A 57671-nucleotide genomic window follows, 5' to 3' on the forward strand; every position below is an offset into this window, starting at 1 on the left:
GGACATCGTCTACAACACGGTCGGCAGCCCGTATTTCGAAGCCGCGAACGCATCGATGGCGATCGGTGCGCGGCAGATCTTCATCTCGACGATCGACCGCAGCGTGCCGTTCGACATCTTCGCGTTCTACCGCGGCCAGCATACGTACGTGGGTATCGATTCGCTGCAGCTCGGCGGCGCCGCGGTCGCGCAGATCCTCGACACGCTCGCACCCGGCTTCGGCAACGGCACGCTGCGCCCGTTCCCGATCGGCGACGACTACGTGTACCCGCTCGAACGCGCGCACGACGCGTATCGCGCGGTGCTGGCCGGTGCGCGCGAGCGCGTCATTCTCAAGCCCTGACGCCGGACCGCACGGGAGACCGCCATGATGGATTACCTGACTTCGCTCGCAGTGGGCCTCGGCGTCGGCGTGCTGTATGCGCTGCTGCACGTGCGCTCGCCGGCCCCGCCGCTCGTCGCGCTCGTCGGCCTGCTCGGGATGGTGATCGGCGAACGCGCGATCGCGCTGCTGCGCTGACGAGCCGAAACGGCGCCGGCGCTAGCGATCGTCGCGACGTCGGAACGCCCACCATGCGGCGAGCGCGGTGAAGCCCGCGACGAGCAGCACCATCAGCCAGAAGCCGTGCTTGTTCTCCGAGAACGGCACGCCGCCGACGTTCATCCCGAAGAAGCCGGCGACGATGTTGATCGGCAGCGCGATCACGGTCACGAGCGTCAGCGTGAACAGCGTCCGGTTGTTCTGCTCGTCGAGACGCGACCCGATCTCTTCCTGCAACAGCTTGATCCGCTCGTTGAGCCCCGACAGATCGCCGAGCACCAGCGAGAACTCTTCGGTCGATTCGCGCAGCTCCTGCGTGTCTTCCGCGTGCAGCCACGCGGGCGGCTTCGCGAGCAGCCGGAAGATCGACCCGGGCTCGGGCGCGAGCATGCGCTGCAGGCGCGTCAGCGTGCGGCGCATCGCACCGAGCTCGATGCGGCTCGACGTGAGCCGCTGCGACAAAAAGCGATCCTCTATGCGATCGACGTCGATGCTCGTGCGCCGCATGATCTGGATCAGCAGGTCGGCCTGGTCGCGCAGCAGGTGCACGAGCAGTTCCGCGGGCGACCTGAACTGCTCGCCGTCGCGCACGCACGCGCGCAGCGTGTCGACCGAGCGCAGCGGCTTGAGCCGCGCGGTGACCATGATGCGCTGCTCGACGTGGACGAACAGCGTCGCGATCTCCGACGGCGTCAGCTCGAGGTTGAACATCACGTCGTTGACGATCGCACGCAACGCGCCGTCTTCCTGCTCGATGCGCGTCGAGCGCGAACCTTCGTGGAGGAATTCGAAGAAGCTGTCCGGCAGCCCGAGATGCGTGCGCATCCAGCGCTCGCTCGCGCCGTGCGCGAGATTGAAGTGCAGCCAGACGAAATCGTCCGACGCGACCGCGTCGCGCTCGCGGCACGTACGCAGCCACGCGGCGGCCGCATCGGCGTCGAGCGTCGCGCCGGATCCGCCCGGAACGAAGCGGAAGCCGCACACCATGCCGGACGTATCGGCGCCGTAAGTCTGTACGATCAGGTCCATCGTGTCGAAAGTCGTGCGATGCGCGGCGCGCCGCAGATCGCGGGTCGCGGGCCCGCGCCGGGAAAGAAAGGAGACGTATGCCCGACGGGCGTGACGCACTCGTGACAGTGTCACGCCGCATGATACCGGCAGCTTCCGTGCCCCAAAAGCAACGCGCCGCCCAACGGGCGGCGCAGATACGGCATCGCGGCATGTGCAGGACGCGTTACTGCCGCGTCTCCGACTGCGCGGCGTTCGGGCATGCCGGGTCCTTGCCCCAGTGGCCGTCGCAGACGCGCCAGCGGCACAACTGATCCTCGAAGAAGCCGCGCTCCGAACACTCCTTCACGCGCGCCCCAAGCGAACCGGTCGCCGCCGCCGTCTTGGTCGGCACGGCCTGCGCCTTCTGCGCGGCGAGTTTCTTGTCGGCCGGCTTCGTGCGCGCGACGAGCGCCGCGAGCAGATCCGCATCCGGATCGTCCTTCCCGGCCGCCTTCGCATTCGCGGTACGCGCCGACGCCGCATCGCGGCGCTTCTTCGCCTGAGCGAGTTCGGCCTCCTGTTCCTTGCGATGCTTGCGGGCTTCGGCCTTCGTCTCGGCCTTGCCCTGCGCCGCGACCTTCGCGCTCTTCGCGGCGTCGCCCTTCGCGTTCTTCACGGCGTCGGCCTTCGCGGTTTTCGTCGTCGCTGCCGCGGCGGCCGTGGCGGCTGCGGCAGCGCCGGCCGTGGCTGCGCCCGATGCGTCGTCGGCGCCATCGGCGAGCGCGCGCGACAGGCGGCTGTTGTCCGCGCCGGACGCGGACGATGCGGATGCAACGGTCCGGGAAGCCGAATCGTCGTTGACGATCGTGGCCGGCTGCACGGCGGACGCGCCATTCTGCGCGACCTGCACGGCGGCACCGCTGGCCGGCGCGGCCTTGGCCGGCTCGGCCGCTGCGGGCGCGACTGCAGCCGTGACAGCGACTGCCTGCTCGCCCGAATGCTGCTGCATGCGCCATGCGCCCCAGCCACCGACGGCAACCACCAATGCCACGACGGCCGCGATCGGCGCCTTCAGCGAACGGCGCGCCGGTTCGGCGGGCGGCGTGACACGCCCTTCCAGATTCGCGAGAATGCGAGACTGCTGAGCTCCTCCGTTGCCTTCCGGTTTAGTATCGGACAGCAGGCTGGGTGGAGTTTTCGAATTTGAATTTTCCGGCGCACTCATTCAGCGTCTCATTGAATCCTGGTTTAATTCACCGCGATAATATAGCCCGGCCTCTCAAAGCAGCCTGATTCTAAGAGCAAGCATTGCAAAACACAATCAATTCCAATTTCCGGGGATTTCGTTGATTGCCGTCGCACTCGTCGCCTATTTCGCCCTTGCCGTCGCAGTTGCGGCACTGTTGCTTTTACCGGGTATCCGCGCGACCGTTTTCGAATCCGTCGCCCAGTTTCACGGCCGTCTTACGCGCCGTGCGAACGATCGCGCCGCACGTACGCGGAGTCAGATTGTTAAATCGGCAAGCGCTACGCGCGGCGCATTAAACGATGTGCAAAATTTACTGGTTCGGCGGCGCTTGATGATTACGGTATCGGCAGGTATTCTTGCGACGCCGCCATTGGTCGCCATTGCGTTACGCGGCCGGCAATTGTTCCAGTACGACGACACGGCGCGCGTGCCCGACGAGAAGATCGCCGCGCTGCTGCAGGGCGAACAGCTCGTGCCGCCTCCGCCGCTGCCGCCGGAAGTCTTCGCCACCCGGGAAGTCGAACAGGTGCGCCCGGCGCTGAAGGATGCGAGCCGCGACTGGAACCTGCTGGACCCGGATTTCCGTACGCGTTTGCTGCTGGTCTACAAGATCATGCACGAACAATATGGTTATGAAATGGCGCTGCTGGAAGGTTACCGGAGCCCGGAACGGCAAAACCGGCTGGCGCAGATGGGCAGCAACGTGACCAATGCGGCGGCCTTCCAGAGTTATCACCAATTCGGGCTGGCGGCCGACAACGCATTCCTGCGCGATGGCAAGCTGGTCATTTCCGAGAAAGATCCGTGGGCGATGCGCGGCTACCAGTTGTACGGCCAGGTCGCCGAGCAAGTCGGCCTGACCTGGGGGGGCCGCTGGAAAATGATGGATCTCGGGCACGTGGAATACCATAAACCCGGTTTTAAACTGGGACGCGGCAGCTAGCCAGGGCTGCCGGACAGGAAATAATGAGGGCGGCATGGGGCTTTTTAATATCCCGGCAGGAAACGATACGGGCGACGCAAAAAATCGGGCATTCCGGTGCGCGATTTTTTGCGGCCGCCGCTTCCGTTTTAAATCTCACAGCGTCCTTTCATTAATGCGCGCGCCTTCTCCGATGCCGCGGGCGCATTGATGCCAGCCCCCTTCATCCCGTTTGACAGCATGGCGACACATCGCGGCGCCACCCTTGCCGCTCGGCGCGCCTGCGTCGCCTCACAGAATCGCACCGGAACCTGAACGTCCTATGCAACGCATCCTCAACGTGCTGACTCATCCGCGTACGCTCTCGATCGTCGGGATCGTCGCGCTAGCGGCCATCCTCTTCATCGTTGCCGACATGCTGCAGCTGCCGCTCCTGTGGGCGGCGATCGCCTTTGCGGCGATCCTCGCGCTGTGGCTCGTCGTCGCGCTGTGGCGCCGCTGGCGCGTGAAGCGCGCGAACCAGCAGCTCGGCCAGGTGCTGGAAGAGCAGGCGGAAACCGGCAAGATCGCCGCACCCGCCGCCGCAGCGCTCGCGCCCGACGCGAAGACGGCCGACCTCGACGTGCTGCGCACGCGCCTGTCGGACGCGGTGAAGACGATCAAGACGTCGAAGATCGGCCAGGTCTCGGGCGGCTCCGCGCTGTACGAACTGCCGTGGTACATCGTGATCGGCAACCCGGCCGCGGGCAAGAGCAGCGCCGTGCTCAATTCCGGCCTGCAGTTCCCGTTCGCGGACAAGAACAGCGCCGTGATCCACGGCATCGGCGGTACGCGCAACTGCGACTGGTTCTTCACGACCGAAGGGATCCTGCTCGACACGGCCGGCCGCTATTCGGTGCACGAGGAAGACCGCAGCGAGTGGCTCGGCTTCCTCGGCCTGCTCAAGCGCTATCGCCCGAAGGCGCCGATCAACGGCATCATCGTCACCGCGAGCATCGCCGAACTCACCGGCAACCGCCCCGAATTCGCGATCAACCTCGCGAAAAACCTTCGCCAGCGCGTTCAGGAGCTGACGGAAAAGCTCGAGGTGTTCGCGCCGGTCTACGTGATGTTCACCAAGGCCGACCTGATCACCGGCTTCACCGAATTCTTCAGCAGCAGCGACAAGCACGAATACGATCGCGTGTGGGGCGCCACGCTGCCCTACGAGCCCGACGACAAGCGCGACGTCGTCGCGCAGTTCGACACGCACTTCGAGGAACTCTACGAAGGGCTGAAGGAGATCAGCGTCGCGCAGCTGTCGCTGTCGCGCGGCAACCAGCTGTCGCCGGGCCAGTTGAGCTTCCCGCTCGAATTCTCGACGATCAAGCCGTCGCTGCGCGCGTTCCTCGCGACGCTGTTCGAGAACAACCCGTTCCAGTACAAGCCGATCTTCCGCGGCTTCTACTTCACCAGCGCGCTGCAGGAAGGCGAAACCAACAGCGCGGCCGCGCAGCGCATCGCGCACCGCTTCGGCCTCGACGCGAGCGCGCTGCCGAAGCCGCACAGCGCGTTCTCGAAGAACGGCTTCTTCCTGCGCGACCTGTTCTCGAAGGTGATCTTCGCGGACCGCCAGACGGTGCGCCAGTTCGCCAGCCCGACCAAGACGCGGCTGCGCTACGCGACCTTCTTCGGCTTCGTCGCGGCGCTCGCGCTCGCGCTCGGCGGCTGGACCTGGTCGACGATCGGCAACCAGCAACTGGTCTCGAACGTGCAGGCCGACCTCGACAACGTCACGCGCCTGCAGCAGGGCCGCAACGACCTGCAGTCGCGCCTGCAGGCGATGGACATCCTGGAAGACCGGATCGAGCAGCTCGAGCAGTTCCGCCGCGACAAGCCGCTGTCGGTGTCGCTCGGCCTGTACCAGGGCGACCGTCTCGAGCAGCACCTGCTGACCGAGTACTACAACGGCGTGCGCCAGATCCTGCTGGCCCCCGTGTCGCAGAACCTCGCGTCGTTCATGAAGGACGTGAACGCGCACCCCGAACAGCTCGTGCCGATGACCCGCCCGCCCGAATCGGGTGCCGTGCAGGGCGGCACGATGCCCGTCTCGACGAACCCGGCAGGCGCCGCACCGCAGGCCAGTGCCGCACCGGCCGCGTCCGGCACCGCGCCGGCCGCCGCGCCGCAACAGCCGGCCGCACCGCAGGGCGGCCTCTACAGCGACGCGTCGCCGACCAACGTGCAGGACGCGTACAACGCGCTCAAGACGTACCTGATGCTGTCCGACAAGCGCCACGTCGAGCAGGCGCACCTGACCGACCAGCTCGCCCGCTTCTGGCGCGGCTGGCTCGAGACGAATCGCGGCAACATGCCGCGTGACGAGATGATCAAGAGCGCGGAGCGCATGATCTCGTTCTACCTCGCCCGCGTGAACGACGACGACTGGCCGATGATCGACGCGAACCTCGCGCTCGTCGACCAGACCCGCGAGAACCTGCGCCGCGTGGTGCGCGGGATGCCGGCCCGCCAGCGCGTCTACGAGGAAATCAAGGCGCGCGCATCGACCCGCTTCGCGCCGATGACCATCGCGCGCATCGTCGGCGACGGCAACCAGGGGCTGGTGGCCGGCAGCTACGCGATTCCGGGCACGTTCACGCGCGAAGCGTGGTTCGACTACGTGCAGCCGGCAATCCGCGACGCGGCGACCAAGGAACTGCAGGCGAAGGACTGGGTGCTGAACACGTCGACGCAGGACGACCTGACGCTCGAGGGCAGCCCCGAGCAGATCCAGAAGACGCTGGTCGGCATGTACAAGACCGAGTACGCGCAGCACTGGCAGAAGTTCATGCAGGGCATCGCGGTGCAGGGCTTCAGCAGCTTCGGCCAGGCCGTCGACGGGATGAACCGCCTCGGCGACCCGCAGGATTCGCCGATCCGCAAGATCCTCGAGACCGCGTACGACCAGACGTCGTGGGACAACCCGTCGCTCGCGAACGTGGCGATCAAGAAGGCGCAGACGGGCGTCATGAACTGGGTCAAGCAACTGTTCTCGCGCTCGCAGGCCGGCCAGGTGGCGGCCGCCAACATCGACATCAACGGCAATCCGGCCGAGGTGCCGATGGGTCCGGTCGGCCAGGAGTTCATCGGGCTCGCACGGATCGTCGCGACGCATGACGGCACGTCGATGCTCAAGGGCTACATGGATTCGCTGTCGAAGGTCCGGACCCGCTTCAACGTGATCAAGAACCAGGGCGACCCGGGCCCCGGCGCGCGCCAGCTGATGCAGCAGACGCTCGACGGCAACGGTTCGGAACTCGCCGAGTCGCTGAAGCTCGTCGACGAGCAGATGCTGACGGGCCTCACCGATTCGCAACGCAAGTCGCTGCGCCCGCTGCTCGTGCGGCCGCTGATGCAGGCGTTCGCGGTCGTGATCCAGCCGGCCAGCGCCGAAGTCAACAAGGTGTGGAACGCGCAGGTCTACCAGCCGTTCCAGAACTCGCTCGCGACGAAGTACCCGTTCGCGGCCAGTGCGAAGGTCGAGGCCGGCGCCGGCGAGATCGCGCAGGTGTTCGGTCCGGACGGCTCGATCGCGAAGTTCGTCGGCACGACGCTCGGGCCGCTCGCGGTGCGCCGCGGCGACACGCTCGCCGCCCGCACGTGGGGCGACATGGGCATCGGGCTCACGCCGGACTTCACGAACGGCTTCGCGCGCTGGGTCGCGCCGCTCGCGGGCGGGGCGGCAGGCGGCGCGGCCGCGGCGTCCGAGCCGCAGACGGTGTTCCAGATCCTGCCGCAGCCGAGCACGGGCACGACGGAATACACGATCGCGATCGACGGGCAGCAACTGCGCTACCGCAACACGCCACCGCAGTGGACCAACTTCGTGTGGCCGAACCCGCAGGGTTCGCCGGGCGCGACGCTGTCCGCGACGACCTTCGACGGCCGCACGGTGCAGCTCGTCAACGAACCGGGCCGCTACGGCCTCGAGAAGCTGATCAACTCGGCGCAGCGCAAGCGCCGTCCGGACGGCACCTTCGACCTGACGTGGGTGCAGGGCAGCGTGAACGTGTCGGTGACGATGCGCATCATCAGCACGTCGCAGCCGACAGGCGGCGGCGGTGACCAGCCGCAGCAGCAGAGCCTGCGCGGCCTGCAACTGCCGTCGTCGGTCGCCGACGCGAGCGCGGGCGCCGCGCAGAACGCGACCCAGTCCGGCACGGGCACGCCGGGCGCAGCGCCGGCCATCGCGGCCGCCAACGCAACGAATGCACAGGGGGCGCAATGACGCAAACCGTACAGGCGCAAATCGCCTACTTCGGCAAGATTCCGTCGCGCGGCGACTTCGTGAAGAGCCCGCACAATCCGCAGTTGCTGCAGACGCTCGATCGCTGGATCGCACAGGCGCTCGAACTGCTCGCGGAAGACCCTCGCTGGAAGCTCGTCTACGAGGATGCGAAGCCGATGCATTTCGCGTTCCTCGGCTCGCGCAGCAAGCTCGCGATCGCGGGCCACATGGTCGCGAGCCACGACGTGTCGATGCGCCGCTTCCCGTTCCTCGGCGCAACCGCGCTCGAGGTCGACCGGCCGCTCGCGTTCCTCGCGCGCAGCCCGCTCGCGTTCGCACGGCTGTGGTCGCGCGTCGCCACGCAGATCCCGCCGCTGCTCGGCAAGGAAGAGCCGCCCGGCGCGCTGCAGGCGCTCGGCGACACGCAGGTGCCGATCGACGTCGGCGGCCCCGGCACGTCGCATGACGGCACCTTCAACGATTTCGTCGAACACCAGTCGCTGTATGGCCTGCAGCAGATGCTGCTCGAAAGCGGCCACCCCGTGCGGCTGCGCGGCGCGATGCTCGCGCTCGGCTCGCTGCTGCGGCCGGTGATGCAGAGCGGCTCGTCGCACATCGAGCGCGGCCTCACGCTGCCGCTGCCGGTCGATCCGTTCTATCGCAGCCTCGTCGCCGCGTTCTGGCTCGAACTGATCGCGCCGTTCGTCGCGCAGGCCGACTTCGAGCTCGCGATCTTCATCGGCTCGATCGCCGAACGCGAACGCCTGATCATCGGCTTCAACGGCGCGTCGGCGAAGACGCTGCTGAGCGTCGTCGATCCGCAGACCTACGCCGCCCACAACATCGACATCGACGATCCCGAGTGGATCGACGCCCATGCGCAAAACGATCACCAGATCAGCAAGCTCGTCAGCTACCTCGACCAACCGCAACTCTCGCTGCGCGTCGCCATCGACGCGTTCCGCGAAGCGTTCATCGGAGGCTGACGGGATGCATCGCACGATTCACGCCCGGCGCCCGCGGCTCTCGCCCGCCCGCTCCACCCTCCTTGCTCTTTTCGCCGCCGGCCTCGTTGCCAGCGGCGCAGCCTTCGCGCAGAACACCGGCGCGACCGTCACGCCGGTCGGCAACGGCTCGGTCGCGACGACCGCGCTGCCGTCGTCGAACCCGAACCCCGGCGCCGCGCCGGCGACCGCTTCCGGCACGGTGGTGCACGGCACGGCCGGCACGATCACGCCGCCGCCCGCGAACGCGGCGCCCGGCCAGGTCGTCGTCGGCGGCAAGGTGCCCGACGAGGCGACCAAGGCCGCCGTGCTGCAGAAGCTGCGCGATACCTACGGCGCGACGAACGTCGTCGACCAGATCGAGGTCGGCGACGTTGCGACGCCGCCGAACTGGAGCGCGAACGTGCAGAAGCTGCTCGGCGCGCAGCTCAAGCAGATCAGCAAGGGGCAGTTGAAGATCAACGGCACGCAGATCGAGATGAAGGGCGAGGTGCACAACGAGGCGCAGCGCCAGCAGCTCGCGAGCGACATGGCGAACACGCTGAACCCGACCTACACGATCAAGAACGGGCTGCGCGTGTCGGCGTCCGAGCAGGGTGTGCTCGACCAGACGCTCGCGAACCGGACGATCGAGTTCGAGACGGGCAGCGCGACGCTGACGCCGCAGGGCAGGCTGATCCTCGACCAGATGGCAGCCGCGCTCGCGAAGATGCAGAACCGCACGGTCGACATCATCGGCCACACCGACAACTCGGGGAACCGGACCTCGAACATCGCGCTGAGCCAGGCGCGCGCGGACGCGGTGAAGGGTTACCTGATCACGAAGAGCATCCCGCCGCAGCAGATGACGACGACGGGCGTCGGGCCGGATCAGCCGATCGCGCCGAATGATACGGCGGATGGAAGGGCACGGAATCGACGGATCGAGTTCCGGGTGGGGCAGTAACGGATCGACCGGCCGGCCGCGCCTTTGCGGAGCGGCACGGCACACGACGGGCGGCGGCAGCGATGCACCGCCCGTTTTGCGTTTACGACTGCTCGTCCGGCCTCACCCCCAGCAGCTCGCGAATATGCGACAACGAGCCATCGTCCTTCACGACGCTCTCGAGCCACTTGTGCAGCGGCATGTCGGCCCATTCGGCCGCCTTGTCGGCAAGGTACGCGACCGGGCTGTGCGGCTCGGTCTGGCGGAAATAACGCGCCACCGCACGCAACTGGTCGACGGCCTGCGCACGGTTCTGGATGCCGGCGATCATCTGCGTCACCGGAGGACGCGGAGCGGTCTGCGACTGCACGTGGGTCTCCTCGGTCTGGATCGAATTGCCGAACACCGGCTCGATACGCTCGGGCTGCGCCTGCTGCGCCGGCTGCGTGTGCGGCGCGCTGCCCGTATAGCCCTGCTCGCGCGCAAAGCGCTCGGCGAGCCGGTACACGGTCTCGAACGCGTCGCGCGCCTGCCGGAAGCTCGGCGCCGAATCGCCCGCCCGCTCGACGAGCCGCTCCTCGAACGCATCGAGCGCGAATTCGAACGCCTTCAGATTCGCCAGCAGCGCCGTGTAGAACGCGATCGGCGTCACGCGCCGCGACGCATCGATCTGGTCGATCGACGGCTTGCCGCGCGCGATGTCGTCCGCGTGTTCGGGGTCGCGCTTGATCGACTGCGCGACGTGCTGTGCCACTTCCCAGTCGAGCGTGCTGAACGCGTTCGACGCGCCGTCCGTCAACGGCACCGCGCGCAGCAGCTCGGCCGTGCGGCCGGCCAGCCACGCGACGTTGCCGAGCCGGTACTCGGTGTCGTCGCCTTCGGGCAGCGGGTGCACGGTGTCCCAGAACTCGCGGCACAGGCCCTCGAGCAGCGCATAGCCTTCGGTGAGGCCGGTGACGCCGTCCTCGAGCGCGAGCGCCTCGGTCAGCCACACGGCGAGCCGCAGGTCCTTCGTGCGCGTACGCAGCAGCTCGCCCGCATGGTCGACGACGAAGCCCCAGTCGGCCTCCTTGATCTCGGTCACCCATTCGCCCTGGTCGAGCGTCGGATCGTCGTAGCGCCGCGCGTCCTGGATCGCATCGAATTCGTTCGAGAACAGCAGGTCGTCGCCGCTGGGCGACGCATCGCTGATCGGCGTCAGCAGCTCGGGGAGATTGATCGGCATGGTTCAGTGAATCCGTTGATGCATCAGATGTCGCGCGCGGGGGCTCATTCGACCGCTCATTCGACCGTGTAGGCGAATTCGCCGGCCTCGTCCGCGCGCACCGCGATGCGCGCGATGGCCGCGCCGTCGGCGATCCGGCCGAGCACGTGGCCCGCGATCTCCGGCAGCAGCGTGCCGTTCAGGATATGGTCGACGTTGCGGGCTCCCGAATCGACCTCGGTGCAGCGCGCGAGCACCGCATCGACGAGCGACTCGTCCCATTCGAACGCGGCCTTGTGGTTCGCGTCGATCCGGCGGCGGATCCGCTCGAGCTTCAGCTCGATGATCTCGGCCAGCACGTCGTCGGAAATCGGATAGTACGGCACGACCTTCATCCGGCCGAGGAACGCGGGCTTGAACGTCTTGTACAACTGCGGGCGCAGCGTCTCGGCGAGCGCGTCCGGATCGGGCAGCTCCTCGGCCGGCTTGTTCAGGCACGCCTGCATCACCGCGGCCGAGCCGACGTTCGACGTCAGGATGATCAGCGTGTTGCGGAAGTCGATCTCGCGCCCTTCCGCGTCGTCCATCGTGCCCTTGTCGAACACCTGGAAGAACATCTCGAGCACGTCGGGGTGCGCCTTCTCGACCTCGTCGAGCAGCACGACGGAATACGGGTTGCGGCGCACGGCCTCGGTCAGCACGCCGCCCTCGCCGTAGCCGACATAGCCGGGCGGCGAGCCCTTCAGGCCCGACACGCTGTGCGCTTCCTGATACTCGCTCATGTTGATCGTGACCATCTTGCGCTCGCCGCCGTACAGGATGTCGGCCAGCGCGAGCGCCGTCTCGGTCTTGCCGACGCCCGACGGCCCGACGAACATGAACACCCCGCGCGGCTTGTTCGGATCCTCGAGGTTCGCGGTCGCGGTGCGCACGCGCTGCGCGATCGCGTCGAGCGCGTGGTCCTGGCCGATCACGCGCGCAGTCAGCAGCGGCTGCAGGTTCAGCACCGTGTCGATCTCGTCCTTCACCATCCGGCCGAGCGGAATGCCCGTCCATGCGGCGACGATCTCGGCAACGACGTGGCCGTCGACCTGCAGCGGCACCATCGGCTCGCCGCCCTGCAGCGCGTGCAGCGCCGCGACGCGCTCCGCGAGCTTGTCGCGCGTCGCCTGCACGTCGACCGGCTGGCCGTCCTCGGACGGGCCGCGCGCGTTGTCGAGCGTTTCGCGCAATTCGGTGATCTCGGCGACGATCGCACGCTCGGCTTCGTAGCGCGCTTCGTCCTTCGCGAGTTGCTCCAGCGCCGTGTCGCGCGCACCGCGCAGCTCGGCGAGACGCTCGTCGTGCGGCGCGCCGCCCGCTGCCTCGCGTTCCAGCGACGCGATTTCCGCGTCGATCCGCTCGATGCGCTTCTTCGTGTCGTCGATCGCCGCCGGCGTCGCACTGTGCGCGAGCGCGACCTTCGCGCATGCGGTGTCGAGCACGCTGATCGCCTTGTCGGGAAGCTGGCGGCCGCTGATGTAGCGGTGCGACAGGCGCACGGCCTCGGTGATCGCATCGTCGAGGATCCGCACGTTGAAGTGCTTCTCCATCAGGCCCGACATGCCGCGCAGCATCGCGGCCGCGAGCGGCTCGCTCGGCTCCTCGACCTTCACGACCTGGAAGCGCCGCGCGAGCGCCGCGTCCTTCTCGAAGTACTTCTTGTATTCGCTCCACGTCGTCGCGGCGATCGTGCGCAGCTCGCCGCGCGCGAGCGCCGGCTTCAGCAGGTTCGCCGCATCGTTCTGGCCGGCCTGGCCGCCCGCGCCGATGATCGTGTGCGCCTCGTCGATGAACAGGATGATCGGATGCGCGCTCTTCTTCACTTCGTCGATCACGCTCTTCAGCCGGTTCTCGAACTCGCCCTTCACGCTCGCACCGGCCTGCAGCAGCCCCATGTCGAGCACGTGCAGCGCGACGCCGGAGAGCGGCGGCGGCACGTCGTCGGCCGCGATCCGCAGCGCGAGGCCCTCGACGACCGCCGTTTTGCCGACACCGGCCTCGCCGGTCATGATCGGGTTGTTCTGGCGGCGGCGCATCAGGATGTCGATCGCCTGGCGGATCTCGGCTTCGCGGCCGATCACCGGATCGATCTTGCCGTCGCGCGCGCGCTGCGTGAGGTTGGTCGTGTACGTGTCGAGCGCGGGCGTCTTCGACGGACCGGCCGCAGGCGCGGCACCGTCGGCGGCCGGCGCCACGCCGCCGTCGTCGATATCGGCCTGGCGCGGCTCGGCTTCGCTCGACCCTGCCATGATCTCGTCGAACTTGTGCTTCAGGTCCGTCACGTTCACTTCCGCGAACTGCGACGACATCCGCTGCGCGAACTGCGCGAGATCCGGCGCGGTCAGCAGCGCGAGCAGCAGGTGCCCCGAACGGATGCGGCCGAGCTGCGAATCGAGCGATGCGATCAGCCATGCCTGTTCGAACAGCGCGATCAGGTGCACCGAAAACACCGGCGTACGCGTGTTGCCGGTCTTCAGGCGCGTCAGCTCGCGCTCGAGGTCCGCGCGCAGCGCATGCGGATCGACGCGGCTCGCGCGCAGCGCGAGCGGCAGGTCGCCCGCCGGCTCCTCGAGCAGCGCGAGGAACAGGTGCTCCAGATCGACCTCGTAGTGGCCGCGCGCCAGGCATGCGCTCGCCGCGCGCTCGGCCGCGTGCCGGCACAGCGGGTTCAGTTTCGTGATCAGGGTCTTCAGAGGCGTGCTCATGGCGTCGATCTCAGGTTCGATTGCGTGTTTGTTGTCGTTCGGAATCAGTGAATCACGTGCAGTTCGTAGCGGGCGTCCGAGCGATCCTCGATCGCGTCGCGCGTGCAGAGGAACGCGTCCCAGCCGAGCCGCGAGCCCGCGCCGAGCACGCTCGCACCGACCTCGGTGCGCTTCAGCACCAGCTTCACCTCGTATTCGAGCGTGACGCCGGCGAGCAGCGTCAGCATCCGTTCGAGCGCGACGGCCTGCGCGCCGCCGGGCAGGAACGCCTCGTAGTCGCGCTTGGACAGCGGGCCGACGACGATCCGCGCGCGCATGTCGCGCTGCCATACGCGTTCGCCGACGAGCGCCGTCGCGCCGAGCACCGCGTTGACTTCGCCGAGCACGCTCAACTGGTCGGGCGGCACGTCGTACCACTTGCCGACGAACTGGTCGATCTTCACCGGCACGCGGAAATAGTCGGACAGCGTGCGCTGCAGGTACGCGGCCGACATCGGCCGGTGCCGCGCGGCCAGCGCGTAGCCGGCAACGGCTTCGTCGAGCACGCCGCCCGCGCCGGCCGCGAGGCTGTCGCGCACCTCGTCGCTCGGCACGCCCGCGATCGCGAGCAGCAGCGGCAAATAGCGCTCGTCGCGATCGAGCTCGTAATGGAACGGCAGCCGGTATTTCTTCCACGCCGCATAGAACAGCGCGGTCGCACGGTTCGAGAACACGTCGAAGAACGCGCGCGCCGCGTGGTCGCGCCTCAGGTGCTCGCGCGCGACGATCTGCTCGGTGTAGTGCAGCGGCAGCGCGCCCTGCCCGCCGAGCAGCCCGAAGAACGCGGGCGTCAGCTCGACGTGGCCGAGCTCGCCGGCCGCGAGCGCGGCGCCGCGCTGCTCGCCCGAGTCGAGCAGCGTGCCGTCGTCGCCAAACGAGCGCACGCCCTCGATCTCGCTCGGCGGAAAACCGAGCGACAGCGTGTTGCGGAATTCGATGCGCTGCGCGACCACATCGCCCTGCCGCCATGCGCCGGGGGCATCCGACGCCTGCCGCGCGAACAGCCCTTCGAGCACGCGCACCGCCTGGAAGAATTCGAAGCGGTGCGGTTCGTCGAGCAGCGCGTCGACTACGCCAGGATCGATTCGCCGGTCCGGGGCTTGCATCGGATGATCTCCTCGCCGGTGCGTTTCGACACGACGACTAGTTGAACGAAACTGTTGAGGTGGATGTAAAGCCCGAAGAAGCTGTCGAGCACACGCACGAACGACGCGAGGCTCGCGCCGACGAAGTGCTCCTCGTCGATCGTCAGGCGGATCTCGATGCCGCGCACGAAGGTCGCGAACGGCTTGCCGGGCAGCCACTGCACGGCGCCGCGCTGCTCGATGCCGGCGAGGCCGTCGATCTGGCGCATCGACACGGCCGTGCGTCGCAGGTCGTACAGCGTCAGCATTTCCTTCAGCGGCGCGAGGCCGTGCGCGACCAGGGACACGTGATTGAGCGCGAGGTGCGACACGAGCCGCCAGTGCGCGGCGCGGCCGCGCTCGAAGCGCACGCTCTGCGTCGGGCGGCGCAGCATCGAGATGCCGCTGGTCTGCGCGCCGCCTTCCTGGAACAGGTCGCCGCCTTCGAGACCGAACGCGAGCATCGCCGGCAGGTCGCGGTTCGTGCAGGTGAGGTCGAGGCTCAGCGTGTCGGTCTGCGGCGACGTCGGCTCGAAGTCGATGTCGACGATCGAGATCTCGGTTTCGTAACCGGGGCTCTTCTGCGCGACCCAGTCGTTGCGGCGCGCGAACCAGTAGTGACCGATCCGCGCTGCTTCGCCGTGATGCAGCGAATAGAACGGCCGGAACTCGATCACCGATTCTTCATGCGCCTGCTGCCTGACGAGCTTCACCGAATCGATCGAGTACACCTCGTACGCGAACGCGCGGCGCGCCTCGGCGATCACCGGGTAGGACACCGCGCGGTGCGTGATGCGGATCGGTTCGCCGTGCTGGCGGAACAGGTTGACGATCGGCGTGCAGAACAGCCGGAAGTGGCTTGGCGTCAGCAGCTCGAGCAGCCGTGCGACGTGCGAATCGCTGCGCACGTCCTGCAGCACCAGATGCAGCGTCGCGCGCTGGCAGCGGCCCGACGCGCGCGCGATCGCCGCGAGGTCGAAATCGACGAAATCGAACTTGTCGGGGAACGCGAAGTATTCGGTGAGCAGGCGATACGCGGGATGCGATTTCGCCGGGTAGTCGATCAATGCATCGTCTTCGTCGAAGCCGGCCTGCTCGATCGGCAGCTTGCGCAGCGCGGTCCAGCGGCCGTTGCGTTCGGGCTCGACATACGCGCCGAGCACGTTGACGAACAGGCAGTCGGTCAGCGCGGCGACGAACGACTGCTCGCCGTGCAGGTGCGCGCGCAGCGTCGGCACCTTCAGCGCGCCGAGATCGAGCTGCGCGGCGAGCGACTCGAACGTGATCGAGATCACGCCCGTCGCATTGGACGGCAGCACCGTCGCGCTCGGCGCGAGCGCGACCGGGGTGTAGCGGGCTTCCGAGATGCGGATCGGCGCGAGCGTCACGTCGTAGGCGGTGCGGAACCGGCACTGCACGCCGCGGATCGGGCGGCTCTTCAGCTCGGTGCCGCGGTCGATCACGACCGGCTCGGTCTGTTGACCGGGCGACGCCGGCGTGAACTGCGCGATCGAGCACGACGGGAATGGCCGCAGGTAGTGCGGATACAGCACTTCCAGCAGCGCTTCGGTGAATTCGGGGTAGTCGTCGTCGAGCTTCTTGTTGATGCGCGCGCCGAGCAGCGCGAACGACTCGATCATCCGCTCGACGTGCGGATCCTCGCAGTGCTCGCCGGACAACGCGAGCCGCGCCGCGATCTTCGGATAGCGTTCGGCGAAATCTCGCGAATAGCGCCGCAAAAACGATAATTCGCGCTCGTAATACGGCAGCAATTCTTCCATCGACGACCCCGAACCTCAATATTTCCTGCCGGACCTGATCAACCACCGGGCGGTCCGGCCCGCTCGGCGGCTTGATTTACTGCATTCTCGCGGCGCGTGCGCGCGTGACCGAATACTGCAGCGTCGACGGCTGCAGCATCGCGTCGAAATTCACCGGCTCCTCGGCCGGGTGCACGACGAGCAGCGCCTGGATCGCGAAGTAGAGCGCGTTGGTCGCCTGCTCGTTCAGCTCGAACGTCACCTGTACCTGCTGCAGGCGCGGCTCATGGCGCGCGATGGCCTGCTGGATCGACTTGCAGATGAACGCGCGGTCGTAGTGACTCGCGAGGCTCAACCCCGCGAAATCGTTCAGCCCGTAGGTCAGCACCGATTTCTGGCATTCCGGCAGCGCGGCCAGCTCGTTCTCGGTGTGCGCGATACGGGTGTTGAGAATCGCCTCGACGTCGCGGGCGACCGTGGTCTTGAGCTCGTCCAGCGACAATTGCCGCATCGCTGCCGAGGCCGGCAGGTGCGGTTCGTCGTCGAACAGCTTGTCGAGAAAACTGGGTTCGAATCGTTTCATCGGCCGGCATAAACTACGAAAACGGCAACGGGACGCCGTGCGCCCCGTTGCCGCAACCGACCTTAGACCGCGTAGGTCTTGTCGTTCTTCGTCAGACTCCAGGCGCCCTGCGTGTTGCCGCCCTGGTTGCCGCCGATCTTCTGCTGGGTTTGCTTCCACTGCACGGCCGCGTACTTCAGCGAGAACGTCTCGAGCGGCAGACCTTCTTCGCGAACGCTCGGGGCGATGCTCGAGATGATCACGTACTTGAGCTTGACTTCCAGATACTGCACGCGCTTGCCTTCACCGTCTGCGCGCGAGAAATGGACCGTCACCTCGTCGAACGTGGTGCCGCCCGAAGCGTGCTGGTACAGCAGCGGGCTCGACGAATCGATTTCCTTCGTGAAAATCATGTCGCCGTGCTCGCAACGCGTCATCGTGTGACCGCCAGCGGTCGATGCGGTTGCCGAACGCGGCTGAACGATCGAGTGATCCCACGATTTCAGTTCGATCCAGCCCTGATGGTCTTTGTCCGCGGATTCGCCCTTCACCGCCGGACTACCAAACTGCAAGTGCATATGTAACATGGCCCTTCGACTCCCCAAAGAGGTGGTTTTAACGTCCTACCCAGGCGGCCCGCCCGGGCGATTTACTCGCTTATGAATTTGCCGGTTTGGGCAGATCAGCGACAAGTCGCAGAGAAATCGAGAGTTCGTCGAGCTGAAAGTGCGGACGCAGGAACGCGACCGAACGATACGAGCCCGGCTTGCCCGGAATCTCCGACACTTGTATGGATGCCTCGCGCAGCGGAAATTGCGCTTTCTGTTCCTGCGAGGCATTGTCGTCGAGCAGGACGTACTGCGAAATCCACCGGTTGAGGAAAGTCTCCACGTTCTGCGCCGACGCGAAGCTGCCGATCTTGTCCCGCATCATCGCCTTCAGGTAGTGCGCGACGCGCGATACCGAGAAGATGTACTGAAGCTGGGCGGACAGGACGGCGTTCGCATTCGCGCTGTCGGTGCTGTACTTCTTCGGCTTCTGCACCGACTGCGCAGCGAAGAACGCGGCGTAATCTGAATTCTTGCAATGGACGAGCGGGATGAAGCCGAGGTCGCTCAGCTCCTTCTCGCGGCGATCGGTGATCGCGATTTCGGTCGGGCATTTCAGCGCGACTTCGCCGTCGTCGGTCTTGAAGGTGTGGGTCGGCAGGTCCTCGACGAGGCCGCCGCCTTCGACGCCGCGGATCGCCGCGCACCAGCCGAAGTCGTCGAACGCGGCCGTCAGGCGTGCAGCGAACGCCCACGCGGCGTTGCACCACAGGTACTTGTCGTGATCGGTGCCGTCGACGTCCTCGACGAAGTTGAAGTTCTCCGCGGTCTGGCCGTCCTTCGGATTGAACGGCAGGCGGCCGAGGAAGCGCGGCAGCGTCAGGCCGACGTAGCGCGAATCCTCGGCGTCGCGGAACGACTTCCACTTCGCGTATTCGACGGTATCGAACACCTTGCCGAGATCGCGCGGCTTGCCGAGGTCGGAGAACGACTCGAGGCCGAGCAGCTCGGGCGATGCCGACGCGATGAACGGCGCGTGCGCGGCCGCCGCGACGTGCGACATCTGCTCGATGAAGTACATGTCTTCCGGCTGGCGCGAGATCTCGTAATCGCCGATCAGCGCACCGAACGGCGAGCCGCCGAACGTGCCGAATTCTTCTTCGTAGACCTTCTTGAACAACGCGCTCTGGTCGAACTCGCTCGCGCCCTTGAAGTCGCGCACGAGGTCGCGCTTCGGTGCGTGCAGCGCCTTGATCTTGATCGTCTGGCCCGTATTGCTTTCCTTGACCAGGTAATCCATCCCGCGCCACGTGCTTTCGAGGCGCTGGAATTCCGGCGCGTGCATCACCGCGGAAAGCTGCGTGGAAATCAGGCGGTCGAGTTCCGCGACGCGCGCGTCGATCGTGGCCGACAGGTTGTCCGACACGATCACCGTGCCGTCGAGCACCTGGTGCACGAGTTCGCCGATCAGGTCCTTCGCACGCGCATGTTCGGAATCGGATTTCGCGACCTTGCTCTTCTCGACGATGTCGTCGAGCAACGAGGTCCCGGCGGCGTATTCCGCGCCGCTGGCTTGGGCCGCAGCCGTTTGCTGGTTCATCTCAACACTCCGTCGTCATTCGCCGTCTTTGTCGCCGCCGGCGCCCTTCGCGAGCTCCTGCAGCTGCTGCGTGTTCTTCAGCACCTCGGACAGCAGATCCTCGAGCTTGTCGTTGCCGGCGAGCTTGTTGCGCAGGTCGGCGAGCTTCGAGCGTGCCTCGAGCAGGCGGCGCAGCGGCTCGACCTGTTCGACGACTTCGTCCGGGCTGAAATCCGACAGCGAGCGGAACTTCAGGTCGACCGCGAACTTGCCGCCTTCCGGGCTCAGGCGGTTTTCCACCTGGAACGCGGCACGCGGCTCGATCGCCTTCATCACGTCGTCGAAGTTGTCGCGGTCAATATTGACGAACTTGCGGTCGCGCAGCTTCGGCTGCTCGATTTCGGACTGGCCCGCCAGATCGCCGACGACCCCGACGACGAACGGCAGTTCCTTCACCTCGATCGCGTCGCCCTTCTCGACCTCGTAGGTCAGCTGGACGCGCGGCGGCCGTATTTTCTGCAAGCTTTTCTGAATGCTTTCTTTCTTGGCCATCGACGGCTCCCAGGTTAGTTGTGGTTTTCGCGTCAGTTGCTTTCGCGTCAGTTGCGCAGCGCGCTGAACGGGTCGGCGCCGCCCTTCTGCGGCGCGCTGCCGCTCGACGTCGGCGGGGGCGGAGGCGGCGTCGTGGCGCCGCTGTCCGCTGGTGCCGCAGCGCCGGCTGCCACCTTCGGACGGTGAATCGGGCGGCGGATCCTCTTCGTTTGCGTTTTCTGCTCCGGCGGGAACAGCGCCGATTCGCCAAGCGTGTCGCGAAGCTGCTTCGCTAGCGTCTGCGCATCCGACTTCGCGTCGCCCGCGAGCGACGCATCCTGGCGCAATTCGCCGAGCGACTGCGTCGCGATCCGCAGGCCGGCGACGGCCAGCACGCTCTTCGCCTGCCGGTCGGTTGCGTCGCGCTGCAGCGCTTCCTGGGCGGCGACGATCGCCTGCCCGTAGTGGTTCTGTGCGAACTGGATCTGCGCGATGCGCGACCACGGCTCCTCGCGCGTCGGATCCGACTTCGCGAGCTGCTGGTACAGGCCGAGGGCCTTGTCCTGATCACCCGACTTCGCAACGGCGTCCGCATCGGCCAGCGACTTGTTGAAAACCTCGGCGCTCGGCGGCGTGGTCGACTGGCTCGCACAGCCGGCGATCACGCCGCAAGCCAGCACTACCCCAGACAATTTTGCGAAGAGACGGTCTTTCATCGTTATATCCACCGGCGCGTGAGTTTTAAAATCGTTGAGAATCTGGTTCTTTTGCTTTGCAAGAAGCGCGCGGGTATAGTACCGATCAATTTTTCATAATTCAATCGTCGCGTGAAGAGTAATTCCTTTTAAAACCGGGCGCCACCCCCTCGAATGACCTCTCGCTGCGGGCTCGCGGCGATTTTTCCTTCGGCCGGGATGCGCAAGTTTTACTGGCCGCACGACGCGCCGCCCGGGTGGCGGAAAAAATTTCCGGACGCTTGCCGCGACGCAGGCGTGCTTAATAGTTGAGCGATTCAATGTCGGGGATACGCGGCTAACGCGGAAATACCCGGCAGTTTTGACAGGGATAAAGGCGGCACGCCGGAAACACGATGAGATCGTCCATGATTCGCTACGCGCTGCCGCTGGTCGCCTGCGCCCTTCTGGCCGGATGCGCGGCCGCCCCGCTGCTCGGCTCGGCCGCGAGCGCCGTGATGCAGGCTGCCGGCATCGGCAAGCCCGAGCTGCCGGACGCACAGAAGCCGCCGCGCAATCTCGGGATCACGCTCGCTGCGGCGCCGAACCTGAATGCCGCGACCGACCACAAGCCGCTCGCGCTCGTCGTGCGGCTCTACGCGCTGAAGGATCCGACGTCGTTCCAGCAGGCGCCGTTCGACGCGTTCACCGATCCGACCAAGGAAAAGGCCGCGCTCGGCGCCGACCTGCTGAATGTGCGTGAAATCACGCTGATTCCGGGCCAGCGCTATACGGCGACCGAGAAAGTCTCGCGCGAAGCGCAGGCATTCGGCATCGTCGCGCTGTTCCGCGATCCCGCACTGCAACGATGGAAACTGACGTTCGATCCGGCGAAGTCGGAGAAATCCGGCATAATCATCGGCCTGCATAATTGCGCGATGACGGTCACCGACGGCACCGTCATCGCACCGCAACAGGGTGCGCCTTCACAACCGCTGAATATGCTTTCTTCGGTGTCCTGCGGTTAAACATGACGCACGAATGTCAATTAACAAGAGTTAACAATTGGCGATTTAATTCGGGCACGAACAAATCGATTACATCGCAACGCCACATTAACCGGATTTGACATGAGTTATTCGGCCAAGGTGCTGTGGGGGGAAGGGCTGTTCCTCCGGCCTCAACACTTTCAGCGACAGGACGCGTACCACGAGGCGCGCCTGTTCGAGTCCATCCAGGCGATCCAGCCGTACAACTGGGGCGTGCGCTCCGTGCGCATCGACCGCGACGCACTCGGCAGCAATGTGCTGCGGGTTGCCGATCTCGCGCTCGTGTTCCCGGACGGCGCGCTGTATGCCGCGCCGCAGGCCGACGACCTGCCGCCGCCGATCGCGCTGGACACGCTGCCCGACGGCATCAACGAATTCGTGTTCTATCTCGCGCTGCACCCGCTGCGCGAGAACGGCACCAACTATAGCGACGATCCGGCCGCCGGCTTCATGACGCGCTTCGTCAGCGAGCAGACGAGCGTCGCCGACAACTTCACCGACGCCGCCGAAGCCGACATCACGTTCCTGAAGACGCAGGTCAAGCTGATCGCGCACAGCGAACCGCGCGATCAGTTGCTGTCCGTACCGCTCGTGCGCGTGCGCCGCACCGCGACGTCCGGTTTCGAGATCGACGACAGCTTCGTGCCGCCGTGCCTCGCGATCGACGCGTCGCCGATCCTGCACCAGCGGCTGCGCCAGCTGGTCGACGCGCTGCAGGCGAAGGTGAACGCGCTGTACGGCTTCCACCGCGAGCCGTCGAAGAACATCATCGAATTCCGCTCGGGCGACATCGCGTCGTTCTGGCTGCTGCATACCGCGAACGCCGCGTTCGCGACGCTCGCGCACCTGCACCAGCACGCGGCGCTGCATCCGGAGCGCCTGTTCCAGGAACTGCTGCGCCTCGCGGGCCAGCTGATGACGTTCTCGAAAGGCTATACGCTCGCCGACCTGCCCGTGTACCGCCACGACGATCCGGGGCCGAGTTTTGCGCGTCTGGACCTGATGCTGCGCGAGCTGCTCGACACCGTGATCTCGACGCGCTACTTCGCGATCACGCTTGACGAGGTGCGTCCGTCGTTCCACCTCGGCCGCCTCGATTCGGGCAAGATCGACGACAAGACCGAGTTCTACCTGGCGGTGTCCGCGGACATGCCGAGCGTCGAGCTCGTCGATGCGGTGCCGGCCCGCTTCAAGGTCGGCGCGCCCGACGACGTCGACAAGCTCGTGCTGTCGGCGATGCCCGGCGTGCGGCTGTCGTACACGCCGCAGGTGCCGCCCGCGATTCCAGTGCGGCCCGGCGCATGCTACTTCGCGCTCGATTCGCGCGGCGCGCTGTACGAGCGCATGCTGCAGGCCCAGTCCGCGATGATCTACGCGCCGACTGGCATCAATGACCTGAAATTCGAACTGATCGCGGTCACATCATGAGCTACGCGCCTTCCCTGTTCGGCGACAACGCGCCGGCACCCATGCATACCCCGGCGTCGACGGACTCCGCGTTCCAGGCCCGTTCGCTGCTCGACCTGCTTTACGACGGCTTCTTCATGCTGTTCCTGCTCAAGAACGGCCGCGAGCCGGACAGCGCGAGCGAGTTCAGCACGCGGATCCAGGAATTCCTGTCGGATTTCGAGCGCGGCGCGAAGAAGCTGAATATCGCCGCCGAGGATGTGTACGCCGCAAAGTTTGCGTTCTGTGCGGCCATCGACGAGATGGTGCTGTCGTCGCAGTTCAAGATCCGCACGGACTGGGAGCGCCGGCCGCTGCAGCTCGTGCTGTTCGGCGAGCAGCTCGCGGGCGAAAAGTTTTTCCAGTATCTCGAGGAATGTCGTGCGCAAGGCGCGGCGCGGCTGCAGTCGCTCGAGGTGTTTCATATGTGCCTGCTGCTCGGGTTCCAGGGGAAGTATCTGCTCGAGGGGCCGGAGAAGCTCGCTTATCTGACGGCGCGGCTGGGGGACGAGATCGCGCATATGAAGGGCAAGCGTGCGCCGTTCGCGCCGCATTGGCCGTTGCCGGATCAGATTGCGCACCGGTTGAAGCGTGAGGTGCCGGTCTGGGCGATCGGGGCGGTGTTTGCGCTGGTTGCGTTGCTTGGGTTCCTTGGGCTCAACACGTACCTGAAGGACAAGACGCTGCAAGCGCTCGCGCCTTATTCGCAGGTGATCAAGGTGGGGCCGGAGTCGGCTAATTTGACGATTTCGTTGCCTTGAGGGGTGCTTCGCGAGAGCGTCGCCTCATGAGGAAAAGGACCGCCGAGCGGTCCTTTTTTTGTTTCGGCTCGCTCGTTGCGCGTCGTCAGAAAAGAATGAATGCGTCGTTTTCGACGTAGAACACGAACGCATCGAACAACTGCGCAAGCGTAGGTTCGTCGATCTGGTCATGCGCGTTGATCACGATGTCCTCGATCGTTGAGCTGTCCAATGTGATCTGCCAGCCGGGTTGGGTTGCGATGACGGGGAGCGCGCCTTCGTCAGTATCGTTCGTGTCTTCGGAGAAGGCGCCCTCGGTATCGAGCGTCCACGGCATCGGCGGCAGACAGAGCCATCCGGAGAAATCGCCGGGGGTTTCTAGGACTTGTTTCAGGCTGACTGCAGTCGCCGTATCGGTCGAGGTAGGCATTACGTTCGTGGCATCGGATAAAAGCGGCGGCCGATTCGAATCACGCTGCACGGGAACGCTTCACCCAGGTGCCGTCAACGAATCCCTGCTGGTTCGTCGGATGTGTCCTATCGCCCTGCGGCACCTGGAACGCGAAACAGTGGCATCCAGCGCATCCGTATCGTCAAAGGCCGTGATTATGCCAATGAACCGCGAAATTCGACACTCGACGTTTCGAACGTTGACGGTTCCGCCGCTCGCCCGGGCAGGGCACGTTGACGATGCCTCGCCGCGTCACGATATGCGGAGGCCACTCCGATACAGACGCGGCCTGCTCGGCTGCTTTCTCGCGAGGACTGAACGGCCACGAAAACTGTCACGGCGCGTGCGCCATCGTCCGCGATCATCTACTGCCGCGTGTCCGGTGATTTACGGGGCTGCTCCACCTACGAATCGATGTATTTGTATTTTAGGTTCAGGTCATCACTCTTACCGCTCAGTTCGACGTGCAAAATGGGCTCCTGTGCCTTCCCATCCACCCAAAGGATGCATTCCGCGCCCCAGGATTGACCGTCGTCCATCTCGAAGAGATCAATGTATGGTCTCGATCCTTTCTTTCCCGAGAAAGCCACTTCAATCGGCGCTAAGCTGATACTAGGTTTTCTTCCAAAATAGTCGTCGAGCGATTCGCATATCTCATCGAGAATCGGTTCGGTGACCCCGAACGTCGACCCCAGTAGATGCTTGTCCATCGAGTTGAGTGCGCCAAGGAATTCGGAAATCACTCTATAAGCCCGATCATTCAATAATGGCGTCATTCCGGCCTCATTCGTTTCGATGGTGTGCTCATCCCAGAACCGGCATTTGCACCATTGCTGGAGAAATAGCCTCGTGCGCGTAAGACAGCACACTTAGCCGCCTTGGGGCTTAGCCCGGCAGTCTTCAGTGAGTTGAAGGCAGCTACTACAGTCTCGCTTCCTAAGGTGCCGGCAAGTGACGCGTTGTCCTGAGTCCGGTTCGCGCGGTAGTGCGGCGTTCCGCGAGTGGTACCGTTAGCGTTTCGCGATGGAGCTCATCACGCTCAAACTGCATGCGCTCCCCGCCATCCAGCAGCATCCCGTGCACATGCCCTGATCCCTACATCAACCAGTCGATCGCGTGACCGTCGGGCCGTACAGTCCGCCGACGATTGCCCAGCTCGTCATATTCGTAGTGCCAGACCAACATTCAGGCGTTCGAGCTTGTCGGTCACGCGCACGTGGCTCGTGCCGGCCTAAAGCGTGAGAGCACCGTAAATACGGACTTCATCACCCTCCTCTCGCTTGTGAGCACGCAAAATCAGAGTCAGGTCGCTCTCGACACCGTCGACTATCAAATTAATTGGAATTCGCTTATCACGACCCGACGGTGAACTTGGATTTATTTCGCACAGGGCCGAATGATTGAGGACATAATTTTCACCTGGGACTCCGATTCGCACCAGGTAGCTCTCACTCGGAAAATTCCCTCCCAGGCACTCCAAAATCCCAGCCTTTATTTCGGATGGCACGCTCAATTCGAAGTTTCCCTCCGCCTCCAAGCGAACAAAATCATTCTTTTAAATCAGAGCACATATTTTGATAATTTCCAGAACCATCGCCTACGCAATCCATCCGTTCACGCTACCACATCCCAGTCGAACTGCATCGATTTCCCGGTATTCGGATCGGCGCATCACCAGTCACGCCCAAGTTGGCAAAGTGCGCATCGCCCCGCATGATATGACAACGCGTCTGGCTCTCTGACAGACCTGCTCACTGAAGAGCCCAATATGCGACACGGCGCTCCGCTGCGTAATTTCCACCGCCCTCTCTCTGGCGTTGAGACTGAGTAGCAATATTAAGAAACAACCCAATCACCCCATCAATTCATCAACACCAACAAACCCTTCGCGCAACGCAAACTCGACAGCACGCCTCAATTCTGAAAAATTCGCCCTCAAGTAAACAAAATACAGATCAACAGCACCCTCATACTTATCGAAATAATCATCAAACCCAGCTCTAAATCCAGCCTCCGTTCTTTTTATAAAAAACTCACTGCTTGCAGGCTCGCCATCGAGCTCATACTTTCGATTAACCCACAAACCCTTCTTCCCGCCGATCTTGCCAGCCACCTTTTCAAAGTCAACCTGCCACTCACTCATTTCATTTCCTCTTCAATGGGCACGCTTTTTTGCTCACCAAAGATATCAAGCCTATCACCATCAGGCGTAATCACATTAATGTGCGGCGTTGTTTTATGCGGATGCTTGTTCAGCACGTCACTGATGATCTGGTCGACGGTCGCGTCGTTCCAGAGCCGCTGATCGCGGCGGAACTTCAGGAAATGGGTGAAATCGGCGAACGCGAGCTGATATGTCGTGAGCCCGCCGTCGTCGCCCAGCCGGCGCGCGGTATGCACGTATCCGTTGATCGGCCGGTAACTGCGGTCGCCCTGCTGAATCCACAACGTGACGGGCTGCGCGATCAGCTTTTTGAGTTCTAGATCGCTATCGGTCGACAGCACGTCGAGCGTGAACTCGTACGAGCGTCCGATGCGCGAACGGCCGACCACCCGCTGCACGGTCAGGACATTGGCCCCCAACGGCGTGTCGAGCTTCAGCAGCCGGTCCTGCTGAAGCAACCCGCCGCGCAACGCGGCAATTGTGTTCTGCATGTTCACGACTACGGCCTTTTCTTCTTTTGACGCGCCCTCGGATGGCGCCGGCATTTGATTCAGCTCGCGCGATTTTACAGACAAATTACAGCACGAACCCGAAATATGACCTGATTTAAAAGAACATTTCGAGTGCAATCGGAAAATATCCGAGCGGGACTGCTCACCGAATTGCTCCCCCCCAGCCGAGCCGATTCCTGTCCACGCCACAGGAAGTCAGCCGCCTCTCCCCATGAAATCGATTGCAATCAGGGCCAATTCGACTTTCGGCGCGGCGCGGTTACGAGTAGTGTCTACGTGTCCGTGTTGCGGCCCACCGGGGCCGGCCGGCGCCTGGCGCTCACCACAACACCGTACTGAACACTGGAGATTTGCGATGAAACGTTCGAAGTTCCTGCTGTCGGGCCTGCTGCTCGCGTCGGCCCTCGGCTTCACGGCCGTCACCGCGCATGCGGAAGACCTGCTCGATTCGGTGAAGAAAGCCGGCGTGCTGCGCGTCGGCCTCGAAGGCACGTATCCGCCGTTCAATTCGCGCGGCACGTCGGGTCAACTCGAAGGCTTCGACGTCGACGTCGCGAACGCGGTCGCCGGCAAGCTCGGCGTGAAGACGCAGTTCATCCCGACCGAATGGAGCGGCATCATCGCGGGCCTGCAGGCCGGCAAATTCGACGTGATCGTCAACCAGGTCACGATCACGCCGCAGCGCAAGGAAGTGCTCGACTTCAGCCAGCCGTACACGTACTCGGCCGCGCAGCTGATCCAGCGCAAGGACGACACGCGCAACTTCAAGTCGCTCGACGATTTCAAGGGCAAGAAGCTCGGCGTGACGCTCGGCACCAACTACGACCAGATGGCGCGCACCGTGCCGGGCATCGAGGTGCAGACGTATCCGGGCGCGCCGGAGAAGCTGCGCGACCTCGCCGCGGGCCGGATCGAGGCGACGCTCGACGATCGCCTGATGCTGCCGTACATGATCAAGACGTCGAACCTGCCGCTGCGCGCGGGCGCGGTGCTGAACGGCGGCAAGCAGGAAATGGCGATCCCGTTCCGCAAGGGCAACCCGAAGTTCGAGAAGGCGATCAACAACGCGCTGGAGTCGCTGCAAAAGGACGGTACGCTGAAGAAGATCTCGATGCACTGGTTCGGCAGCGACGTGACGGTGCCGGTCGCGCAGTAAGCGGGGCGGCGTTTCGATGCGTCACGCCCTTCGTCTCGATGAAGGCGTGACGCTTCCTCTCAGGCCGCTTCGTCGAAGCGCGCCAGCAGCATCTGGCCGATCGGCGTCAGCGCCGGGCGCGCGGCTACCGTGCTCATGCGCACCTGCGTATCGACGACCAGTTGCTTTTCTACCAGCACGGCGAAGGCCTGATTCGATTGATCGACGCTGTCAGGCGCGCGCGCAATGCGCAGCAGCATCGAGAATTCATGCGGACTCAACATGGTCCAGGTCTCCTGATCGTTCTCGATCCTGCTCGAATCGGCGTCGATCCTGTCCTTTAATGAAACGGGGCGAAGGCATGATGAAAGTGAAAGCGCCCGACCGCTTGCGACACGGGCACGTCGTCGCGAGGAACTGAGCGTTCCCTGATCGAGGGAACGCCACCATATTGATTGGATGCATACGTCACGACGGGAACGTGCAACCTTATGGGGTCGTCGTGACGCGGTCGTGACAGTAAAACAGGCACGCAATGAGCCTATCCTAATGTTTGTGTGTGAGGCATAAACTGATGGCCAAGGAGCCACGTTATGCCACGCAAACGCAAGGAAGAAGTGACGATTGAACCGGGCAAGGGTTTGAACCTGGACCCGGAACTGATCAAGCAACTGGTACCCGGCACGCTGGATCGGGCGACGATCAACGAGCAGCTTGCGGCGCTCAAGAAGGCAATCTTCGAACGCGCGCTGGGCGGCGAACTGACCCACCACCTCGGCTACGAGAAGGGCGATGCCAAGCCGGCAGGCCGCACGAACCATCGCAACGGCACCAGCCGCAAGCGCATCACGACCGACGACGACCTGCTCGACGTCGAGATTCCGCGCGACCGCGAAGGCACTTTCGATCCGGTGCTGATCGCCAAGGGCGAGCGACGCTTCACCGGCTTCGACGACAAGATCATCGCGATGTACGCACGCGGCATGAGCGTGCGGGAGATTCAGGGCTTCCTGCAAGAGATGTACGGCATCGAGGTGTCACCAGACTTCATCAGCACGGTCACCGACGCGGTGATCGATGAAGTGCGCGAGTGGCAACAGCGGCCGCTCGAGCCGATGTACCCGGTCGTGTTCTTCGACGCCTTGCGAGTCAAGATCCGCGACGAAGGCGTCGTGCGTAACAAGGCGATCTACCTGGCGCTGGGCGTGCGCCGCGACGGCACACGCGACGTGTTGGGCCTTTGGATCGAGCAGACCGAGGGGGCCAAGTTCTGGCTGCGGGTCGTCAACGACCTTAAGCTGCGCGGCGTGCAGGATATCCTGATTGCCGTGGTCGACGGCCTGAAGGGCTTCCCGGAAGCGATCAACACGGTGTTCCCGGAAACGACGGTCCAGACCTGCATCGTGCATCTGATCCGGAACTCGCTGGACTTCGCCAGCTGGAAAGACAGGAAATCGGTCGCGGCGGCGCTCAAGGAGGTCTATCGGGCAGCGTCGGCCGAAGCGGCCGCCGTGGCGCTGGACGCGTTCGATACGAGCCCGTGGGGTACGAAATACCCTCCGATTGCCGCGCTCTGGCGCCGAGCCTGGGATCAGGTGATTCCGTTCTACGCCTTCGCGCCTGACATCCGGAAAATTGTATATACGACCAACGCGATCGAGTCGCTGCACATGCAGCTTCGGAAGATCATCAAGGCGCGCGGCCACTTCCCGTCGGACGAGGCCGCGCTCAAACTGATCTGGCTGGCGCTACGCAACGTCGTGGCCAAGTGGACCGGCTCCCGGCACGATTGGAAGAGCGCGATGACGCAGTTCGCACTGCTTTACCCGGAACGATTCAACATTGGAGTCTGAATCTCAACCCGCCTCACACACGGAATTCCGGATACCTCCCACGCAATAGCGGTATCTGACCTTGCCGGCCAGCACCAGCGACCAACTAATCCATTGTCTGCCGCATAAAATGCGCCTGCACGTGACGTGCACGGCTGATACCCAGCGTATTGGCCTTCGATTACCACGCCCTCTTGCTCAAGAATCGCGGGCACTCACGCGGCTTTCCCGAACAGTTCACCCCGACCTGCCCCCTTCAATAGGGCCGATGGGCTTCTAGCAAAGTCCCTTTAAACCAGCTCCTTGAAAGCGGCAGGAGCATCCGCGGTTGCCCGATGTTTCGCCGCAAACTCTGACGGCGCAAGGTAGTTCAGTGCGCTGTGCGGCCTTTGCTCGTTGTAGTCCTGACGCCATGCCGCGATGACAGCCCGAGCGTGCGCGAGCGTCGTGAACCAGTGCTCGTTAAGGCATTCGTCGCGGAACTTGCCGTTGAACGATTCGATGTACGCATTCTGCGTTGGCTTGCCCGCCTGAATCAACTTCAGCGTGACGCCGTTCGCATACGCCCACTGGTCAAGCGCGCGGCTCGTAAATTCGGGTCCCTGGTCTGTTCGCACCGCCTTGGGATAGCCACGGAAGCGAGCTGCACGGTCCAATGCCCGAGCGACATACAAACCTGAGATGCCATGGTCGACGACGATGTCGACAGCCTCTTTCGTGAAGTCGTCGACGACGGTCAGGCACTTCACGCGCCGGCCGTTGGAAAGCGCATCCATCACGAAATCGATTGACCACACCTCATTGGGCGCGCCCGGCAATGCCAGTTGCTCGCGTTCAATCATTACGCCGTGGCGCTTGCGACGGCGTCGCACAGCCAGCCCTGCCTCACGGTACAGACGATAGATGCGCTTGTGATTGGCGTGCGTGCCTTCGCGTTCCACCAGGGCGTGCAGTCGGCGATAGCCGAATCGACGACGTTCGTGCGCCAACTCCACCAGACGCGCCGCTAACACCTCATTCTCGTGGTCCGGCTTCGCGTCGTAATGCAGCACGCTGCGAGAAAGCCCGACAAGCCGGCAGGCGCGGCGCTCGGAGATGTTGACCTTCTCCCGAATCGCCGACACTGCTTCGCGTTTGGCTTGCGGGCTCAGGGCTTTCCCTTGACGACGACCTTCAACGCTTCCATATCGAGCATTGCTTCGGCCAGCAGTTTCTTCAGCCGGGCATTCTCCACCTCGAGGTCCTTGAGCCGGCGGGCTTCCGAGACTTCCATGCCGCCGAACTTTGCGCGCCACGTGTAGAACGACGCGTCACTGAACCCGTGCTTCCTGCACAGTTCCTTGACCGGCATGCCGGCTTCAGCTTCCTTCAGAAACCCGATGATTTGCTGTTCCGTAAAGCGCTTCTTCATGTTCGTCTTCTTCTCCGAAAACGAACTTGACTAGACTCCGGCTGGCCCTGTTTGTAGGGGGCAGGTCAAGGGTCGCTGGCCCTAGAATTTTTTCGAGATCTGTCATTGATGAAATTCGCGCCTGAGAGATCAGGCTATTCATCTTTCTTCACTGACAATCGAAACCGTTGGCCTCCTCGAATTGCCTGACAGAATCTTGCAGAGACAAAGCCGACCCCAATTGATGCAGCCGCCCGTTCTCCCGCTCCACAATAATTGGCCCATTTCCCCCTAGAGAAAATATAATGTTTCCGGTCTCCAAATACTTTTTCGAATTGAATACGAACACCCACCCATACTGCTTTTCGATCGTCTTTCCCTCAACCACCGCATAGCCACCGGTGGACTCGGTTGAATCCATTTGATCAAGATACTCTCGAACAAGTTGCAGCGCTTGATCCCTGGTTATATCCATACTTCCTCCTATTTGTCTGTCCTGAGAATAAACCATTGCGTGTACCCATCGCTCAGGTTTGTAGGCTTGCCAGTTTGGCCATCTAGGAAACGAATCGTTCCGCCTTGATTTACTACGTTACTAAAGTGTCCTACCTCATCTCCACGAGCACCGAACACAACTGCTCTGGAGCCATCCCCCCAATTCGACATAGTCTGAGCGATCGCATCAGGACCTGTACGACCGATCCAATTGAAGGGCGTTTTTCCGAAAGCCGTTGCAACATCCGCAGGGCTTGTCACCTGTCCTGGCAAGGCGCTCGCCGGATTTCCGGCCAATGTCGCGTCTGTGGCAACGGCGCAGTTCGCACAATTCATCGTTCGGCCATCGGAAGGATAGATCGAATTTACATCTCGGACACTGTGCCCGCCGACCGCCTCGCCAATATCGACGCTAATACCCGGCTTGCTGCTTGCCAGAACCCTGTCAGTAAGCACCGCCAACGCAGCACTACCAGTCAACGCCCCAACAGCAGTCGGATCACCCTGGCCGACGGCCTTCATCGTATCCGAGAACCCGGCCACCGAATTCACGGCGGTTTGCTTCACACCGTTCCGCTGAATCGATTGGCCGACCTCGCTTACAGGATCGCCGACACCGCCACCAATAGCGGACAATCCATCAAGCGTTTGCAGCCCCCCCTGCACGACACCGTTGGCCACCGTTTTGGCAGCCGACGACGCAGCAGTTCCGACCCAAGACGCAACTTGCGTGGCCTTGCTGTTCGCGAGCTTCGCGGCATCCCACGCCCTCTGTGTCAGGGAATACTGGAGGAACGTCGGATCGCTCGCTTCAGCATCACGCAGAATTTTCTGTGCTTGAGCGTCTTGCGCACCAAGCTTCTGCATGTCGTCGTAATGCCGGAAGTCTGCCGTACCCTTCACGAATTCCGCAGAACAATCGACTTGCGAGCAAGCAGCTGCAATCAAGCGATTGTAGAGATCGACATTCTTGCCAGCGAGCGCCTTAATCTTGTCGATTTCCATCGGACTCAGTTGCCGATTGAAGCGATCTGCACTCGCCCCGGTCAACGCCCCCGTTCCGCCACCAACCAGCGCGCCAGCTCCGCCTGCCAGCAGATTCGGGGTCACGTTCCCCAGCAGCTCGTCGACGTTCGCGTTACCAGTCGGCCCCGCGTCCTTGATCGATTTAGCGAGCTCATTCAACTGTGGCGCGAGCTTCGCCGACACACCAGCGCCCGCAGCTCCACCAGCTGCTCCCAATCCCCCACCAGTCAATCCGCCCGTCAATGCACCACCAGCGATATGTAACGCGACGCGGTTGTCGCCGCCTTCGGCCCAGTCCTTCGCATCCTGCAAATATTGCGCCTGAAGCTTCGGATCGGTCTCGTTTGCCGCGGCTGTCAATGCTTCACGCTGTTTCTTGTCCGCATAGGCTCCGATCTGCTTCGCGATCGCTTCCGACGCCGCTTGCGCTGCGTTGATCAGATCGGATTGGTTGCTCAACACCTGTTGCAGATCCGGCGTCTTGCTGACAGTGCCATTCAGGTTCGTCGTGTCCCGGTTCAGCGTCGCCACATCCTGCTTCTGGTTCGCCTTGTCCGTGATCGTGATGTTGCCAGCACTGATTGCGCTTTTCGTGGTTGCATTGCTGCTATCGCTCTCGCTCACGTAGAGCGGCAATGCACCACCCGTATTCTTACCGCTCGTCTGCCCATGTGTAGCGTAATTGTTGCCACCGTCGCCAACACGGCCACCAGCACTAATCCCGAAGCTGCTCGCGTTGTAGCTCGAGCTGTTCTGAATATCCGAGAACGACAGCGTTCCGGTCGTCAGCTGGTTCTTGTCAGGCGTCGCCGTGCTCGCGATGTACGCTCCCTTCAGGTCCGTGTTGCCCTTGACCGTCACGTCAAATCCACCGTCCCCGGCCTGGATACCCGACTGCTCGTTCACGCCGGCATAGTTGCCGCTCGCATGACCGCTCTGCGCGCTGAAACTCGCGCTTCCGCCGCCCTGGCTGACGCTGAACCCACCGCCAGAACTGCTCTGGTGCGCCTCGCTATGGCTCGTATCCTGCACCGACGCGAGATTCAGGTTGCCACCTACATCCGCAATCACCTTGTTCGCATTGACGTTCGCGCCGATGATATTGGTGTCGCCGCCGCTGATGATCGTTGCCGTGTTACTCGCGTTGACGCGCGTGTTGTTCTGCGTCGCCGCATCCGAGTTCGCATCGCCGTGTGCGCGCGACATTGACGCCGACACACCAAAGCCACCCGTGCCGTACGACACGCCCACGCTCGCGCTCTTCGACTCGTTCGTGCTGCGCGTGCTGTCGGTATCCGTGCTGTTGACCAGATTGACCTTGTTCGTCGCCTGCAACAACACATCCTTCGCGGTCAAGTCCGATCCCTGGATCGTCACGTTGCCCTGTCCGGCGTTCTTGTCACCCGTTGCGACGAACGCGGCAGTACCGCCGGCCTTCACGCTGCTGCCGTTGTTCTGCGTGCTGTTCTCGGTGAACGTCGACTTGCTGTACGACGAGCCGAAGCTCAATTCGACCTTCGCCTCGACCTTGCCCTTCGGATCGTTCAGCGCATTCGTCATGCTGCCCGTTGCGCCGACCACATCGGCCATGCCGCCCGCCGCCGCAATCGCATGCAGCGCTGCCGCTCGTCCGTCCTGGCTGCCGCCCGCGCCCTGCGCCTGCTGGTTCACGTTCTGAATCGCATCGATCACCGGTGACTTCACGGCCAGCGTGAAACCCGAACTCTTTACCTCGTGGGTTTCTTCGTGATGACGATCCGTCTGCGACGCATCGATCGTCACTTCCTTCGCGATGCCGGTCACATCCTTGCCGGCAACGATGTCGGAACCTGTCACATGGAGCTTGTTGCCAGCCACCATCGACACGCTACCGTCCGTGCTGCCGATCAGGCTGCCCTGCGAACCCTTCACCGTATCGCGACTGGTATCGATCGTCTGGTTCGTACCATACGAGATTCCGGCGCCCGCGCTGCCAAGGCCGGACTTCTTCACATCCTTGTAGTGATACTCGCTCGAGGCTGTGTCCGCTGTCGTGACCGTCAGGTCGTGGCCAGCAGAAAGGCTCACGTCGTTGGTCGCAGCGATCGTTGCGGCCTTCGCCGTCAGGTCGTTGCCAGCCTGTACCGCAACCGTGCTGCCCGACAACGTCGTGCCGACCGCATTGGTGTAACTGCTCGAATCGATCGTATGCGTCGATTTCGACAACAGGAAGCCGTTTTCCTTGTGATAGTGCTCGTCGTTCGCGCTCGCGCTCTGTTCACCGGCCTTCAGGTTGACATCGTGCCCGGCGCTGATGCCAATCGCACCCTGCGCATTCGCATAAGCTGCCGTCGCGTTCACGTCGTGGCCGGCCACAATCGCCAGATTGCCGCCCGTTGCGATCTGCGTGCCCGTGTCGCTCGACGCCGAGTGTTCGGCGTGATTGCGGGCGTCCCACTTCACCGCGTCCTGACTGCTCTGGCGAACCGCATTCAAATTCAAGTCATTGTTGGCTGCCAGTACCGCATTGCCGGTCGTCGCGATAACAGCCGCATTGGCATTCAAGTCTCGACCGGCAACAGCCTGAAGCGTGCCCGCATTGACCGTCGATACACGATCGATGCCGGTCGCACTGCCATTCGCAGCTTTCGCAGAACTGGTCGTGCTCGTCAGGTTGAGGTCGCGCCCCGCCGACAGCGCCACCGCATTGCCTTGAATCAATCCACCGAGATTATTGAGATCCTGCTTCGCACTCGCGAGCACGGTTCCGCCCGACACCGTACCGCTATTGTCGATCGAATCGGCACGAATGATCGTGACGTTGCGGCTGGCGATCGTGCCCGAGTTCTTGTACGCACCATCCGAATCAATGGTGACATTCTTGCCGGAGATGACTGTGCCTTCGCCAGTCACGTCCGCCGCGTTCGCGTGCAAATACACCTGCGGCACCAGCACCGTCTGCTGACTACCATTCGGCAACATCACCGTCTGATTCACGAGCCAGACGATGTCGCTCGTCAGCGCGGCCATTTGCGCGTCGGTCAGCGCCGTGCCTACGTTCAGCCCGAACTGCTGCGACGCCTTCACGCCATTCGCCATCAGCGCTTTGTATTCGCTCTGGTTGTCCGTGTAGTCGCCAATGAAACGCTGGCCAGTCGTCTGAATGATCTGTTGCTGAATCAGTTGCTGCTCGTAGAAGCCATCGCCGATGCGCTCGAGGACCGTATTGGGATCGACCTTGAGCGCATCCAGCATCGTGTCGCTCGACAACCATTTCCGGTAATCGGTAAAGCGCGGGTCCGTCTCGATCAGGAAGTGGCTGCCCGGGTCACTCGTGACCTGATACAGCGCGTTGTTGGGCAAACGCGTGTTCGGCGTCACCGTGCGCACGACGACATCGCCCACGTTCGCCTTCACGGCCGATACGTTCCTCACACCGACACCCGACACGCCCGAGCCGATCAGCACTTGCCCGCCAACATCCTTGCCCGCCACCGGCGTCACGCCCGTACCGCTTGCGCCCTGCGCAGCGGACGTCGCCGCCGCCACGCTCTTGATCGGATTGGACGGTTTGCTCGGATCGGTCAGCACCACCGGCAGATCGATCGTTTGTGACGGAATGGCCGGCGAGTAGTTCGTAGTCGAGGTCGCGCGTTCGTCACCACTGAAGGCGCCGCCCGACTGGACCCAGGTATAGATCGCCTTGCCCGAGCCCGTGAACGTTTCAGTACCGGTCGCACCGATGTTCTGCACGTTCGTCGGTTTGTTGCCGTCACCGGCCACAATCTGGCTCTTGTCATTGACGCCGGAGGGCGTGTTGATCGTGATATGACGGCCAGCGGTGATCGTGCCGGGTTGCGAAGCCGTTGCCACGTCCTTGGTCGATTTCACGTCGACGGTATAGACGGTATAGGTCTGCACGAGCCGACTCGCCACATCCCCGTTATAGCCGACAAGCGCCTGGTTCAGGTTCTGGTAGGCAGTAACGGTGGCCTTGTACCACTGCTGGAAAGGCGCACAAGCCGCATTGGTCGAGGTCAGACACGATGGGCTCGGCGGACCAAAAGGTTTCGGTTTCACGCCCGTCACGTCGGCTTCAGTGGGGGGAGTGATGGAAAACCAGTTGCTCCCGACACCGTTTCTACCGGAAAGCAGGGCCGAGAGCGCGGACATCGAAAACGGACCCGACGTGATCCACGCCGGGTTCGCATCAGGCGGCGGCGTCACGCCGAACGTCGTCCAGATGTCGGCTGGCACCGTCCGATACGCGCCGGTCTGAGAAGCCACATCCTCTGTGCTGAAATTGTTTGCGGGATACGCGGTGTTATCAATCTTGCCCGCGACGCCGTTCATCGTGTACTTCGCGTACTTGGCGAACGGATATTTGGTCGACGGCAGCAGAATGAATTTCTGGTCGTCGTCCAGCGCCCACTGGTAGTCCGTGCCCGGATGGATTTCCTGGCTGTTCTTCTGGTACAGGTAAACGGTCGACGGGTCGATTTTTTCCGTCGACCCCGGCACCTGGTACCACAACTGGTTACCACTATCGGTCGTGACCGTCGAGGTCTGGAAGTTCGAATTCAGGTTCTCGAACCGGGTTGCGCTAATCGTGATGTCGCGACCGGCATCGATCTGCGCGCCGTTATTCGTCACGGTCTGCGCAGCACCGGTTGCCTGATGGTTCGCATCCAGCGCGCCGCCAACGCGAATGTCGTTGCTCGCGTAAATCAGCGCGTTGTTCTGGTTCTTGAGCGTCTGCGCCCCAATGTCGAGATCGCCGCGAGAAGCGATCACGCCACCGACGCCCTGGGCGTTCTGGTCGTTGACAACCGTGTTCGCGCCCACCGCGACCGTATCGCCGTAGATCCGTCCACCGGCATTCGTGATGGTGTCCCCGGCCGTCACCGTCGTGGTACCGCCATCGATCAGACCTTCGTTCGTAATCGACTGGTTCGCGTGAACGTTAGTGGCATTGCCACCGAAAATCTCGCCCGTCGCACGGTTCTGGATCGAATTGGCGTTAACGTTGGCAACGTTGCCGGCCGACAGTGTGCCGCTGTTGTCGAGCGCGCCGCTGGCAGTCGTCGTCAGATCATGACCCGCGACGATCCGCCCACTGTTGGTGAGATTGCCTTGCGTCGTTACGTTGACGTCGCCCGCCGATTGGAGCTTGCCGTCGTTGTTGAGCGTACCTGTCGAGACCGCCAGTTGCTGACCGCCATTGATGTCGCCCAGGCTGTTGATCAGCGTGTTCGACGCCGTCAATGTTGCCGTGCCTTTCGACTGGATGCTGCCCGACGTGTTGTTGATGGTCTGCGCGGTGAGCTTCGCATCCTTGTCCGCTCGAATCGCGCCGGACGTATTGTCGATCGCCTGGTTGGCGTTAAGGGTAACGCTTGCGCCTTCCATCCCTGCAGTCAACCCCGGCACGCCTGCGGTCGTCGGCAACATTGAACTGGCAGTCTGCGCATTGCGAATCGTATCGCCCGTCACCGACAGCGTGCCGCTCGCGTGCATGGCCCCGCGTGTGTTATCGACCGTCGTACCGGACACCGTTACATCGTTGTTGCCGCCGATCTGGCCCGCCACGTTCGACACCGTACCGGCGCTCCGTACGGTCAATGCGCCGTCCGCCACAAGCGAACCCGCATCGTTGGTCACGGATGCTGCGTTGACGGTCGCCGCATCGCTCGACGAGATCGCACCACCCGCGTTGCGCAACGCCCCCGTTGTCAGCGTGACGCCATTGCCGAGAACCTGACCACCCGTGGATTGCCCCGCCAGTACGCCGTTGTCGAACGTCTGGCCGTGCGTATCGAGATCGACCGCTCCCGTCGCCTGAACCAACCCCGACCGGTTATCGAACACCCCCGAACGGGTCGTCAGTGATTGGTTCGCCGCCACGTTGCCGAGCGTGTTGTCGATCGCACCCTGTCCGGACGCGAGCGTCACGTTCGCCCCCGTGATCGTACCGCCCGAGTTCAGCAAGCCCGTATTGGTCAGGGTCGTGTCGCCCGACGCCAGCAGCTTGCCGCCTGCGTTATCCGTCGTGCCCGATGTCGTCACCGACAATGCACCTGAGACGGAGCCGATGGTGCCACCGTGGTTCGTAATGGTCAGTGCCGCCGCGGTCGTATCGTGTGTCGCCGCGATCGTGCCGCCTGCATTCGTCAATGCGCCTGCTACATCGACCTTCGCGGTATTCGCCGACACCGTGCCTTGCGAATTGTCGAACGTACCGGCCTGCGTATTCAGCGCGCCAGCTGCGGTAATCTTGCCCTGGGTATTGTCCAGTGCCTGCGAGACGGTCAGCGCCATGTCGCCGGTGGACGTGCCGATCTGGCCTGCACGGTTGCTCAGCGTCGCGGCAGTTGCCGACAGCCCGGTTGCCCCCACCAGCTTGCCGCTATCGTTCGACAGTGAGCGCGTGGCAGTCAGCGACAATGCATCCGAAGTTGATCCGATCTGGCCGCCCGCATTGACCAGATCGCCCGTCTGGATTTGCGCACCGCGAACGGCCGTCATACTGCCGTTCGAGTTGTCGATCCTGTCACTTGCAACGACGAGTGCATTGGCCGAACTCACCGTGCCGCCAGTGTTCGTCAGGGACTGCATCGCACGCAGCGTCGTGTCGCCGGAGGCCGATCCGATCGTGCCTGCCGCGTTGCCAATGCTGCTTGCCGTCACCGACAGACCATTGCCGCCGACCATGGCGCCTGACTGATTCGAGACGGCCCCCGTCGCCGTCACGGTCAGTGCGTCAGTGGCGCCGATCTTGCCGCTCGTATTCACGACATCGGCCGCCGTGATCTGTGCGGCGTGTGCGCTGATCGATCCGGCCGAGTTGTCGAGATGGGTCGTGTGAATCGACAGGTCGCTACCGGATGCAACCTTGCCGTTTGCGTTGCTCAGCGATTGCGTGACGTCGAGCGAGGTATCGCCCGCCACGGAGCCGATTTGGCCCTGTGCGTTGGAAACCGTATTCGCCGTCAGCGTGAGACCATTGCCGCCTGCGATCTTCCCGTTGTCGTTCGACACGTTCCCGGTCGCCGTCAATGTCAACGCGCCCGTCGAGGTGCCGATCTCGCCCGCCACGTTCGTGAGGTCGGTTGCAGCGATCTGCGCCGTGCGCGCAGTCATGTGCCCCTGCGTATTGTCAAGCGCGCCAGCCAAGTTCAGGGACAGCGCATCTGCCGCCAACGTACCGGACCGGTTCGAAACCGATTGCGCGGTCACGTTCGCCAGGTTCTGCGAACTGATAACGCCTGAGTCGTTAACGAGTCGCCCCGTACTCAGCGTTACATTCTGACCGCTCATCGTGCCGGCGACGTTCGACAACGTGCCGTTCGTCGTGACGTTGACTGCGCTGGCCGCGTTCACGGTCCCGTGGTCGAGCGTGACGTCGGTTGCGAACAGATTGACGTTATCGCCCGCTGCCAGCGTGCCGCTGCTCGTCACGTTCGCAGCGCGCGCCGTCACCGAGCCACCACCGACGAGATTGCCTGCGGAATCTGCCCCCGCGTATGCCTGCCCGCTATTGTTGAACGACGTGGCGGCTGTCAGGTTCGTGTTGCCGCCCGACGAAATCGTTCCGGCGTTCGACAATGCCTGAGACGCGTTCAGATCGGTGCTCTGCGTACTGACAATCGTGCCTTGCTGGGCGACGTTGGCGCCATCGATCCGGGTGTTCGCGGCCGACTGAAGACGCGCCGTCGGCGCAATCGTCACATCGCCGTTGTTCGAGACTTGAATATCGCCGGTCAGTGACGTGACCGAACCGGCATCTCGCACCCCCACGCCGGCCTCGGTCCCGATCATCCGGACGCTATTGGCAAACATGCTACCCAACGCTTGCACGTCGATCGCGACGCCCGGCGCTGCGCCGGTGCCGGTCTGAGCCTGCGCAGTGTTGCTCGCATAGTCGACCCGGTTCGCACCCGCCACTGCGTTGATCGAATCCGCCCACACCTGGCCGTTGATCATCATCGCGCGTGCGATCAGGTCGATCGCGCTGCCATGCGCATCGAGCCCTGCACCGGCGATGCCGATCTGCCCCCGCGTCACGTTGAAACCTGCCAACGTGCCGTCCGGATTGAAAGTCGGCACGCCGGTCGTCAGCGTCACACGCGGAACATTCAGAAATCCGCAACCCGCACAGGTGATGCCTGCCGGATTGGCGATCACGAGATTCGCGCGATTGCCCGCGATCTCGGTCGGCCCGAGCAGTTGACTAGGGTTACCCGACGTGACCTGGTTGACGATCACGCGCGCCGAGTTGTTGCCAAGGAATGGGTTGCCTTGAACCCAGCCCGCGAGCTGCGTCTGTGAATTCTGGCCGCTGTTGACCAGCACCGCGCCCTTCGTCCCGACGTTGTACTGCGTGAAGTTGTTCAGCGAGACGCCGTTCTTCGGTGCAGTAATGTTGACGAGCGGTACGCCCGATGCCGACACGCCGACGACCGGATGGGTCGGACCGCTTCGATCGGGTGTGAGCGGCAGTGTTGCTTGCGCTTCGGCGACGAGCGGCTGCATGCCGAACGTACAGAGTGCGGCAAACGCAGTTGCGCGTGCCGCAAACCAGATCGAGGTCCCGGAATCCGCCGACATAGGTGGTCGAGTGACTCGCCGCACGCGAGCGCGTTCACCGCCCCCGTGCGCCGATGCGTATTCGTCAACCGCTACCAGCATGCCGCGCACGGCACTGAAGACCAAGCGAAAGATTCCGGAATTCATGATCGTTTTATTCTTGAATGCATGTCAGGCCGGCCGTCCACGCATCGCGCGAATGACCGACCCCACTCACGTTACTTGCAGCTCAGTGCCACCAAGCCGTTGATGTTGCCCGTCGTCGCGGCCGGGATGCCGTACGACACCACCAGATACGGCTGCTTCGCGTCCGTGCCCATGACCGTGCTCATCAGAGTCGATTTGGTCTTCGAGCTCAGCTCCGTCAGACCAATCGCAGAGGTTCCGACGAACGACTGGTTCTGGTCGCTACCGATCGAGTACTGCAGATTCAGCGTGTAGTTGATGGCCGGATTAAAGGTATCGGTACCGGTCGTCAGCGTCGCAGTGGCGCCATTCAGCGAACCCGGGGCCGTATTGCCGTCCGCCGACGTCGGACGCGTTGCGAAGGCCAGCGAGCATTGCATTTGCACAGGCGAAGTCGTGTCGATCGCAACCGGCACACCAATTGCCCATACTTGCCCCTGGTTGGCGTTATATGCAGCCCCCGAAGAATCCGCACCGTCAGCCCAGCGGCCGATTGCGATGGCGCCATTGCCAGCAAGGTCCGTCACGATGCCTTTGGTCAGGGCCTTGATCGTGCCCGACGAGTCATACGGAATCGCGACATAGGCACCCGGTGCCTGCTCCTTGAGCGTCGCGGTCGGCTGGGACAGGGCTCTGAGCGTGAAATGCCCGTTCGGCATCTGTCCACCGTTCCACGATGCGGGCGGCATCAGAATGCGGACCGTCGAAACCTGGCTCGAGATCGATTGCGATTGCCCTTCCACCCGAATCGTCGACGACGAGGACGCACTCCCCGACGGCGCTCCGGTTGATGACGCGCCATTTGATGCGGCGCTGCTACCGCTACCGCCGTCGTCACCGCCACCGCATGCGCTCAACCCGATCGCTGCCACCACCGCAAACGTTGCCGTCGCGGCTTGCAAAAGCCGATGCTTCTCGTACAGGCGCTGCATAGTCCATCCTTCTTCTGATTGACGATCAACAACACACCGAGTCGAGATCGACACCCCGCTCGGTCCACCCCAGCCACGCTTAGAACAATGTGCTGACCTGGAACAGCAGCGTCGGCGAACTCGTCTTGAAGCCCTGGGGCTTCGACAAGGGGAACCCAAGCGACACGTCGTAATTCAGTGCGGCACCGAGCACGTTCTTCGGTGCGAGATTGCCGCGCACGCCGACGACGGCGCCGACCAGTGTTTCGCCGAGCAGGTACTGTGCAGCGGGCCCTCGCACGCGCCCGGCATCGACGCCGGCATAGAGCGCCTGCGTGCCGACAGGCGTCGGCACATACCAGTCGAGTTCGTTGGAAACCACCCAACCGCTCTCGGCGGCCAGCGTCAGTTGCTGATCGAAGCCGCGCACGGCATAACGCGTGCCGATCGTGAAATAGTCGGAAGGGGTCAATGGCGTACGCGCGTTCTGCATGTTCCAGCCGAACTGGTACGAGAACGCCTGACTGCCGATCTTGAAAGGAACCTGGGCGCTGATGCTCGCTAACTCGACCTGGGTCTTGCCGTCGAAGTCGGGCGTGCCAACCACCGTACCCGAATTACTGGACAGGCCCGGCAGCGATGCGCGCCAGGAAAACGAGCCGTCGAGGACAACATTGCCGATGTACTGGCGATGTGCGATGCCGAGTTCGTAGCCGATGATGTCGCGATGCTGCACGGGAAGGTCGACACCATCCAGCGAGTTGCGACTGATTTTGTGGAACAGGTTGCCGTGGACCTCCGTACGCGCGTGTGCGTTCCGATAGATCACGCCCGACAGGCCGGCCTGAAGCTGCGACTGCACGCCGCTGTATTCGATCGGCGCATCGAAGCCGGCCACCGTCTGCTTATAGCGGGAGCGGCTCGCGTTCAACGTCAGCATCGCATAGCCAACCGGCACGCTGTAGTTGGCAGACACCGACTGGTTGCCTTTGTCCGATGCGCCGAAGTTCGCATTCGTCGTGCCGGCAATTTGCAGTTGGTCGTATAGGTGAAACGGCGAGTCGAACGTGAACGAGCCGGACAGCTCGTACTTGCCCGTCGAATCAAGACCCGCGTTGTCCGTGCCGATAACGGCATGCCAGCGCTTGCCCGTTCCGGGGTGAAAGACGAGCTCGGAGTCTCCCGGATTAAGACCGGGCGCGATGTCGAACGTAGCATCGGACTGGGATTGCAGACGACGCAGGTTCTCCAGCCCTTGATCGATGTCGCGCTGGTTCAACAGCGCACTGCCTGAAGTCGGCAGCGCCGCGCGCAACCAACCGATCGTGGGCTTGTCGGCTCGGACCTCGCTGATGCGTCCCGGAACGACACGCAGCGTCAACGTGCCCGATTGCAACGATTGCGTCGGCACGAGAACGCGAGATGTCACGTAACCGCGCTCGATCAGCGCATTATTGGCAGCATCCTGAATCTGCTTGAGTGCGGTCTTGCCGACGCATTGCCCCACGACCGGTTGGAGAAAGCGCGCAAGCCAACCGAACGTATTGTCTTCCAGCGCGATTTCCTTGATCGGAAAACACGGGTTATCGAGCGGCAGGCTCGTGATGTTGGCTGCCGCTGGCTTTTCTCCGGCCGGTGTCAGCACATTGGGACGCGGATTCAGCTCCTTGGTGGCCTCAAGTTGCTGCTGCTGCAAACGCTGGATTTGCGGGCCAGACGTAATTTCGGACGGCGGAACGCCTTGCGCTAACGCAGAAACGCTCGCCAACGCCGAAATCAACGCTGCCGAAGTTTCTCGATTCTTCACTTGTTAGCGGCGTAATGGTTGGTCTCTCGCGCCGTAATTTATCGAAATATTTGCAAGCACAGTGTCAGAAACTGAAAGGCCGGTGTTAGATCACCTGTCGATCAGTGCTGCCTCACCACCGGACATCTTTTCATAAACGCCCACTCCGACAAGGAAATAATCGCCAATCGACTCTAAAACAAATAGAAATTTGACGTTTTGCAATAAATAATCTCAGATAGAAATGAAACCTTGAGACTCTACGCAACCCGCTTGGGCATGCCTCTCCCGGAACCTACCGACAACAATCCAGCCATTGATTTTTCTACAACCTTCCAAAAACACACGCAATTTACGGCCCTTCGCGAGTATTTCCACTATCAAACCTGGGATCGGCAAACACCTCGTAAAATCACGAAGCGGATAACAACCAACCGCTATCTCAAATAAATTGGATTGACATTTCAGGCAACCATCAATTCTCAAGGCGCCTCGTTGCGACTACGCGATTCCATTTCTGCTCGCGTGTATCCTATTTACAACATAAGATCGGCATAACGCCAAAACTCGCCTCATGAGGCTATGCACGCGCGGCCCACTGACGAATTTCCAAATAGCACCGCTCGAGGGTTTTCGTGAATCTCACCCACTTCGCACACCGCCGCGCTGGTCGCGATCGCCCTTATCTTCGTTGCCGGTCATGCCGCCTTGTCGATACTTTGGGGCGATACCAGCGGCTTGACCATCTGCGTTTTACGCAGATGGTGACGGAGGGCGGACGGGTTGCGTCGACAGGGTGCCTGAGTTGGCCGACGTCACCGGAGGTCCCCGAGAGTCGCAGTCACCAGCTAGCGCGCACGTAACGGCATGGATGGAAGGCCTTGGGCGGATGGCGCGCATCCGAATTGACGGAAAATGCCTACACGAAGCCAGAAACGACAAAGGGCTACGAGACAGAATCTCGTAACCCTTTGACTTTATTTGGTGGCTGCAGGATCAACAATCTATATCCAATCCATTGATTCAAAACGAAAATGAAATCGACGGTTGGAACATGAACCCCCAAACATACCCCCAATCGGGTGAGCCCATGCGGATGAGGTCATTGAGCGAAAAATTGTGGCGTAAGTCGCCGATCGTCGGCCGCCCGAACAGAAAACTTCTGGAGATTTGGAGATATATGCTCAAATCACCCCGGAAGCCTTACTGGTCAAGGGTCCAACTATCTCCAAGTGTATCTCCAAAACACACATTTACTTGGAGACAAAGTTGGAGATAGCCGGCAAATACATCGCATGACGCCAGCCGTGTCGAGAAGCACCCTGCGGTCTGGAACGCTGCGCGCAAAGAAACTCCCGTGCCGCAGCCCTCCCCGATGCAACGGCAAAAGCTGGCCTTGTGTTCAATGAAAAGTTACTTTGCAACCGTCGCATCACGTCAGTGATTGGCGCGAGCAAGCGCGGCATAATCGCGACAAGATTGGTGATTCGGGGACCGAGATGTGCAAGTCCAGACCTAATCTCTCAGTCGGAGGCAGATCAGGTCTGAGATTGCCTGGACGTCACCTCATCAAGGGCCGTGATCGACCCGTTTCGGCCCACCAGGCAAAAGACATGGCTGGCCGGTACCAGACCGATTTGAGACGGACAGGCATCGCATTCGGTATGCCCGGCGGCGGCCGGCGTCGACGAGTCGCTGGTACGTGGTTCCCATGCACGCCCTTAGTCTTAGTAATACTGGCGGACGTAGTTAAATGCCTTGTCGAACAGTTCCTCGTCAGTGTGCAGCTTGTACTTGAAGAGCGCCTTGCGTAGGGCCTTCTTCACTTCGCGCTCGCCCGCCTGCGTGCCTTGCCAGCCGGGAAAGCGCACCAGCCGAACAATCTCGTCGATGTCGGCCACAACCCGCTCGACAATGATGGGCGTTTCGGCCGTCTTGACCTCGTTGAACAGCTCGGTTAGGGCCGCCTTGCCGCGATCCTCGTCCTCCTCGGGCGGAACTTCCTTCTCGGCCTGCAGGGTCTCCCTGGCGATCTCCAGCAACTGCTTCAGGAATTCCACGCTGTTGATCTGGCCGGATTCGAAGCGGTCTTTCAAAGCGTCGAGGCGTTCGGAAAGCTGCTTGAACTTCGGATTGCCGCCATGCCCTCTTAGCCTGCGCTTGAGCTTGATCTCAATTTCTTTCGCCTTCTTGGGATCAGGATTCGACAGCACGGCTTCCAGCAGATCTGCGTCGAGGACCAAGGTGTCCAGGTCGTCGCGCACCGCGTCCACATGCACGTTCTGATGGATCAGCTCGATGGTTTTGGCGCCGAGTGAATGCCAGATAAGCTTGCCGTGGCCGCTAGAGGGCTGGACCGACTGGTACACCTGCGACAACCACTTGTAGTCCTGCTCAAACGGCCGCAACACGGTGTCCGGTGACAGTGCCTCCCAGATCCTGTTGACCAAGCTGTATTCGGCGGCAAAGTTGTCACGCACCTCATTGTTGGGCAGGCACTGCTGCGCGGCGATCAAGCCCTCGTAGCCTTGCTGAGCGCGGTCACAACCGGTGAAGAACGCCAGGCACTTTTGCATCGCCTCCGGCAGCTTGTCGTTCAGCTCCTGGATGTTGCTGACCACTTGCTTGACGCTCTGGTCGTCGAACTCCAGCGCCGCCGCCACATCATCGAAGATGCCGAGGTAGTCTACGATCAGTCCGTGGGTCTTCTGCTCAGAGTAAGTTCGATTCACCCGACAAATCGCCTGCAACAACGTGTGGTCACGCAGAGGCTTGTCCAGATACATCGCCTGCAGGATCGGCGCATCGAAGCCGGTCAGCAGCTTGGCCGTGACGATGATCAGCTTCAGCGGGTCCGCCGGGTCGCGGAAGCGGTCGAGCAATCGTTCTTCCCCGTCGCGGGTGCGGTCGTAGACGGCGTACTCCGGGTGCTCCTTCTTGTCGGAGGCCTGCACCGACATCACGATGTCCGTGGCTTCCGGTGGCAGCAGCTTGTCCAGCTCGGCCTTGAACAGCAGACAGGACTCGCGATCGAAGGTGACGATCTGGCCTTTGAACCCGTTGGGTTCCACCTTGGTCTGGAAGTGCTGAACGATGTCCTCGCAGACCTTGCGAATGCGTTCCGGAGTTTTGATCAGCACGGCCATCTTGGCAGCGGTCTTTGCGAGATTGTCCTTGTCCAGGTCCGAGAGGCCCCCGGTCAAATCCTTGTAGGCGGCGTCGAGGGCGGCTTTGTCGATATGCAGGTCAATCAGGCGCGGCTCGAAGTGCAGCTTCAGCGTGGCGCCGTCGCGAATCGACTCCTCAAAGCCATAGCGGCTCATGTAGCCCTTTTCGTCTTCGTCGGCACCAAAGGCATAGAAGGTGTTGTGGTCGGCGCGGTTGATCGGCGTACCTGTCAGGCCGAACAGGAATGCGTTGGGCAAGGCCTCGCGCATCTTGCGGCCCAAGTCGCCTTCCTGCGTGCGGTGCGCCTCATCCACAAGGGCGATGATGTTGCTGCGGTCGTTCAGGTTGCCGGTCGCCTCGCCAAACTTGAAGATCGTCGTGATTATGATCTTGCGTACATCTTGCGCCAGCAGTTGCTGCAGTTTCTCGCGGCTGTCGGCCTTCTCCAGATTGGGGATGTCTGCGCCCGTGAAGGTGCCGGTGATCTGGGTGTCGAGGTCGATACGGTCTACCACGATTAGCACCGTGGGATTCTTCAGACCGGCGTGCATGCGCAGCTTCTGCGCAGCAAACACCATCAGCAGCGACTTGCCCGAGCCTTGAAAATGCCAGATCAGTCCCTTCTTGGGGTAGCCCGCCAGCACCCGCTCGACAATTTTGTTGGCTGCTTCGTATTGCTGGTAGCGGCAGATGATCTTGATGCGACGCTTCTTTTTGTCCGTGGCAAACAGTGTGAAGCTGCCCAAGATGTCCAGCACAACATGCGGACGCAGCATGCTCTCAGCAGACAGCTTGAGCGACTTCAGTGGGTGGTGCTGCGCATCACCGCCATCCAGGTGCCACGGCCCCCAATCCTTCACCGGCAGACCGACGGAGCCGTAGTGGTAGGCTTTGCCCTCAGTGGCCACCGAGAACACATTGCAGACGAACAGCTCGGGGACGAACTTCTCGTAGTCGTCATGCACCTGCACCGCGCCATCAACCCAGCTGATGCACTTCTTGACAGGTGTCTTGGCCTCAATGAGAACCAGCGGCAGCCCGTTCACCAGTAATACCAGATCAGCGCGGCGCTCGGTAGGGCCGGCTCTGTAAGTGAACTGCTGGGTGACGATGTACTGGTTCCGCGACAGGTCTTCCAGGTCGATCAGCCGTACCGGGACATGCTCATTGTTCTGGCCAAAGGGCATCGTGCGCTCGCCGCGCATCCAGGTCGTCATTTCCTCATTGGCGCGGATCAAACCATCCGAGCGCACCGACAGCACAATGGCGCGCAATTTGTAGAGCACTTCATCCGCTCGGTCAGGCTGGGCTGCGATCTCCGGATTTAGGCGAATTAGTGCATCGCGCAACCACGGCTCGACCGGCACTTCCTGGATCTGACGCGGCACTTCGGCCGGCGCCGCGTAGCGCCAGCCGATGCCCTTGGGGCTGGGGCCATAACTGGCGAGGGGCTCTTGGACCGTACTCGCAGGAACAGCCTTGACGGGACCGGCGAGAAGGTCGCGGACAAAGGCTTCGACAGTGTTGGACTCAGTGAACGTCATGAGTGACCTCCGAACAACGATTTCAGAAGGCCGGAGCAAAACGCGGTTGCACGCACGAGCCTTTCACGTGCCTTCTCTTCAGCCAAGTCATAACTGCCGGCCTGGTCAGCGACCTTTTCTTGGTCATCCAAAGGAACCCATATGACCGGGAAGCTGCTGAGCTGCTTTTTATTGATGGAAGCGAGATTGCTAGTCCTCTTTGCACATGAAAGGAAATACCTTTTCCCATGTGGGCTGCGCGCGATGGCGGCTAGATAGGCTGGTAGAAGTAGATCTGCATCGGGTCGAACGGCAAATACGTGGTTCTGGTGAAGGCAACCCTTTACCTGCCCCTGCCAAACGGTTCCGCGACCAAGTTTGTCGAAATCTCCACCCTCAGTCATCAAGACATCGCCCTTACGCAGTTCGTACCGCTCCAAATCCTCTGGTCGAACATCTATTGTTTTTATTTCCGAAAGATCGAGCCCCCCCTCAAGAACGTTTGCAACTCGCAAATATGGGCGATTCACAAGCTTCTTAGCATCATGCTTCTTGCCGAGGGCCAATCCTGTCCTGACCTCTGCCAACTCATCCAAGCGACGAACAGATGCGTATTGGGTAAGCCTTCCACACATCGACAGGTCTTCAGGAAAACAGCTGGCCAAAAACGCCTGGCGAGCAGCCGCAACTGCTTTGATGGTTTCGCGATAGCTCTCGATCACCTCGTTTGTGGCGGCAAATAGCTCGACAAGCTTCTCTTGCTCACGAGTCGGAGGCAGCGCAAACTCCTGCAACGCAAGCGTTTTCCAGTTGATCGTGGGCGATAGAGAGCCAACAGAGATTTCCACCGCACGGTTCATGAACAGATCGCTCTGCATGAAGAACGGCAGGAATTTCGGAAGCACAATCTCGGGCTTGGCACGTAGCACCATTGCATGTGCCGAGCAAATTCCATCGAACTCTGCGACGCCCAGCTTTCGCTGGTAAGCTCGGCGGCGACCGAAAATGATGTCTCCCTTCTTGAACATCAGTTTGGTCGCTTCAACGTCGTCCGGCGTGCCCCAGCGGCGGATCTTCAGTGAGTCGGCATCCAGGTGTTCAAGGCCAACGTAGTGCTCCATCCCTGACTCGGACGGGTTGTCGATGCGGACATTGACGTTGGTAGCAATTTGATCGAATCGCCAAGCCTTCCAGCCCGGCTTCGAATTCTTGTTATTCTCAGGCACGCTCGATGTCCTCCGTGATCAGTCCATCCAGCGTTTCCACCAGCGCATCCATCTGCTGCCAGAACGCACGGCCTTCGGTTTGCCATTGGTCCCATGCGGAGCGCAGCGACACCGCCTCGCTGTCGATGGCGGAGGGCGCTGCGACGACGCGCTTCACATAAAGCGGGATCGACAGGTTGCCCGCATTGGCACCGATCTCGGCCAGGGCGGCCACCTTGGCGAAGCCGGGTTGATTGGCGAACGCCTTGAAGGCGTCCAGAATGCGTTGCTGGTGCTCGGGTTTCAGGAAACTTTGCGCCCGCTTACGGGTGACTTCGTTCACCGCGTCAATGAAGATCACCTTGCCCTTGCGCGCGGCGGACTTCTTGCGGTTGCAGATAAGGATGCACGACTCCATCGGGGAGTTGTAAAACAGATTGGGCCCGAGGCCGATCACGGCTTCGACCCAGTCCTGTTCGATCATTTTGGTGCGCATGGCCTGTTCTTCGTTGCGGAACAGCACGCCATGCGGCCAGAGCACTGCGCAGCGGCCCTTGACGGTGAGGCTGGCGAGAATGTGCTGCTGGAAGGCATAGTCAGCGCGGCCCTGTGGCGGGGTGCCGATGAAGTTGCGGCTCCATTTGTCCTGCGTCCAGGCTTCGCGGTCCCACTGCTTGATGGAGTATGGCGGGTTGGCCAGGATCACATCAAACTGGCGCAGGCGGTCTCCCTCTATGTGCTTCGGGTCGGCCAGGGTGTCACCCCGGATGATCTCGAAGTCCTCCACGCCGTGCAGGAACAGGTTCATGCGGGCGATAGATGAGGTGATGAGATTGCGTTCCTGCCCGTAGAGCTTGAGCGTTCGGTACTCGCCTTCGGAGCGTTTCACTTCATCAAGTGCAGAGATCAACATGCCGCCAGTGCCGCAGGTGGGGTCATAGATCGACTCGCCCGCCTGTGGTGCCAGTAGCTGCGTCATCAGGTGAACGACAGTGCGGTTGGTGTAGAACTCAGCCGCCGTGTGGCCGGAATCGTCCGCGAACTTCTTGATCAGGTATTCGTAGGCATTGCCGAGTTCGTCCTCGGGCACGTTGGCGACCGACAGGGTCTGGGTCGAGAAGTGCTCGATGAGGTTCTTGAGCGTTTCGTCCGGCAGGCGCTCACGGTTGGTCCAGGGCGCGTCACCAAAGATGCCGTCGAGCAGGTCGGGGTTGGCCGACTCGATGGCGCGCATGGCTTTTTGGATCGCGGCGCCGACGTTCTTCGGGGTCTGGCGCACATCGTTCCAGTGGGCGCCTTCGGGGATCTGGAAGCGGTGGTTCTCGCCAAACTGGGCGTAGGACAGATCGCCGCCGGAACTGGCCAAGGCTGCTTCGTATTCTTCGTCCCAGACGTCCGAGACGCGCTTGAAGAACAGCAGCGGGAAGATGAACTGCTTGTAGTCGCCCGCGTCGATCAGGCCCCGCAGAAGCACGGCGGCGCCCCACAGGTAGCTCTCGAGTTCTTGCTGAGTAATGCGGCTCATTTCAGCCACCCCCCTTCGGCCATGACATGGGCGAGCCGTTCTTCGGCCTCCCGGCAGCGACTGAGCGCGTCCTTGAACGCCGCGATCGCTTCCGGCAGCGGCGGGATGTCTTCTCGCAGCGGCGGAAGAACGTAACGAGATATATTGAGCGTCCAGTCCTCGGCTTGGATCTCGTCGAGGCTGATCACACGTACCGCGTCTTTCACGTCGGCAAAGCCCCGATACCAGCCGAGGATTTCGGCGGCGTGCTCGGGCTCCAGATAGTTTTGCGCGCGACCCCGGCGGAACAGACGCGATGCATCTGCGATCAATACCTTCTTCTTGTGCTTCGTCGGCTTCCGCTTGCGCAGTACCAGGATGCAAGCCGCCAAGCCAGTGCCATAAAACAGATTGGGGGCCAACCCGATCACGGCTTCCACCAGATCCATTTCCAGCAGCTTTTGGCGGATGCTGCCCTCGACACCTTTACGGAACAGCGCGCCTTGCGGTAGCACCACGGCCATGCGGCCGGTCACATCGGCCATCGACTTGATCATGTGCTGGACCCAGGCGAAGTCGCCGCTCGACGAGGGTGGAAGCCCCGCAAAGTTGCGCCCGAACGGATCGTTCACCCACAGATCCTCCCCCCACTTTTCCAGCGAGAATGGCGGATTCGCGATCACGGAGTCGAAGGTGGCGAGCCGGTCGCCATCGAAGAGCGCCGGGTTGCGCAAGGTGTCGCCCCGCACCACCTGGAAATCCTCGATGCCGTGCAGGAACAGGTTCATCCGGGCAATGGCCGAGGTGGTGAGGTTCTTTTCCTGACCGTACAGCTTGCCCCACAGGCGCTTGACGTCGCCGTGCATCTCCCTGACGTGCTGCACAGCGGCCAACAGCATGCCGCCGGTACCACAAGCCGGGTCGTAGATGGTCTCGGCCTCTTTCGGGTCGAGCATGTCGATCATCAGCCGCACCACGCTGCGTGGGGTGTAGAACTCGCCCGCCTTCTTGTTGGTTGCGTCGGCGAATTTCTTGATCAGGTATTCGTAGGCATCGCCGAGCAGGTCGGACGTGACATTTTGGTTCCCGAGCGGCAGCTTGGAGAAGTGCTCGATCAGGTCTTTAAGCAGCGCGTCCGACAGCCGGTCTTTGTTGGACCACTGCGCGTCACCGAACACGCCATAGAGGGTGTCTGGGTTGGCCTTCTCGATCTCGCGCATCGCACGCTGCAATGCCGCACCGACGTTGCTTGCCTTGGTGCGAACATCGTTCCAGTGGCAGTCCTCGGGGATCTGGAAGCGGTGCGATTCCGGGAACCACGCCAGTTGCTCATCGCCGGTCTCATCGACGATCTCCTGATATTCCTCGTCCCAGACGTCGCAGATGCGCTTGAAGAACAGCAGCGGAAAGATGTAGGTCTTGAAGTCAGCAGCATCCACCGGACCGCGCAGAATATTCGCAGACTCCCAAAGGTGGCTTTCCAGCCGACTTAGTGTGATTTCAGGAAAACTCAAAGATTTAGTCCTTCGTTTTAGCGCCGCGAACATTCGCTCAGAGTCATTTTTCTATGCTCCGTCCCAGCGAAACCGGGTCAGGCTGCACGTTTCCCGTGGCAGCAGATGGGCTGTCCGCCAGTGATGTTGGAGTCTACGGCTCCACCGTACCTGATCGAGCCGGACTGCACGTTGCACAACCAAAAACGAGTCCGGAGTTTGGCGCGCTTTACGGCAAAACTTCTCTCCGTCCAGGAAATCTCACCGAACAGCGTCTGGGACCACGACGACTGCCGAATTGTAAAGGCATCGCGTCGTCATGCCACATAGCATCTGCCTGCGGCAGCGTGTGTTTTTTCGGCGTTCGTTTTGGGCCCAACACCGGCCACCCGGCACGCAAGAGAAATGTCGCTTCATGGCCGAACTAAGCCAGACAACCTGACACTGTCTGCTTGGTCTGGTCCAGTTTTATACAGATGAGAGACATGACGCACTTTTGAGTGCTGCCATTTGGGCAATGCGGACCGATATCTAACCCGGAACCGCGCATGCGCCGCCTCGCGCCTTTAAGCTGCTCGCTCCACCACCCAGCGAGCCGGGCTCTAGCAGGGCGCGAGTTGAACGGCGCGCGCCGCTTTGACTGCATCGCGTACCCGCATGATCGTCTGGCGGCTCGTGCCAAATCGCCGAGCAAGCGCGGCCACGCTTGCCCCCGCGTCCAACTCGCGCAGCACGTCCGCCCGCTGCTCGTCCGACAGGGCGGACGGCCGCCCCATCGCCTTACCTTCCGCCTTCGCGCGAGCGATACCAGCGTGCGTGCGCTCAATCAACAGATCCCGCTCGAATTCGGCCACCGCGTTCAACACCTGCATCGTCATCCGGCCGGCCGCGCTCGTCAGATCTACGCCGCCCAGGGCGAGACAATGAACCCGGATACCGCGTTCGGCCAATCCCTCGACCGTGGCCCGCACGTCCATCGCATTGCGGCCGAGTCGGTCGAGCTTCGTCACGATCAACACGTCGCCTTCTTCCATCTTGACGAGCAACTGCGCAAACCCCGGCCGCTGATCGGCGCTTACGCTCCCCGAAATGCTTTCCGACACAACGCGGCGCTTGTCGACCGAGAAGCCGGCCGCCTCGATCTCTCGTAACTGGTTCGCGGTGGTCTGGTCGGACGTACTGACGCGGGCATAGGCAAAGGTTCGGGACATATCGGGCACCCAATCTGTACGAAATGGTTGTCCGAATATAAGACAATGTCCAAAACATTTCAACCCTTATTTACGGACAGGGCAAAATGCCCCTGTCCGCAAGGGATCGGTTTTGGACACCCCTACGGCATCGTTGACTTTAGTATCTCAATTCGCAATCGAAATTAATCGACGTCGAGGACGGCGAGAGACCGGCGTCGTACCATTGCGCGCGTCTCGGGTGCAAATTTCTTAAAAAGGATGCTTCGATGAACGAGGAACCTACCGTAAGCAACTCGGGCTTGGGATCCGATCTTCCGCTTACCGACCCCTCTGAAGACGAGTTTGGGTATGCGCCATTCGCGTCCCAACTTGCCCAGGCCATAGTTGCTAACAATAATCCTCAAGGGCTGGTCTTGGCCGTCCACGGGAAATGGGGCAGTGGCAAGTCAAGTCTATTGAACTTCATCAAGCATGATTTAAAGACGCTGCCGGATGAAAAGCGTCCCGTCGTAGTTGACTTCAACCCTTGGTGGTTCGAGGGCCGCGAGCAAATCGCCACGCAGCTCCTAGAGCAGTTCTCCGCTCAACTGCCGGACAGGCTGAAACATGTTCGAACGCTAGCCAAACTTATTGGGAAGTATTCGAAGCAGATTGCCTCGGTGGCGGCTGATTATTCTGGATACTCTTGGATCAAGGCTCCTCTGGCATGGCTACTCGGGTGGATTCCTGGAATGAAATTCTTGACCGAGAAAACCGGCGTGCCCCAGGTCAAGAAGAAGGTTGCCGCAGCCTTGAAGGCCAGCGACAAGCGCTTCGTCTTCTTCATCGATGACATCGATCGGCTTACGCCCGACGAGACTAGGGATTTGTTCCGTGCGATCAAAGCTCTGGCCGACTTCCCTGAAGTGGTCTACCTCCTCTTCTTCGATCGCGAGGAGGTCGCCAAAGCCTTGACCGCCTCCTTGAGGATGGACGGCGAGGCGTACCTCGAAAAGATCATCCAAGCTCCCTTTCATTTGCCGGCTGTGGACAAGGGCCTTCTACAGCAGAAGCTGTTCAAGGGGCTGGATGCGATCATCGATTCGCGGCCAATGCCGTTCCCGTTCGACCAAGGCCGCTGGGCCGAAGTGTTCAATGACGGCCTGGACCGCTTCATCGAGAAACCCCGAGACGTCGTCCGGATCCTCAATGCGATCTCGGTGATTTATCCCCCCTTGGCGGGCGAGGTAAACGCAGTCGATATCATCGCCTTAGAGTTCCTGCGGGTCTTCGAACCAACCGTCTACGCCAGCATCCGAGACGGCAAAGAGTTCTTCTGCGGACGGCCTTCGCAACTCGATCACCTGAAGGCGGCTGAGAAGGCCTATTTCGAGAAATGGCGGGAATCGCTTCCGGAGGGCTTGCGAGAGTGGCTCGTTTCACTGGTTGGTAAGCTCTTCCCCAAGGTTGTCCAGATGCTTGGAAGCCACTTTTTGGTTTCAGGAGACGAAAGCGATTGGCGCAAAGAGCTTCGTCCCTGCAGTCCCGAATGCTTTGGCGTCTACTTCCAATTCGGCGTACCGGCCGGACACATCACGCGGGCGGAGTTGGATCGCTTGGTCAGCCAGGACACTCCAGAAGAAATGGCCTCTTTGCTTTTCGAAGCCAAAGAATATGTCTTCCCAGATGGCCACTCCAAAGCTCGCGATCTGATCGAACGCCTCCGTGATTTCGATGAGATCGAGGTCGGCCAAACGGTCAAGTTAGTGACGGCCCTCATTTCCAACACACACCTTCTGCTTCGCCAGCGAGACGAGCGGGGCGGTGGCTTTTCACTGCCCAACCGTTGGCGAATCCTCGGTTTGGCAACCAAACTAATGAAGCGACTCGAACCGCGTACTCGGCAAGACCTTCTGATGAGCCTTGCAACCTCTTCGCCAAGCTTTTTGGGACTCGTGGGTCTTGCAGACATGGCATTGGAGGCCACACGTGACCCGTCGAAGGCTCCCGAAGCGATGCTCGAACTGGAGGACACCTTTCCGGGACGCTTTGCGGCCACCGTCGGCAAACGGTTAGACCAAGCCAGCCTCGAAGAACTTCTATCTATGCCCGAGCTCGACTACATTGTCTACCGATGGAGCGCTTGGGGTGACTCGGCCCGCATCCGAGAAGTCTTCGAGACCATGATCGAAGACGACGATCGGCTGTTGATCTTGCTCGATAAGTTCGTTAGGACAGGCATGCGTCATTCGGGCACCTCGTCGACGGAAATCTACCAGCTATCCCTGGAGCCCCTAGCAGTTTTAATGGATCTCGATGCGATGGAACCTCGAATTCGCTCGCTCCAAAACCGGGGCGATCTGACCGTCCGCCAACGGGCTGCCACCAACCGATATCTCAAAGGCTTGCAGCGTATCAAGGAGGGCAAAGATCCCGACGGCTTCTATTTTGATGACTTCGACGACTGATTTGCTCGCTCGGCCGGTAGAGTCGCGCAGGCACTCATTTCGCCTTGGATGAGGTGTTTGTGGATTCATCGAGCACGCGAACGCAAACCACTCCATATTCCCCAAATAGCATAGTAGGAAATGCGATGCCAGATACGTCCAACAATCTCCCACACGTCGAAAGAGTCCAATTCGTTGTAGGCGAACAGGACGCCGGGAAGAGTACCGAACTGCGAAGCATGTTCGTCGATCCTCGATTCGGAACCAAGGGGGTCGTGCCAACAGAAAAACGCCTGAAACTGGTTACGCTATCCCGTGAGCGTTGCCTGTTTATCCGTCTGACATCCCCGCATGAACGGAAAGAAACTATCGGCGATTTTTTTGGGACGATCGCTCGTGCCCGGAAACGCGCTGCGCGGTTCGGATTTCGTCGGTTCAACGTGTCGTGTGCTTTGCAGCCTTTTGCGGCAAACTTGATGCCGGATTTGCTCGAAGTATGCTCGGAAGTACGTACTCAGCTCAATCCAGAGCGTACACGAGTTGTTATTATCGATCCGAGACAAGATGGTCAAAACGGAGCAAATATTCCACGCACCACCATTCAGAAGTTGCACACACAAGCGGTTGAACTCATCAAGATCGATGGCAAGCACTCCCGCCATAATTATCCGAACGGGTTGGTACTAGCCGATTTCTTTGATTTCGGTTGAAGTTTGGAGGGATGTAGCTACCGAAGCTGTATTCGCGCAGTGTAGCGACCCGTGAGAAAATATCGACCGTCGAGCCTAGGGTGGCCACCCGAAAA

Annotated in this window: 38 protein-coding genes and 1 pseudogene (1 of these 39 cut by a window edge); 13 read left to right on the forward strand and 26 right to left on the reverse strand. The window is 62.0% G+C overall.

Translation table 11 applies throughout. The features are described from left to right. Positions 1–343, forward strand: partial view of a zinc-binding alcohol dehydrogenase family protein gene (locus tag DM992_RS01615; RefSeq protein ID WP_111015425.1) — the 3' portion only. It extends 635 nt beyond the left edge of the window; 343 of the gene's 978 nt are visible here — the last part of the coding sequence; the start codon falls outside the window, past its left edge; it ends in the stop codon at positions 341–343. Between the two features lie 24 nt (positions 344–367). Beyond that, positions 368–520, forward strand: a complete 153-nt coding sequence (locus DM992_RS01620) for a DUF1427 family protein (RefSeq protein WP_081938569.1) — start codon at positions 368–370, stop codon at positions 518–520. 21 nt (positions 521–541) lie between these two features. Here the strand turns inward: DM992_RS01620 and DM992_RS01625 are convergent, their stop codons facing one another. Beyond that, positions 542–1570, reverse strand: coding sequence for a transporter (locus DM992_RS01625; RefSeq protein WP_111015426.1), 1029 nt, complete (start codon positions 1568–1570; stop codon positions 542–544). A gap of 205 nt (positions 1571–1775) precedes the next feature. Continuing rightward, positions 1776–2756 (reverse strand): phage tail protein, encoded by a 981-nt coding sequence (locus DM992_RS01630; RefSeq protein WP_111015427.1) that lies wholly within the window; start codon positions 2754–2756, stop codon positions 1776–1778. 121 nt (positions 2757–2877) lie between these two features. Here DM992_RS01630 and DM992_RS01635 point away from each other — a divergent pair, with 121 nt between their 5' ends. The 4 genes from DM992_RS01635 to DM992_RS01650 all read left to right on the forward strand — a co-directional run bounded on the left by DM992_RS01635 (position 2878) and on the right by DM992_RS01650 (position 9919). Beyond that, positions 2878–3723, forward strand: coding sequence for a M15 family metallopeptidase (locus DM992_RS01635; RefSeq protein WP_034183689.1), 846 nt, complete (start codon positions 2878–2880; stop codon positions 3721–3723). Between the two features lie 301 nt (positions 3724–4024). Then, positions 4025–7969: a type VI secretion system membrane subunit TssM gene (gene tssM, locus DM992_RS01640; protein WP_111015428.1), complete on the forward strand. Its 3945-nt coding sequence runs from the start codon at positions 4025–4027 to the stop codon at positions 7967–7969. Then, positions 7966–8955, forward strand: coding sequence for a type VI secretion system-associated protein TagF (gene tagF, locus DM992_RS01645; RefSeq protein WP_034183687.1), 990 nt, complete (start codon positions 7966–7968; stop codon positions 8953–8955). The genes tssM and tagF overlap by 4 nt, the downstream gene beginning before the upstream one ends. A 4-nt stretch (positions 8956–8959) precedes the next feature. Continuing rightward, entirely contained in the window at positions 8960–9919 is a 960-nt protein-coding gene (locus tag DM992_RS01650) for an OmpA family protein (protein ID WP_111015429.1), read from the forward strand. Positions 9920–10001: 82 nt separating this feature from the next. Here the strand turns inward: DM992_RS01650 and tssA are convergent, their stop codons facing one another. The 9 genes from tssA to DM992_RS01695 form a co-directional block, all read right to left on the reverse strand. Next, complete coding sequence (gene tssA, locus DM992_RS01655; RefSeq protein ID WP_111015430.1) at positions 10002–11123, reverse strand: type VI secretion system protein TssA; 1122 nt, start codon at positions 11121–11123, stop codon at positions 10002–10004. A gap of 56 nt (positions 11124–11179) precedes the next feature. Further along, positions 11180–13849: a type VI secretion system ATPase TssH gene (gene tssH / locus DM992_RS01660; protein ID WP_111015431.1), complete on the reverse strand. Its 2670-nt coding sequence runs from the start codon at positions 13847–13849 to the stop codon at positions 11180–11182. Positions 13850–13893: 44 nt separating this feature from the next. Beyond that, positions 13894–14994, reverse strand: coding sequence for a type VI secretion system baseplate subunit TssG (gene tssG, locus DM992_RS01665; protein ID WP_111015432.1), 1101 nt, complete (start codon positions 14992–14994; stop codon positions 13894–13896). Next, positions 14958–16793, reverse strand: a complete 1836-nt coding sequence (gene tssF / locus DM992_RS01670; RefSeq protein WP_111015433.1) for a type VI secretion system baseplate subunit TssF — start codon at positions 16791–16793, stop codon at positions 14958–14960. The genes tssG and tssF overlap by 37 nt, the downstream gene beginning before the upstream one ends. 76 nt (positions 16794–16869) lie before the next feature. Continuing rightward, positions 16870–17355 carry a type VI secretion system baseplate subunit TssE gene (gene tssE / locus DM992_RS01675; protein ID WP_034183677.1) on the reverse strand — a complete coding sequence of 162 codons (486 nt, stop codon included), beginning with the start codon at positions 17353–17355 and terminating at the stop codon, positions 16870–16872. Positions 17356–17417: 62 nt separating this feature from the next. Further along, positions 17418–17921, reverse strand: coding sequence for a type VI secretion system tube protein Hcp (locus DM992_RS01680; RefSeq protein WP_006477093.1), 504 nt, complete (start codon positions 17919–17921; stop codon positions 17418–17420). 70 nt (positions 17922–17991) lie between these two features. Beyond that, complete coding sequence (tssC, locus tag DM992_RS01685) at positions 17992–19482, reverse strand: type VI secretion system contractile sheath large subunit (protein WP_006477094.1); 1491 nt, start codon at positions 19480–19482, stop codon at positions 17992–17994. Positions 19483–19497: 15 nt separating this feature from the next. After that, positions 19498–20013, reverse strand: a complete 516-nt coding sequence (gene tssB / locus DM992_RS01690) for a type VI secretion system contractile sheath small subunit (protein WP_111015434.1) — start codon at positions 20011–20013, stop codon at positions 19498–19500. Positions 20014–20060: 47 nt separating this feature from the next. Beyond that, a complete protein-coding gene (locus DM992_RS01695) occupies positions 20061–20708 on the reverse strand; it encodes a tetratricopeptide repeat protein (RefSeq protein WP_111015435.1) in 648 nt (215 codons plus the stop codon). 374 nt (positions 20709–21082) lie between these two features. Here DM992_RS01695 and tssJ point away from each other — a divergent pair, with 374 nt between their 5' ends. The 3 genes from tssJ to icmH all read left to right on the forward strand — a co-directional run bounded on the left by tssJ (position 21083) and on the right by icmH (position 23922). Continuing rightward, complete coding sequence (tssJ, locus tag DM992_RS01700; RefSeq protein ID WP_111015436.1) at positions 21083–21694, forward strand: type VI secretion system lipoprotein TssJ; 612 nt, start codon at positions 21083–21085, stop codon at positions 21692–21694. 102 nt (positions 21695–21796) lie between these two features. Next, positions 21797–23143 (forward strand): type VI secretion system baseplate subunit TssK, encoded by a 1347-nt coding sequence (gene tssK, locus DM992_RS01705; RefSeq protein ID WP_111015437.1) that lies wholly within the window; start codon positions 21797–21799, stop codon positions 23141–23143. Beyond that, on the forward strand, positions 23140–23922 hold the full coding sequence (icmH, locus tag DM992_RS01710) for a type IVB secretion system protein IcmH/DotU (RefSeq protein WP_111015438.1): 783 nt from the start codon (positions 23140–23142) through the stop codon (positions 23920–23922). The genes tssK and icmH overlap by 4 nt, the downstream gene beginning before the upstream one ends. An 85-nt stretch (positions 23923–24007) precedes the next feature. On the opposite strand, the gene DM992_RS01715 is transcribed toward icmH, so the two are convergent. The 4 genes and pseudogenes from DM992_RS01715 to DM992_RS01735 all read right to left on the reverse strand — a co-directional run. Beyond that, entirely contained in the window at positions 24008–24331 is a 324-nt protein-coding gene (locus DM992_RS01715) for a hypothetical protein (RefSeq protein WP_111015439.1), read from the reverse strand. 425 nt (positions 24332–24756) lie between these two features. Beyond that, the gene (locus DM992_RS01720; protein ID WP_162631569.1) at positions 24757–25128 is read right to left on the reverse strand and encodes a hypothetical protein; all 372 of its coding nucleotides are present in this window, start codon (positions 25126–25128) and stop codon (positions 24757–24759) included. A gap of 1076 nt (positions 25129–26204) precedes the next feature. Further along, on the reverse strand, positions 26205–26495 hold the full coding sequence (locus tag DM992_RS01730; RefSeq protein WP_111015441.1) for a hypothetical protein: 291 nt from the start codon (positions 26493–26495) through the stop codon (positions 26205–26207). Positions 26496–26593: 98 nt separating this feature from the next. Further along, a pseudogene (locus DM992_RS01735) lies at positions 26594–27013 on the reverse strand (contractile injection system protein, VgrG/Pvc8 family); the annotation flags it as partial. Between the two features lie 370 nt (positions 27014–27383). Between DM992_RS01735 and DM992_RS01745 the strand changes: the two are divergent. Continuing rightward, positions 27384–28184 (forward strand): cystine ABC transporter substrate-binding protein, encoded by an 801-nt coding sequence (locus DM992_RS01745; RefSeq protein WP_111015443.1) that lies wholly within the window; start codon positions 27384–27386, stop codon positions 28182–28184. 59 nt (positions 28185–28243) lie between these two features. Here DM992_RS01745 and DM992_RS01750 read toward each other — a convergent pair whose 3' ends face one another. Then, positions 28244–28447 (reverse strand): hypothetical protein, encoded by a 204-nt coding sequence (locus DM992_RS01750; RefSeq protein ID WP_111015444.1) that lies wholly within the window; start codon positions 28445–28447, stop codon positions 28244–28246. Between the two features lie 309 nt (positions 28448–28756). Here DM992_RS01750 and DM992_RS01755 point away from each other — a divergent pair, with 309 nt between their 5' ends. Then, positions 28757–30016: an IS256 family transposase gene (locus DM992_RS01755; RefSeq protein WP_111015445.1), complete on the forward strand. Its 1260-nt coding sequence runs from the start codon at positions 28757–28759 to the stop codon at positions 30014–30016. Positions 30017–30285: 269 nt separating this feature from the next. Here DM992_RS01755 and DM992_RS01765 read toward each other — a convergent pair. From DM992_RS01765 to DM992_RS01815, 10 genes are all read right to left on the reverse strand, one after another. Continuing rightward, positions 30286–31406 (reverse strand): IS3-like element IS407 family transposase gene (locus DM992_RS01765; RefSeq protein WP_111015447.1). Its coding sequence is split into 2 segments (ribosomal slippage): positions 30286–31148 and positions 31148–31406, totalling 1122 coding nucleotides; the frame shifts between segments, so codons are not numbered across the junction. Positions 31407–31554: 148 nt separating this feature from the next. Further along, positions 31555–31860, reverse strand: a complete 306-nt coding sequence (locus DM992_RS01775) for a YrhB domain-containing protein (RefSeq protein WP_162631570.1) — start codon at positions 31858–31860, stop codon at positions 31555–31557. Positions 31861–31868: 8 nt separating this feature from the next. After that, the gene (locus tag DM992_RS01780) at positions 31869–41618 is read right to left on the reverse strand and encodes a hemagglutinin repeat-containing protein (protein WP_111015450.1); all 9750 of its coding nucleotides are present in this window, start codon (positions 41616–41618) and stop codon (positions 31869–31871) included. 71 nt (positions 41619–41689) lie between these two features. Further along, positions 41690–42589 (reverse strand): hypothetical protein, encoded by a 900-nt coding sequence (locus DM992_RS01785; protein WP_111015451.1) that lies wholly within the window; start codon positions 42587–42589, stop codon positions 41690–41692. Between the two features lie 79 nt (positions 42590–42668). Then, on the reverse strand, positions 42669–44375 hold the full coding sequence (locus DM992_RS01790; RefSeq protein WP_204356098.1) for a ShlB/FhaC/HecB family hemolysin secretion/activation protein: 1707 nt from the start codon (positions 44373–44375) through the stop codon (positions 42669–42671). Between the two features lie 1706 nt (positions 44376–46081). After that, positions 46082–49066 (reverse strand): HsdR family type I site-specific deoxyribonuclease, encoded by a 2985-nt coding sequence (locus DM992_RS01795; RefSeq protein WP_111015452.1) that lies wholly within the window; start codon positions 49064–49066, stop codon positions 46082–46084. Beyond that, positions 49063–50271 carry a restriction endonuclease subunit S gene (locus DM992_RS01800; protein WP_025404690.1) on the reverse strand — a complete coding sequence of 403 codons (1209 nt, stop codon included), beginning with the start codon at positions 50269–50271 and terminating at the stop codon, positions 49063–49065. The genes DM992_RS01795 and DM992_RS01800 overlap by 4 nt, the downstream gene beginning before the upstream one ends. Continuing rightward, entirely contained in the window at positions 50264–51775 is a 1512-nt protein-coding gene (locus DM992_RS01805; protein WP_111015453.1) for a class I SAM-dependent DNA methyltransferase, read from the reverse strand. Before DM992_RS01805 ends, DM992_RS01800 begins: the two co-directional genes overlap by 8 nt. Further along, on the reverse strand, positions 51772–53268 hold the full coding sequence (locus tag DM992_RS01810) for a class I SAM-dependent DNA methyltransferase (protein WP_111017767.1): 1497 nt from the start codon (positions 53266–53268) through the stop codon (positions 51772–51774). Before DM992_RS01810 ends, DM992_RS01805 begins: the two co-directional genes overlap by 4 nt. A 581-nt stretch (positions 53269–53849) precedes the next feature. After that, complete coding sequence (locus DM992_RS01815) at positions 53850–54458, reverse strand: recombinase family protein (RefSeq protein WP_111015454.1); 609 nt, start codon at positions 54456–54458, stop codon at positions 53850–53852. Between the two features lie 248 nt (positions 54459–54706). On the opposite strand from DM992_RS01815, the gene DM992_RS01820 reads away from it, so the two are divergent. Next, positions 54707–56887 (forward strand): P-loop NTPase fold protein, encoded by a 2181-nt coding sequence (locus DM992_RS01820; protein ID WP_111015455.1) that lies wholly within the window; start codon positions 54707–54709, stop codon positions 56885–56887. A 125-nt stretch (positions 56888–57012) separates the two neighbouring features. Further along, positions 57013–57576: a hypothetical protein gene (locus DM992_RS01825; RefSeq protein WP_111015456.1), complete on the forward strand. Its 564-nt coding sequence runs from the start codon at positions 57013–57015 to the stop codon at positions 57574–57576. The last annotated feature ends 95 nt before the right edge of the window (positions 57577–57671 follow it).

This window comes from Burkholderia sp. JP2-270 (assembly GCF_003233675.1).
Lineage (GTDB): Bacteria > Pseudomonadota > Gammaproteobacteria > Burkholderiales > Burkholderiaceae > Burkholderia > Burkholderia pyrrocinia_C.

What these genes read in the sequence shown, in the direction of transcription:
- DM992_RS01695 (WP_111015435.1), bottom strand. Translation starts at nt 20,708, where the DNA reads ATGAAAGACCGTCTCTTCGCAAAATTGTCTGGGGTAGTGCTGGCTTGC.
- DM992_RS01750 (WP_111015444.1), bottom strand. Translation starts at nt 28,447, where the DNA reads ATGTTGAGTCCGCATGAATTCTCGATGCTGCTGCGCATTGCGCGCGCG.
- tssJ (WP_111015436.1), top strand. Translation starts at nt 21,083, where the DNA reads ATGAGATCGTCCATGATTCGCTACGCGCTGCCGCTGGTCGCCTGCGCC.
- tssF (WP_111015433.1), bottom strand. Translation starts at nt 16,793, where the DNA reads ATGGAAGAATTGCTGCCGTATTACGAGCGCGAATTATCGTTTTTGCGG.
- DM992_RS01775 (WP_162631570.1), bottom strand. Translation starts at nt 31,860, where the DNA reads ATGGATATAACCAGGGATCAAGCGCTGCAACTTGTTCGAGAGTATCTT.
- DM992_RS01820 (WP_111015455.1), top strand. Translation starts at nt 54,707, where the DNA reads ATGAACGAGGAACCTACCGTAAGCAACTCGGGCTTGGGATCCGATCTT.
- DM992_RS01745 (WP_111015443.1), top strand. Translation starts at nt 27,384, where the DNA reads ATGAAACGTTCGAAGTTCCTGCTGTCGGGCCTGCTGCTCGCGTCGGCC.
- DM992_RS01825 (WP_111015456.1), top strand. Translation starts at nt 57,013, where the DNA reads ATGCCAGATACGTCCAACAATCTCCCACACGTCGAAAGAGTCCAATTC.
- DM992_RS01715 (WP_111015439.1), bottom strand. Translation starts at nt 24,331, where the DNA reads ATGCCTACCTCGACCGATACGGCGACTGCAGTCAGCCTGAAACAAGTC.
- tssH (WP_111015431.1), bottom strand. Translation starts at nt 13,849, where the DNA reads ATGAGCACGCCTCTGAAGACCCTGATCACGAAACTGAACCCGCTGTGC.
- DM992_RS01630 (WP_111015427.1), bottom strand. Translation starts at nt 2,756, where the DNA reads ATGAGTGCGCCGGAAAATTCAAATTCGAAAACTCCACCCAGCCTGCTG.
- tssB (WP_111015434.1), bottom strand. Translation starts at nt 20,013, where the DNA reads ATGGCCAAGAAAGAAAGCATTCAGAAAAGCTTGCAGAAAATACGGCCG.
- DM992_RS01680 (WP_006477093.1), bottom strand. Translation starts at nt 17,921, where the DNA reads ATGTTACATATGCACTTGCAGTTTGGTAGTCCGGCGGTGAAGGGCGAA.
- tssA (WP_111015430.1), bottom strand. Translation starts at nt 11,123, where the DNA reads ATGCCGATCAATCTCCCCGAGCTGCTGACGCCGATCAGCGATGCGTCG.
- DM992_RS01730 (WP_111015441.1), bottom strand. Translation starts at nt 26,495, where the DNA reads ATGAGTGAGTGGCAGGTTGACTTTGAAAAGGTGGCTGGCAAGATCGGC.
- tssM (WP_111015428.1), top strand. Translation starts at nt 4,025, where the DNA reads ATGCAACGCATCCTCAACGTGCTGACTCATCCGCGTACGCTCTCGATC.
- DM992_RS01620 (WP_081938569.1), top strand. Translation starts at nt 368, where the DNA reads ATGATGGATTACCTGACTTCGCTCGCAGTGGGCCTCGGCGTCGGCGTG.
- tagF (WP_034183687.1), top strand. Translation starts at nt 7,966, where the DNA reads ATGACGCAAACCGTACAGGCGCAAATCGCCTACTTCGGCAAGATTCCG.
- DM992_RS01650 (WP_111015429.1), top strand. Translation starts at nt 8,960, where the DNA reads ATGCATCGCACGATTCACGCCCGGCGCCCGCGGCTCTCGCCCGCCCGC.
- tssG (WP_111015432.1), bottom strand. Translation starts at nt 14,994, where the DNA reads ATGCAAGCCCCGGACCGGCGAATCGATCCTGGCGTAGTCGACGCGCTG.
- icmH (WP_111015438.1), top strand. Translation starts at nt 23,140, where the DNA reads ATGAGCTACGCGCCTTCCCTGTTCGGCGACAACGCGCCGGCACCCATG.
- DM992_RS01805 (WP_111015453.1), bottom strand. Translation starts at nt 51,775, where the DNA reads ATGAGCCGCATTACTCAGCAAGAACTCGAGAGCTACCTGTGGGGCGCC.
- DM992_RS01755 (WP_111015445.1), top strand. Translation starts at nt 28,757, where the DNA reads ATGCCACGCAAACGCAAGGAAGAAGTGACGATTGAACCGGGCAAGGGT.
- tssK (WP_111015437.1), top strand. Translation starts at nt 21,797, where the DNA reads ATGAGTTATTCGGCCAAGGTGCTGTGGGGGGAAGGGCTGTTCCTCCGG.
- DM992_RS01720 (WP_162631569.1), bottom strand. Translation starts at nt 25,128, where the DNA reads ATGACGCCATTATTGAATGATCGGGCTTATAGAGTGATTTCCGAATTC.
- DM992_RS01625 (WP_111015426.1), bottom strand. Translation starts at nt 1,570, where the DNA reads ATGGACCTGATCGTACAGACTTACGGCGCCGATACGTCCGGCATGGTG.
- DM992_RS01815 (WP_111015454.1), bottom strand. Translation starts at nt 54,458, where the DNA reads ATGTCCCGAACCTTTGCCTATGCCCGCGTCAGTACGTCCGACCAGACC.
- tssE (WP_034183677.1), bottom strand. Translation starts at nt 17,355, where the DNA reads ATGAAACGATTCGAACCCAGTTTTCTCGACAAGCTGTTCGACGACGAA.
- DM992_RS01780 (WP_111015450.1), bottom strand. Translation starts at nt 41,618, where the DNA reads ATGAATTCCGGAATCTTTCGCTTGGTCTTCAGTGCCGTGCGCGGCATG.
- DM992_RS01785 (WP_111015451.1), bottom strand. Translation starts at nt 42,589, where the DNA reads ATGCAGCGCCTGTACGAGAAGCATCGGCTTTTGCAAGCCGCGACGGCA.
- DM992_RS01795 (WP_111015452.1), bottom strand. Translation starts at nt 49,066, where the DNA reads ATGACGTTCACTGAGTCCAACACTGTCGAAGCCTTTGTCCGCGACCTT.
- tssC (WP_006477094.1), bottom strand. Translation starts at nt 19,482, where the DNA reads ATGAACCAGCAAACGGCTGCGGCCCAAGCCAGCGGCGCGGAATACGCC.